Below are 57671 nucleotides of genomic sequence, written 5' to 3' on the forward strand. Positions count from 1 at the left end.
TGTTAAACAATCCTGGGATGCCACCACCCAAACGCAGTTTTTGAGTTTTGATAATAATCCTGAAGGGGTGAAAGTGGCTTTATCATGGTAAATTTTGCAAGCCGGTATTTATTTTATTTATTTGATACCGAATCAACCCATTAAATAAATCTATATGAATACCTTAAAACACAGCCTGTTTTTTGCCTTGCTGCTGACGTTTGTTTCCGGCCTGGTATCGGCACAAACCAAAACAAGCGGCCACTATTACAAAGAAATGAAGGCCTTACAGGCGGCTATCGAGAAAAATTTTCACGATAAGAAATCAGGCAACTATTATGTAGAGCTTGATCCCGCAAAGCGCGAAAATAAGAACGGCTACCTGCGCGAGTACAGTTACCTGTGGTCATACTGCGCCATGTACCAGGCAGCTAATGAAATTGAAAAGCTGGAGCCGAAAGCTAACCTGATGGCACCCATGTTAAAGCTGATGTACAGGTATTACAGCCCCGCTTCGCCAAAACCGGGATTTACCGATTACATTATGGCCTTAAAACCCGGCGAGCGCTATTATGACGATAACGAATGGATCGGCATAACCGCATTAGATGCCTACACCCGCACCAAAAAGAAAGCCGATTTTGATTTGGGCAAGGCAATGTATGATTTCATCATGACCGGCCATGACCAGGTTTTAGGCGGCGGGATCTACTGGAAAGAAGGCGACCTGAGTTCGAAAAATACCTGCTCAAACGGGCCGGGTGCGCTGGTGGCATTACAAATGTACCAGGCGACAAAAAACAAAGCTTATCTTGATACTGCAATCAGGATCCTTAAATGGACAGATGCCAAATTACAAACACCCGAAAAACTATACTGGGATAACATCCGCACCAAAGATGGTGGCGTAAACAAAGGGATCCTGTCATACAATACAGGTACACCTTTAGAAGCATACGTTTACCTGTACGAGATCACTAAAAACAAAAAATACCTGGACGAAGCTAACGCCATTGCCGATGCCTCACTGAGCTTTTTTTACGGCGAAGGTAAATTCAGGGACGATTATTGGTTCAACGCCGTACTGCTGAGAGGCTATCAGCATTTATTAAAATATAATAAGGATACCAAATACATCATCGGCTTTAAAAAGGCGCTTGACAACACCCTGCAACACGAAAAGAACGACAAAAACCTGTTTACCGGTAACAATGGCGTACGTAACCTGGTAGACCAGGGCGGTTTGCTGGAGATACTGGCAAGGTATGCCTGGTTGGAAAAGCAGTATGATCTGAAAGGATAAGGGTATAATCCTTTTTATTTCGTTGTCATTTCGAAACGAGGAACGAGTGAGAAATCTTATACGCTTTGCTACTAAGCGCTTGTTGAAGATTTCTCACTACGTTTCGAATGACAGTTTTTTATATGTAGCCAACTGTCCCCGAATTATTACAAAAGCCAACGCCAAAACAACCTATCTTTAGCCTACCAATTAATAACCGGTAATTAATAAAATCTATCGCTATGAAAAAAAATGCTTTAGCCTTAATGCTTTTGCTGTTTACAGGATATACCTTCGCCCAAAGATCAGCCGCGCCAAAACCGTTAACGTCATACGTAAACCCGCTGCTGGGCACCGCCACTTTGTGGGATCCGAAAGACCTGGGTTTTGTGCCGACACACCGCAGTTGGGGTGCCGAGGTTTTTCCGGGTTCGTCAGTGCCTAACGCCATGGTGCAGTTAACGCCGGTAAGCCAGTTTCATAGCGGATCAGGTTATCAGTATGAAGATACGGTGATCTACGGGTTTGCGCATACCAGTAAAGGGCATTGGAATTTATGCTATATCCCGCTTATGCCGGCTTCGGGCAGTAGCTTTACAGGGATAGATTATCAATCGCCCTATAGCCATAAAAATGAGTCGGCTCACCCGGGTTATTACCAGGTTTACCTGCCGCGTTATGGGGTTAATGCCGAAATGACCTCGACCTTACGTTGCGCTTACCATAAATACACTTACAAACCAGGCGCTAATAAAAAATTAATCGCCGACCTGTCCATGTCGAACGAACGCGTGCACGACTGGAAGATCAACAAGGAAGGCGACAATGGTTTCACCGGGTACCAGGCAGCAGGCGAAAAAATGTATTTCTACGCGGTAGCCAATCATAAAATTACATCTATCGATACATTGACATCTGTAACAAACCCAATGGGCCGTCCTGCCGGTGCGCGTCAAAAAAATCTATCGCCTCCCGGCGGTAAAAAGACCCCGGTGGTAAGTTTTGCAAATGGCGGCGCAAATACGCTGGAACTGAAAATAGGTTTCTCTTTTGTGAGCGTAGCAAACGCTAAAGCCAACCTGGAGAAAGAAATGCTAAATAAAACTTTCGCGCAGGTAAGGGCAGAGGCTAACCAAACCTGGAAAAACCTGCTGTCGAAGATCACGGTGACAGGCGGCACCGCCAAACAAAAAGGATTGTTCTACTCAACCTTTTATCGCTCGTTTTTATGGCCTGCGCTGCGCAGCGATGCCAATGGCGATTTTACCGATGCAAACGGTAACGTAGTGAACAAAGGTTATAATTATTACACGCTACCATCGATCTGGGATGATTACCGCAATAAAGACGTGTTGCTGGGCCTGTTACAGCCTAAAGTGATGAACGATGTGATCAAAACCATGATAGATATGGGCAACGCCAAAGGCTTTATGCCCACATTTTTCCATGGCGATCATGCATCGGCTATTATTGCAGGGTCATATGCGCGTGGTTTGCGTGATTACGATGCCAAAAATGCTTATCAGCTGATGCTGAAAAATGCCACAGTTGAGGGTACCCGCAAATATGTGGATGAATACAATACCAAAGGCTATATAGCTGAGGACGATGTTGAAAACCCGGTAGTGAACACAGTACGTAAAGCCGCGGTTACCAAAACCTTAGAATATGCTTATGACGATTATGCAACCGCGCAATTGGGCAAGGCCTTAGGCGATAACGCTAATTATGAGATGCTGATGAAGCGCACCAAGAACTATAAAAACGTTTTCAACCCAGAAACCGGTTTTATGGAAGGCCGTTTGGCAGATGGTAGTTGGGTGAAGAACTTTAACCCTAACTATGTGTACTATGAATATATGTACCGAGAGGCAAATGCCTGGGAATCTACCTTTTTTGCGCCGCAGGATCCTAATGGTTTGATCTCATTGTTCGGTAGCAAAGCGGCAGCCGAGAAAAAGCTGGATGCCATGTACACCACCCCTTATGACGGGCACGAGGCCGATAATATGTCGGGCTTTATTGGTAATTATTGCCAGGGTAACCAGCCTGATCATAGCACCACCTACTACTATTATTTTACAGGCAACCAGCCAAAAGCGCAAATGTACCTTGATAGCATTATGAACCATTATTATGATATGGGCAAAGATAAACTGGCCTATGCAGGTATGGACGATGCGGGCGAAATGTCGGCCTGGTTTGTGTTTAATGCCATGGGCTTTTATACGTTCTCGCCTGCTGATCCGAGCTATATTGTGACAGTACCGTTATTTGATAAAATAACCTTGAAATTAGGCGATAAAACAACCACCATTGTTAAGCAAGGTAAGGGCAGAAAAATAACCAACATAGCCTGGAACGGTAAAAAGGTTAACGGCTGGTTTATCAGCGACGCGGACCTGAAAAAGGGACAAACATTAACTATATCAACGCAATAACACCTAAAACCTAAACCTTATCCAAATATGAAAAAATTTATAACCGCAGCATTATTGTTGAGTTGTTCGGCTTCCTTTGCGCAAAACGGTACAACCACTACGCAAAGAACAATAAAGGGTTCTGATCTCATTAAAATGATGCCTAAGGTAACAGACCCGAAAGTATATGATATGGCCGGGAATGTAATTGATTCTGTTAAAGCGAAGCAAATGCTAAAGACTTTTGATTATAACTTAGGTATGGCTCAGCCCGTGGGCCAAACAGAATTCAAGCATGTTTTAATTAAGGCTAACCATGCTTTAGACGCGCGGATTGACAAGGAAACCCGGGTAAGGTGCCGCCCTAAAAGCCCTAAACTTTGGGAGGGTACTGTACTTGACTTAAAGCCTTTTGCCAAACATACCGATCTGAACAAGCTACAAGGTAAAGCTTTGGTGCTTTTGTTCAGGGCGAGACAATATCCACTTATGTATCCTAAAATTAACGATGTGATAGCTAATTATATCAGCAATAATAAGTTTGAAGTTTTCGCGATCAATAATCTTAGCTATGAAGATGCCATGGCCGCTCAGAAAGCAGACCCGGTTTTAAACGCCCACAATATTATTGACGCGCAGGACATAACAGATTTTTACGAAACCAATAATGAAGCCGTAATTGTAGTAACTAATGCCCAGCATCAAATAACTTACGCAGTGACGGGTGAGGTTGCCGTTACTCCGTGGGTGTTAAACGGTTTGCTTAAAGCATTGTAGTCATCGGTAACGATTGCATAAATATTTAGCTGGTGGTAAGGTAATTTTGCAAGTGTAAAGTGCTAATATCGCTTTGCGTAAAACAAATTTGCCAACCCATTATACCTGTAAATATGAAAACATTACATAAAAGCCTCGCGGTTATTTATTTGCTGTTGGGTTTACTTCATCGCGCGTCGGCCATGAACGGCCCGGTTTACGATGTAAGAAAATATGGCGCCAAAGGTGACGGCAAGGCACTTGACACAAAAGCTATTGATAAAGCCATTAACGAAGCCGCCGCGGCGGGTGGCGGTACAGTATATTTCCCTGCGGGCGATTACCTGTCGGTAACCATTCATCTTAAAAGTAATGTGGGTTTATATATAGATCAGGGCGCTACTATAGTTGCGGCTACCCCTGGCGAAGGCGTACAATATGACCTGCCTGAAAAAGGCGATAATGAGGTTTACCAGGATTACGGGCACTGCCATTTTCATAACAGCCTGATAGTAGGCGAGAACCTGCACGACATCTCTATCATGGGGCCGGGCCGTATCTGGGGTAAAGGTTTGGTGCGCGATGACGGAAAGAAACAGCAGGAAGGCCTTGGCAATAAAACCATCTGCCTTAAATTATGCCGTAATGTGATCTTTAAGGATTTCACCATAGCGCATGGCGGCTGGTTCTGTTTCCTGCTTACGGCTGTTGATAATACCACCATCGATAATATCAAGATGGATACCAATCGTGACGGTATCGACCTGATCTCGAGCAAAAACGTGCATATTTCAAACTGTACCGTTAACTCGCCAAATGACGATGGTATTGTGCTGAAATGTGATTTCGCGCTTAACTATCCGCGCGTGTTAGAGAATGTAACTATTACCAATTGCCAGGTATCGGGCTATAACGAAGGTACTTTACTGGATGGAACTTTTTTAAAAGATAATAAGTCGCCGACAGGCCGGATCAAGTTAGGCACCGAGTCGAACGGCGGGTATAAAAATATCGCCATATCAAACTGTACGTTTGATCATTGCCGTGGTTTGTGTTTGGAGACTGTTGACGGCGCCGATCTTGAAAATATCAGCATCAATAACATCACTATGCATGATATTACTAACGCGCCCATATTTGTTCGTCTGGGTGCACGCCAGCGCGGCCCCGAAGGTTTTCCGTACAGCCAGCTGCACCGGGTGATGATCAGCAATCTTACAGCTTATGACGTCACTGCCAGGCAAGGCGCCATTATTAGCGGCATACCCGGTCATGATATCGAGGACCTGACTTTGAGCAATATCCGCATTTATTTTAAAGGAGGTGGTACCCAAGAACAAGCAGCTAACGAAGTGCCCGCATTAATAAAAAGCTACCCCGAGCCTGATCAGTTTGGCATTACGCCGGCGTATGGCTTTTTTGTCCGCAATGTAAAAGATCTGAAAATGAGCGATGTTGAAGTGAGTTATGATAAAGAGGACCTGCGCCCTGCTATCGCTTTAGACAATGTTGAGGGTGCCGATTTTGAACACATCCGCGCCCAAAAAGCGAATGGCGCGTCAATATTTATGCTGAACAAGGTAAAGAACTTCAAGATCTTTAACAGCGACCAGTTAGAGAATACTAAATTAGCAGAAGTGGATAAAAAGCAGTTGTAATCTGCTGTTATTTGATCAGATGTAGTTCTGTATTCAGTACTTTAGTTTCAAACTCGGTAATGGGGTATTTGCTTTCTATCAGTTTTAAAAGCATCTCAACGGCTATCTGGCCCATTTCAAAAGCTTTTTGCCTTACATAGGATAACGAGGGCTGTAAAAGATCAACCACATCCGAGTTGGAAAAGCCGGCTACTGCTATTTCTTTAGGATTGAAGTTTAAATTTTTTAAAGCCCTGATACAGGAGATACTGATCCTGTCGCTGCTCACAAATATCGCGTCAGGTTTGTCGGGCATGGCTAGTAGCTCCTTCACGGCATTTTCAACTTCATGATAATCATTACCGCCTTTGCTACAGTTGCGGATAAGTTCGGTTCTGAAAGGGATATGATAATCTGCCAGCGCTTTCATGTAGCCCGCCAAACGGGTGTTGGTGATAGACAATTGCGGCGCGTTTGATAATAACGCTATCTTTTTTCGCCCGGTTTTAATGAGCGATTCGGTAGCGTTGTAAGCGCCGCTAAAATTGTCAGACGTTACTTTAAAAGTATCAATATCGTCAATTATCCGGTCAAAGAAAACAATAGGCAGACCGTCGTCATGCAGGTTTTTCAAAAAGCTGTAATCAGATGTCTGGGCTGACATGGAAATCAATAAGCCATCAACCGAGCGTTGTGCAAGGTGGTTTACGTTGATTAGTTCACGCTCTGCCGAATCATGCGTTTGGGTAATAATAGTATGGTAACCTTTTTCATATGCTATAGACTCGACCCCGGCAATAGCCTGCGAAAAGAAACTGTTGGCCAACTCGGGCACTACAATGCCAATGGAATAGCTGCGCTTGTTTTTTAAGCTTAACGCTATAGGATTTGATTTGTAATTAACCTGCTTGGCATAAGCTACCACAATTTTCTTTGTTTCCTCGCTGATCTCGTACCCGTCGCGCAAGGCTCTGGACACCGTTGAGGGCGAAAGTTGTAACGCAAGCGCTATATCTTTTATGGTAGCCGGTTTGTACATTTTAAGTTAAAAAGGAATTAAAATTACGCAAAAGTATCCTTGATTTATCTCTGACAGCGCAATTATACGGTTTATTAAAAATACTTCAGTTTTTAAGTTTTAACCGGCAACGATTGCGTAAATTATAATTAAAAAATTTCAGGATTTTTCCATCCGGATAGGGTGTTTATAATTAAGTATTGGCTCTTTATTGTTAATATTAGCTTAGAGTATGCCAAAATCGTATAATATTTTAATGATAAAATATCACTTTCTATGGCTTAATCTGCTTTCTTTGCTATAACCAATTATAAATTAACTATACCTAAGTTATGTCTAAAAATAAATACCTGTTTCCATTAATATTGGTAACGTCATTGTTCTTTCTGTGGGCATTCCTGCATAACATTAATCCCATACTTATTCCGCACTTAAAGAAGGCGTGCCAGTTAACAGACACCCAATCATCTTTTATTGATTCGGCCGTATATCTTGGTTATTTTTTAATTGCCATACCTGCTGGTTTATTTGTACATAAGTACAGCTATAAAAAGGGTATCATTTTAGGGCTGATCCTTTATGCTACAGGTGCCTTGTTATTCATCCCCGCATCAAGCGCGCAGAGCTACGCCTTTTTCCTGGTAGCATTATTTACTATGGCCAGCGGTGCTACCTTTTTGGAGACTGTGGCCAACCCTTACATATCAGTTTTGGGTGATAAGGAAACATCGGCACAACGTTTAAATTTTGCACAATCATTTAATGGAGTGGGGGCTTTTGTAGCACCCATTATCGGTGGTCAGGTCATTCTTTCCGGTATCGAACATACACCCGAAGAAGTAAAGAATATGTCGCCCGGTGCTTTAGCTGCGTATCTGCAGTCAGAAGCTAATACAGTTAAAATTCCATATTTGGTTATCGGCGTGGCGGTAATTTTATTGATCTTGTTATTTGTATTTACTAATATCCCTGACGTAAAAGAAGACGATAGCGCTGTTGACAGCCATGCGCCAGGGACAGAGTTTTCAGCAGCGGTGTTAAAACATAAACATTTATCATGGGCGGTAGTTGCACAGTTTTTCTACATAGGCGCACAGGTAGGGGTGGGTAGTTTCTTTATTCGTTACTCAAAATTTGTGGCTGATATAGCCGAAAAAGAAGCTGCAATTTTGTGGGGGTCGATAGCCATGGTTGGCTTTATGGTAGGCAGGTTTGCCGGTACTTTTTTCATGAAGTTTATTGATCCGGCTAAATTGTTAAGTATTTATGCAGGTATTAGCATATTGTTATTGGCGGTTGGTTTAGTAACACATGGTAATGTGGCTTTGTATGCGGTAATGGCTGTACCTTTCTTTATGTCAATCATGTTTCCAACCATATTTGCCTTGGGCATTAAAGGTTTGGGCGAAGAAACTAAAATCGCGTCGTCATTTTTGGTGATGTCTATTATTGGCGGCGGTATTGCCCCGTTGTTTATGGGGTTGATATCTGATAAAACAGGCAGTATTCAAATGGCGTACATTGTGCCATTGATCTGTTTCTTAGTAGTATTATATTATGGTATTAAAGGACATAAAGTTGTAAAAGCATAATGGCAAGATATTGTTTAGCATTAGACCTTGTAGACGATCCGCAACTGATAGCGGAATATGAGAAATATCACGAGTCGATCTGGCCCGAGATCCACGACAGCATTGTAAACGGCGGTATTACCAATATGGAAATATACCGGTGCTTTAACCGTTTGTTTATGATCATGGAGACCAATGCAAGTTTCAGTTTCGACAAAAAAGGTGCCATGGATGCTGCCAACCCGAAGGTGCAGGAGTGGGAAAACCTGATGTGGAAATACCAGCAGGCCTTACCCGGTGCTAAACCCGGCGAGAAATGGGTGCTAATGAATAAAATCTTCAATCTATAGAAATACAATGTTTAGTTTAAAAGGAAAATCAGCAGTAATAACAGGCGGGGGCAGCGGGATAGGCAGGGCAATATCTGTGCTTTTTGCAAAGCAGGGTGCTGTAGTGCACATTATCGAATTAAATGCCGATGCCGCGAAAGATACCGTCAGCGAAATCGAAAAAGGCGGCGGAAAAGCCGTTGCGCATGGCTGTAACGTAAGCGACCAGCAACAGGTATTGGATATTTACAACGCGATAGGCGAGATAGATATTTTAGTTAATAACGCCGGCATAGCCCATATCGGCGAAGCTACTACTACCAGTGAGGAAGATTTTACCAGGATCTTTAACGTAAACGTGAAAGGTGTTTACAACTCGCTTTTCGCGGCTATCCCGTTGATGAAAAGTAAAGGCAAAGGCGTTATCCTCAACATGGCATCAATTGCTGCAGCGGTGGGCATTACCAGCCGTTTTGCTTATTCCATGAGCAAAGGCGCGGTATCAGCAATGACACTATCCGTAGCGCGCGATTATATGGCAGATAATATCCGCTGCAACAGTATCTCGCCGGCAAGGGTGCATACCCCGTTTGTAGATGGCTTTATCGCCAAAAACTATGCAGGACAGGAAGAACAGATCTTTGAAAAACTATCAAAAAGCCAGCCGATAGGCCGCATGGGCAAACCGGAAGAAGTGGCATCACTGGCATTGTATTTATGTAGCGACGAAGCTGGTTTTGTTACCGGCTGCGATTATCTGCTGGATGGTGGGTTTGTTAAATTGAATAATTAGACCTCTCCCCGGCCCTCTCCAAAGGAGAGGGGGCATAGGGATTGGTTAGAAAAGAAATTATAATAAAAATATAAAATCAAATTCCCTCTCCTTTGGAGAGGGTTAGGGAGAGGTAATAATGAAACTAATAAGATGGGGAAACCCGGGCCGGGAAAAAACAGGTGTGATCATTGACGATATCAGGTATGATACATCAGCTTTTGGCGAAGAGTATAACGAGCAGTTTTTTGAAAATGACGGACTGGCAAGGCTGGAAGATTTCTTGTCTGCCAACCAGGGTAAGTTGCCGCAGGTTGCTGATAGTGAACGTTTGGGCAGCCCGATAGCAAGGCCGTCAAAAATTCTTTGTATCGGCTTAAATTATGCAGATCATGCAAGGGAAACTAATGCTACGGTACCTGCCGAGCCGGTATTGTTCATGAAATCAACCACCGCGCTGGTTGGTCCTAATGACGATGTTATTATCCCGCGGGATTCTGTAAAAACGGATTGGGAAGTTGAACTGGCCGTGGTGATCGGTAAAAAAGCAAGCTACGTTGAAGAGGCTGATGCCTTAAACTACGTGGCAGGCTATGTTTTGCATAATGATGTGTCTGAACGCGAGTTCCAGATAGAGCGCGGCGGTACCTGGGATAAAGGCAAAGGTTGCGACACCTTTGCGCCGATGGGTCCGTTTGTAGCTACTCCTGATGAGTTGGGCGATATCAACAATTTAAGGCTTTGGCTAAAGGTTAACGGTAAAACCATGCAGGATGGCAATACATCTAATTTTATATTCAACGTGCCGTTTGTGATAGCTTATGTAAGTAAGTTTATGACCCTGCTGCCGGGTGATATTATTTCAACCGGAACACCGGCAGGTGTGGGTCTGGGCTTTAAACCGCCTTTCTATTTAAACCCTGGCGATGTGATGGAGTTGGGTATTGATGGTTTGGGCGAATCAAAACAAGTGGTAAAAGCTTATGCCAAAAATTGATGCACATCAGCATTTCTGGAATTACGACCCGGTAAGGCACGACTGGATCAATGATGATATGGAGATCATCCGTCAGGATTTTTTACCCGATGACCTGGATCCTATTTTGCATGAGTATGGCTTTAATGGCTGTGTTGCCGTACAGGCAGATCAAACCGAAACGGAAAATCATTTTTTGTTAGAACAGGCCATAAATAATGACTTTATAAAAGGGGTAGTCGGCTGGCTTGATTTTAAAGCTGATAATGTAGAAGAACGGCTTGCCTATTACAAACAGTTTGAAAAGCTGAAAGGTTTCCGTCATATTTTGCAGGGAGAGGCCGACAGGGCGTATATGCTTAATGCTGATTTTAAAAGAGGCATCTCAAAGCTAAAGCAGTTTGGCTATATCTATGATATCCTGATCTATACTGATCAGTTGGGTTATGCTAACGAGTTCGCGGCCGCTTTTCCGGATCAGCCTTTTGTGATAGATCATTTGGCAAAACCTAAAATAAAAGACGGTGATATTGATGAGTGGGCAAAGGATATGAAGGCGATAGCTAAAAATAAGAATGTAAGCTGTAAGGTATCGGGCATGGTAACAGAAGCCGACTGGCGCAATTGGAAAACCGAAGATTTTACACCATACCTGGATGTCGTTTTCGAGGCGTTTGGTGCGGATAGGTTAATGTTCGGTTCAGACTGGCCTGTTTGCCGCGTTGCGGCCACTTATGGCGAAACCTTGGGAATTGCAGAAGCGTACATAGCCAAACTTTCAAAAACCGAGCAGGATAAATTCTGGGGCGATAACGCGATAAAGTTTTATGGGTTGTAAATAATATATAAAAGCGTAGGGCATGTGCGATTCCCTCCCACCGGGAGGGTGTAGGGAGGGGTTTAATGAACATGTCTTAGTATTAAAACCCTTCCTGCCATTACACTACCCAACACACCCCTCCCAAGGGAGGGAATTAATTATTGATAATCAAATATTAAAAATCTAAATATGGATCTGCAGTTAAAAAATAAAGTTGTTATAGTAACCGGCGGTGCAAAAGGCATTGGCGAAGGGATTGTGAGATTGCTGGCAAATGAAGGGGCTATCCCGGTAGTGATCGGCCGTAAAGAAGTTGATAATTTAAAAGTGGTAGATGACTTGAAAGCTAAAGGATTTGAAGCTTTCCAGGTTGTTGCAGAGCTTACCGAACCCGGGGATTGCAAGAACGCTATAGACGCGGTTTTAGCCAAGTATGGTCGCATTGAGGGGTTGATCAACAACGCCGGCGTAAATGATGGCATCGGGCTTGAAAAAGGCAATTATGAAGATTTTATGCTTAGCCTTAAGCGCAATGTTGTACATTATTACCTGATGGCGCAGCATGCCTTGCCTGAATTGAAAAAATCAAAAGGTCATATCGTAAATATTGGCTCAAAAGTAGCCGAAACAGGCCAGGGCAATACTTCTGCCTACGCTGCTGCAAATGGCGGCCGTAACGCGCTTACCCGCGAATGGGCTGTCGAGCTTTTACCTTACGGCATCCGTGTAAACGCCGTTATAGTAGCCGAGTGCTGGACACCGTTGTACGAAGCTTACATAGCCGGTATGCCTGATCCTGAAGCAAAGCTGAAAGACATTGTAAAAAATATCCCGCTTGAGCATAGAATGACCACTGCTGATGAAATAGCCAATATGGTAGTATTTCTGTTATCTGATGTATCAAGCCATACTACCGGCCAGTTGATCCATGTGGATGGCGGTTACACACATTTGGATAGGGTGATCGAATAGAATATTTAGCCGCCATGAAATACAGTTTATTAGTCGCTTTTTTGATCGTGTCCTTAACCGGCTTTGCGCAAAACAAGGTAATAAATCCCGGTGCAGTATGGCCCGACGATAAAGGCAACCATATCCAGGCGCATGGCGGCGGCATCATCAAGATAAAAGATACCTATTATTGGTATGGTGAGGAACGAGCGAAAGGACTGGATCCCAATTACAGATATGTAAGCTGCTACTCGTCTACCGATCTGATGAACTGGAAGTTCAGGGGCGATGTGGTTAAAATGTCCGATCCTGAAAACCTTGGCGAAGGCTGGATATTAGAGCGCCCGAAGGTTTATTATAACAAGCCGACCAAAAAATATGTAATGTATTTTCACCTGGATACTAAAAATTACCAGTATGCCAGGGTAGGTATAGCTGTGAGTGACAAGCCCGACGGCAACTATACCTTTGTAAAAAGCTTCAGGCCGCTGGGTCACCAAAGCCGTGATATTGGCCAGTTTATTGATGATGACGGTACCGCTTACCTGGTGTTTGAAGACCGGGAGCTTGGCTTCCACATTGTTAAACTGGCCAATGATTACCTAAGCGTTGAAAAAGAAATGAGCCTGGTGCGCATGCCTTTAGAAGGCGGCGCCATAGTGCATTACAAAGGCTTGTATTATTCAATCGGTTCGGCATTGACGGGTTGGGATCCTAACCCCAATAAATATGCCACCGCCAAGTCGCTTGAAGGTCCGTGGAGCGAGTTTAAGGACATAGCGCCGCCTGACACCAAAACCTACCACTCGCAATCAACCATGATGCTCAAAGTGGTCGGCACTAAATCAACCACGGTAATTTTTATGGCCGATCAATGGAAACCCGATGCCCAATGGGACTCGCGCTACCTGTGGATGCCGTTAGAGATTGGCGACGGGAAACTATGGCTTAATCAACCTAAACCGTGGAGTATTGACGTGAAGACGGGAGAGCATAAATTTATCAAGCAATAGCTGTTCATTATCACAGTCGCGCGAGAGGTGTCATGCTGAGGCTCTCGAAGCATGAGGGCAAAGGCCAATAAATGCGATTTAATTCCTATGCCTACCCTTTGAGTACCTCATTTTTGTAACGGTCTTGTAACCCAAGAGGCTAACCCTTGATATTATCCCTGCCAATCATAGCTTTGTATTAACCAACATACAAACCTATGTTCAGATCCGTAATTGTATGCTTTCTGCTATGTGCCGGTTTTCAACTATTTGCGCAACCAAAGCCGACAAACGTTGATGTTTGTGTGTATGGCGGCACATCGGCGGGCGTTATTGCAGCTTACACCGCGGCTAAAATGGGTAAAAGCGTTGTGCTTATTGAGCCGGGTACACGGCTGGGTGGCTTATCAAGCGGCGGGCTGGGTTTTACCGATATCGGCAATAAATATGTGGTAACCGGCTTGGCGCGCGATTTTTATCGCCGTATAGGTCAGTACTATGGCAAGTTTGAACAATGGACCTTCGAACCTAAAGTAGCCGAGGCTATCTTTTTAGATTATGTTAAGCGCGGCAATTTTGGGGTGTTGTACCGTATTCATTCAATAGGGATAACCAAGAAAGATCATCATATATCGAAAATTGTAGCCATACAAGAGGGCCCTGGCTCTGCCCGTATCATTAATATCAGCGCTAAGCAATATATCGACTGTAGCTATGAAGGCGACCTGATGGCCAAGGCCGGTGTAAGTTATACTACCGGGCGCGAGGCGAACAGCGTTTACAATGAAACAGTAAATGGTGTAGAATTAAGGACAGAACACCAGTTTCTGAATGGGATAGACCCTTATAAAATTCCCGGCAAGCCTGAGAGCGGCCTGCTTTGGGGTATCAGCAATGAAATATTGGCACCTGCAGGCAGCGGCGACAAAAAGATCCAATCATACAATTTCAGGGTATGCTTAACCAATGACCCTGCCAACCGCATAGAAATAACCAGGCCCGATGGGTACGACTCGACCCATTACGAGTTGTTATTGCGGGTATTAGAAAAAAAACCGGCAAAGGACCTGGGCGCGTTTTTAAAGATAGACCTGATGCCTAATCATAAAACGGATATTAACAATAACGGCCCATTCTCTACTGATATGATCGGCGCTAATTATGCTTACCCCGATGCCGATTATACTACCCGCAATGCTATAATTAAAGAACATATTGATTATACTAAGGGCTTGCTCTATTTTATTGGCCATGACCCGCGCATGCCGCAGCATTTAAGGGAGCAGATGCTAAAATGGGGTTACCCGGACGATGAGTACACCAGCACGGATCATTTTACACCGCAAATGTACGTACGCGAAGCAAGGCGCATGCTGGGCGAATATATAATGACCGAAGCCAATTGCCTGCGTAAAGAAGTGGTTGATGATAAGATAGGCATGGGCGCTTATAATATGGACTCGCACAATGCAGAGCGGCTGGTAGTTAACGGAATGGTGAAAAACGAAGGCGATGTGCAGTTGCGCGGAATAAACCCTTATCCCATAGCATATCGTTCCATCACACCAAAACGCGCGGAGTGCGATAATTTGCTGGTGCCGGTTTGCCTCTCGGCCAGCCATATGGCTTACGGGTCGATAAGGATGGAGCCGGTGTTTATGGTATTGGGGCAATCTGCAGCCGTAGCGGCTTGCCAGGCTATTGATAAAAGGGTTGGTGTGCAGCAAATTGATATAAAACAATTACAGGCCGAATTGACCGATAATCCTTTGGTAGATCATAGCGTTCCTGAAATATTGGTTGATGACAATGATGCGGAAAATACAGTTAAAACCGGTCAGTGGAAACGGGGGACAAATGGCGGTTATGGCCCGTCATTTTTGTTGGATACGTCAAAAGTTTCTGCCGAAATTAAGTTTATACCCTTGATCAAGCATGCAGGCAACTATCATATATATGTGTATTGCCCAAAAGTATCGCACAGCACATCGGTTACCCAACTACAAATTTTTGACGGACAGAATATGATCAATAAAACCATCAATAAAAACGATATACAGGTGACAGGGCAAACGTCAGGCGAGTGGGTGTCGATGGGTGTCAGTAAGTTCCCGGCAGGTAAAAAGGCATATGTTCAAATATCTAACCACGGCGCTGATGGAGCTGTACTTGCAGATGCTATATTGTTTGTACCGGCTGATAAGAATTAACTAAAATTCGTCCGCGGTAGATCGTTGCTCATACTCCGGTATATATAATAGCAGGGTATTGTTTTTTATGTCAATGTCAAAGTTCCAGGTTTCATGGTCGCCTGCATCCTTGGTAATATCGGCGCAGCCATAAAAATAATAAATACGGTAGCTGATCTTTACTTGTCCTTTTTTCTTTTCCGCATCATAAGATGATCCTGTTACCCCAAAATCATTGATCTCGATAGATCCGCCGTCAGGGCTATGGTATTTTGTTAAATGATCGATAATAGCATTTCGGGGAATCTCAGCTTTGAGCAAATCATCAAGAAAAAGCATAATGGATAATTCGCCATTTTGTATTTGGACGTAATCTATAGTTTGATAAGTAATTCTTAAAGTCGCCATTTGCCGCCTAAATTAAACAATGTTTTTGCATACTGTGGCAGGCTTATTGTTGCAAACGGATATGAACGATCTGCAACGATTTATTGATGCCCAGGAAGCGGATTTTGCTACCGCGCTGGCCGAAATTAAAAATGGCCGCAAGCACAGCCATTGGATGTGGTACATTTTTCCGCAGTTACAAGGCTTAGGGTTTAGTGAAACTTCAAAATATTACGGTATAAATGATTTGGACGAAGCCGAGGCTTACATCAATCACCCGGTTTTGGGGCAACGTTTAATAGAGATCTGCCTGGAGTTGCTTCGCTTAAAAAGCGATGACGCAAATGAGATCTTTGGTAATCCTGATGATAGAAAACTAAGATCGTCTATGACTTTATTTGCGGCATTGCCTGATGCTTATCCGGTATTTCAATCCGTGCTCGATAAATTCTTTAAAGGAGAGCCGGATGATAAAACATTGAGACTGATAGGTGAGGCCTGATCAATTCGATATAAAGCCCTGTCCGAGCTCCTAACTTAAAACTAAGTTAACATTGATCAGCTACTTTTACCACATAGCTAAATCAACATGAGCAACAGGCGTAAGTTTATAAAATCAGGCATAGTAGGCGCGGTAGGTATTAATTTGTTACCGGCAATCAATTCATTCGCTAACGAACCTCATCCTGTTAAGGGTGGTGGGGCAGATAAATTTAAACTGCGTTTCGCCATAGCGTCCGACGGCCATTATGCGCAGCCGGATACCGACTCTGACGCGTTTTATACCGACCTGGTTAAGTGGTTAAAGAAAGAGCATAACGATAACCACCTAGATCTGATCATTATTAACGGCGACCTGGTGCATAACCGCCCCGACCTGCTGAAAAAAGTCAAAGAAACTTACCTGGATAAACTGCCTGTGCCTTACTACACTATCCCCGGTAACCATGATTTCGCCGATGCCGCGGTTTGGAAAAACGTGTTCGGGTATGAGGATAAATACTCGGTTGATAAAGGCGACATCGGTTTTGTGTTTGCCAATACTGCCGACACCAAGGGCGGCTATGTTTGCCCTGATTATAACTTCCTGAAAGCATCTTTAGATGAGTATAAAAGCAAGAAGATAGTTTTTGTTATCCTGCATATTCCGCCGCACCAATGGACGCCGGAAGAAAAGACCATCTTTGTTGATTGCCCTGAGATCATTGAACTGCTGCACAGCTATCCCAACATAAAGGCGGTTTTTCACGGGCATGATCACACGTTAGATGGTATCCGCTACACGGGGAAACTTCCGCACCTGTTCGACTCGCATTTTGGCGGTAACTGGGGCACAGATTATAAGGGCTACCGCATTGTTGAGGTTGCAGATAACGACCAGGTAAACACTTACCAGGTTAACGCCAGCCAAAACCCAAAGCTAAACTCAAATAAGCTTTAGTCAGCAAATAGGATCTTGTCTTGTTTGTTGATTGTCTTTTTGCTTTTTTGCCTATTCATTTTTAATAGATTGTACCGGATTAGCCAAAGCGGCTTTAACAGTTTGCCAGCTAATGGTTATTAAGGCTATAAACAGCGCGATAAATGCTGTGGCAATAAATATTCCCGGGCTTATAGCAATTCTGTAGGCAAAATCTTTAAGCCATTGGTTCATTATTAAAACACATAGCGGTACGGCTATTACCGTTGCAATTAATACCAAACGCAAAAAATCCTTGCTGATGAGTGCTACAATATTATAAACAGATGCGCCCAATACTTTACGGATGCCTATCTCTTTGATGCGCTGCTGCGCGGTAAATGTGGCTAATCCAAATAATCCCAGGCAGGCAATCAGTATAGCTAGGCAGGAGAATAAGGAGAAAAGATACCCAAAATGCTGGTCAGACTCATATTGCTGGTTAAACGACTGGTCTAAAAAATGATATAAAAAAGGCCTTTGCGGCGCTTCGGCTTTCCATGTTTTTTCGAGCGCAGTAATGGTAGCTGCCGTATTCCCGGCTTTTATACCCACTAAAATACGGTTAAGCGAGTATGGCATACCGTACCGTAGGGTCAATGGTTCTACTTCTGAATGTAAAGACCTGAAATTGAAATTTTTAACCACACCAATTATCTTGCCCTTTCGGCCCCATTGGTCAAACATTTTACCTACGGCATCCGCAGGGTGTTGGTAGCCATATAATTTTGCCGCGGCTTCATTGATTACCATAGCTTGGGTACTGTCTGTGAGGAAAGCGCGCGAGTAATCTCTGCCTGCCACCATTTTGATTTTAAGGCACGATATAAAATCAAAGTCAATTTCATAAATGAGCGGGATCTTACTCACCATTTGCCCGTTAATCCCCTCAATAGCCGTCCCCGCATTAGGTAAAAACTCGCCGGGCACCGCGCGTGCGGCGGCAACCGATAAAACACCGGTCTGACTGGCAAGCGACCGTTTTATTCGTTCGATATTTTTCTGCACCTGCCCATCGCCTTCAAAATTTAAAACCAGCATCTGGTCTTTGGCAAAACCAAGATCATGGTTATTCAGAAATTTTAATTCGGTATATACAATGGCAGTGCCTGCTATTAATGTTATGGACAGCGTAAATTGAAAAATTACCAATGCTTTGCGCAAAGAGATATTACTGTGCGAGGGTTTGAATACGCCTTTCAAAACCGCTGTTGGTTTAAAACGCGACAGGAACCAGGCGGGGTAAATGCCCGCTAAAACACCGGTTGCCAAAGTGAGTATAGCCATCCATGCAGCTAATTGACCGCTGAAAAAAACTTTAGGAGAAAAGTCTTTGCCGGATAAAGCGCTAACTACAGGTAAACTTACTTTAGTAAATAAAACAGCCAAAACAGCTGCCATAACCGAGATCAAAAGAGACTCGAACAGAAATTGCCACCTAAGCGCGGATGGTTGTACACCTAATACTTTTCGTACCCCCACTTCCTTCGCTCTTTCAAGCGAACGGGCGGTAGATAAGTTCATGAAATTAACACAGGCAATGATCAGGATGATGAAACCGATACAGCAAAATAAGTAAATGTTGCTCATGCTGCCCACAGGGCCGGGTTGCCTGATTGCTTTTGAGTGCAGGTAGGCATCGTCCATTTTTTCGAAAGCGATGGTATATCCCGGATCCTGGCTGTTATGGCGTTTTAAGAAAGCCGGGATCTCGGCTTTCATAGATTCGATATTTGTGTTATCCTTCAGCAAGAAATAAGTGTAAAAATCTACATATCCCCACATATTAAAAACATCCCGCTGTGATTTCCTGGCGGTCGTCATAGAGATCAGGCCATTAAAAGTGATCTGCGAATTTGCAGGTACATCGGCAACAACCCCGGTTACATTAAACAGATCGCCATTGTCTACCCGCAGCGTTTTGCCTACGGGATTATCATTGCCGAAAATTTTTGTAGCTACTGTTTGAGTTAACACGATGCTATTTGAAGCAACCAATGCGGTTTTGGGGTTGCCCTGCAACAATTTCCAGCTGAAAACTTTAAACGCGTTAGAGTCTATACAAACCAGGTTTTCCTGTTGTAAACGTTTGTCTTTGTACTCAAGCAGTAAACTCACTGGGCTCATAAACTGCACCACTTCTTTTATCTGCGGGAAATCTGCCGCTAAAGCGGGCCCGACCGGGGCGCTGCCCCAAACCCAGTAATCTTCGGGGGCAGGAGTGGGCGGTTTCTGTCCCTTTTCAACACTGCGAAAGGTTTGCAATACCCGGTAAATATGGTCATGCCTGGTGTTATACCGATCATACGATAGCTCATGCTGTACGTACAGGGCAATAACTATACAACAGGTCATGCCTATTGCCAGCCCGATAATATTGATAAAACTATACAGCTTTCTTTTAAGCAGGTTACGCCTGGCAATGAGTAAAAAGTGTTGAAACATATCGCAGCTATTTACTATTCAAAGACGAATAATATGCCAAAATATAATATATTGAATATCAATTATTTATATTGTTATTCATGTTCGATATCGTACACTTATTGTTCGTTAGTGATCAGATTTGGTGTCCGAATTTGATCAATATTGTATTTTAAAAGTAGCTGTTTGAGTTAACTTATTGTTCTGTTGTAAATCGGCAGGGATAGTAATAGTCAACGCGCCGGCATTGGTACTAAACTTTATTTTTCTGTCAACACCCAACAGGCTCACTTTTTTAACTTTATTGATGCCTTTTAAATGCAGGGTTATTGTGCCGGGCAGTTTTACTTTATCGTTATCAGACAGGCTAAAGGCGTACAGGGTATTGCTTTTTTTGTTTTTAGTATAAAATATGTTTCCTTCAGAGTATGGGGCAACGGCAGTGCTTTCATAGATTCCCTCGCCATTAATTTTCATCCAGTCGCCTATCTGGCTAAGGCGATTGTAGGCTACCGGGTCCCAATCGCCATCAGGGCCTGGGCCAATGTTCATTAATAAGTTACCGCCTCTTGATACGATCTTCACCAGCAATGAAACTATCTGGTTGGTTGATTTATAATGATCGCCGGGTACATAACTCCAGGAATTTCCCATGGTTATACAACTTTCCCAGGGATGATCAAGCGGCTCGTTAGGTACCTGCTGTTCTGGCGTAGTGTAGTTTTCGTATTCCCCGGACACGGTACGATCTACTACGATTAGGCCCGGCTGTTTTTCGCGGGCCATAGCGGCTATTTTAGGCATGTCGATATTCTGGTCATAGGCTTTTTTATATTCGGCAGATTTGCTGTCCATAGAAGATTTTGGCCTTACCCAGCCACCGTCTAACCATAATATGTCTACTTTACCGTAGCCGGTCATCAATTCGCCAATTTGATTGTAGGTAAAGTCTTTGAATTTTTGCCAGCGATCAGGGTATTTAGCCGGGTCATAATTTACATTCCTGTTAGTGGGAGGGAAGTAGGGCCACCAGTAATATTCGCTATGCCAGTCGGGCTTTGAAAAATAGGCGCCTATCATAAAGTTTTCTTTACTGAAAGCGTTAAAGATCTCCTTGGTAACATTACTCCGCGGATTTGACGAGAATGGGTCGCGCGGGCTAGTTATCTTATAATCTGTTTGTTTGGTGTCAAACATCGAAAAACCGTCGTGATGCTTTGTGGTGAATATTACATATTTCATCCCGGCGCTTTTTGCGGCTTTTACCCACTTTTCGGGATTAAAGTTTGTTGGGTTAAAGGTGGTCAGTAGGTTTTCGTAAGCCTTTTTGTACGTGTAGTAATCAGCACCGTACGGGCCTTTTCGCTGCGTCCAGCCTTCATCTTCAGGGCAAAGGCTCCAGCTTTCAACAACCCCCCATTCGCTGTATGGCCCCCAATGCATAAAGAGGCCAAATTTTAGGTCCTGCCATTGGCGCAACTTTTTTTGAACCAGCGTATCAGCGGGTTTTACATAACTTTCATGTTCTTGCGCCTTTAATAAAGTGCTTGCAAACAATAGTAACAGTAAGGCGGATATCTTTTTCATCATGGGATAATTTGTTATTGATAACCAGGCAAATACCCGGTGACAGATCAAATCTCTTTTGCTGCAGGGAAATCAATAGATATCTGCGTCATGCGGTAAGCGTAATTGGTGAAACTCATTACCATGATCAGCGCAAGCAGGTCCATTATTGCGGCTTCATTATAGCCAACGTTGTAAAATTCGGTGAGCAGATCATTGCTTATTTCACCCTTGTTATCCAGAATAGATTTAACCACTTTATAGATTACCTGCCATTTCGGGTCGGGCGATCTGCCTTTTCTTATCAGCAAGGTTTCATCTTCTGTCCACCCAAATTTCAGGGCAGATTGGGTATGCGAGGCCAGGCAATATTCGCAACCGTTTAATTGGGACACGATCAGGAAAATAGCCTCGCGGTCTTTCCCGTGAAATGTCCCCTTTACCTGTTCGGCAGTAAATTGGACATAAGAGCTTAAAGCGTTTGGCGAGTAGCCTATCACCGCGTACAAATTGGGTACAAACCCCAGTGCTTTTTTATAGCGTTCGTAAACAGGTTTTAGTAGTTCGGGCTCTTGTTCGTAGGCTGGTACAGTAAATGGTATCATGAATTTGGTTTTTAGTTGGCTGGATTACTTTATAAATATAAAAATATTGTTGTATTTATTTTATGATCAGGTTATTGATCCGGTTTGTTTGTAAATGATGCCATGCAAAAATTCACATCAAGGTAAAAAAGTTTGGTTTCGCCATTAACAGGGGCTGATCGATCTGTATTCCCGGCTGAAAAAGTTTAACTTTGATATAAAATAATAGCGTTATGAATAAGGAAAAAGCAATATTAGCCGGTGGCTGTTTTTGGGGAGTAGAAGAACTGATCCGTCATTATCCGGGTGTGATCTCAACCGTTGTGGGCTATACAGGCGGGGACGTTGCTAACGCGACCTACCGCAATCACGGTACCCATGCCGAAGGGATAGAGATCGTATTTGACCCTGAGCAACTATCTTACCGCAAACTACTTGAATATTTTTTCCAGATCCATGATCCTACTACGCGTAACAGGCAGGGTAACGATATCGGTACATCTTACCGCTCTGCAATTTTTTATATAGACGAAGCACAACGCCAAACCGCTGTCGACCTGATCGCCGAGATGGATGCATCGGGCATATGGCCCGGAAAGATAGTTACAGAAGTTGTACCCGCAGGTCCGTTTTGGAATGCCGAGGTTGAGCACCAGGATTACCTGCAGAAAAATCCCTACGGGTATACCTGCCACTTTGAAAGGCCCGAGTGGAAGTTAAGTTGATAGGGGACGATAAAGAAATGGTAAGCTTTAGCTAATCGCCAAAGCCAGTTTTGCTGATCGCCTTACAAGGAGTAAAGCAAAACCGACACCAAATAAAGCCATCACCATGCCGACCAAAGCGGGCGAATTATAACCCATGCCCGCTACAATAGGCAACCCGCCGAAAAAAGCGCCTAAAGCATTGCCAATATTGAACGCTGCCTGCGTAACGGCCGCGCCCAGCATCTCCGCATCTTTTGAGGTATTGATCATTAATATTTGGATCGGGGATGCCAGCGCAATAGATAGCGCCCCTGCAATAAACGTCAAAGCCAGTGAAACCAACTGTATACCCGAAAATAAGTAGATCATTAACAGCGTAGAGGCCATAGCAACCAGCAGCCAGGTACAGGCAATAACCGGACTGAAACTATCGGCCATTTTACCGCCGATGATATTACCTACCACCATGCCAAATCCGGCCAGTACCAGGATCGCCGAAACACTGTTTGCCGAAAAATGCGAAACCTGTGTCATCAGCGGGGCTATGTAGCTGATCCAGGCAAATAAACCACCCGTGCCAATAGCCGTGATCAGAATGACAAGCCAGGCTTCGGCGCTTTTAAATAAGCGCAGTTCAGACCGCGCGTTCCCTTTGCGCACTACCGGTAAGGCAGGCATCCACAGCCATAAAAATAATAAGGTGATCAGCCCGATAAAGCCGACAATGCCAAAAGTGTAACGCCATAACAGGTGATGGCCCACCCACGCGCCCAGGGGTACGGTAGCCAAATTGGCAATTGTTAGTCCGGCAAACATTACAGATATGGCCTGCGCCTGTTTGCCTTTTTCGGCCAGGCGGCTGGCAACTACCGCGCCCACACCAAAGAAAGCGCCATGCGGCAGGCCGGCAAAAAAACGGGCCAGCAGTAAAGTGAAATGAGTAGGTGCAAAGGCCGAAAAAGCGTTGAACAACGTGAAGATCATCATTAAACCGATCAACACTTTTTTTGGCGGATAGTTACTGCTGATGATAACCAGCAGGGGCGCACCCACCACAACCCCAAGGGCATAAGCAGAGATCAGGTGTCCTGCCGTGGGAATACTGGTATGCAGATTTGCCGCGATATCAGGCAGCAGCCCCATCATTACAAACTCGGTTGTACCAATACCCAAACCACCCAGCAATAACGGAAACAGACTTTTTTTCATAGCGCAGACCTTTGGCGCAAAGATAAAAAACCTGTTTATACTACTTAAACATGATAGTGTAAAGATTACAATAAGCTACCCCTGACAGAGGCAAAATTAAAGGGTAGGGCCAGGGCCTAACCCTTTACATGATATATTATTCAGCTAATACTTCATTAGCTTTAAGAGTTAATACGGTAATTGGTTAGCAGCGCTGCCTTTTTAGTTTCTTTCCCAATCCTTTTGTCGCGCCGGGTAACCAGTTCGCAAAGGGCTATTGCCGCTTCTTCAAAATCTTCATGGCCATCCTTTAGTTGCAGCCAGTTGGGTTCAAAGGCTTCATCCTTACCAAATTCAAAGTCAGTTACAGCAGGGATCTCGGCTTTTAAACCGGCGTGATCTTCACGTTTGCTTGCTATCCAGATACCGTTATGCTGCGGGTTCTTGTTAACCTTACGGAAAATCAGTACGATCTTGCCTTCAAAGTAAATATAGTACATGCCAATGGCCGGTTTAATAACCACAGTAGCCGGTAAATAGTCCAGCAGGAAATCAAACGGCGTGGGCTTTTTCATATCACTGTTTAGTTTTACGGCTGTTAACAATGCGCTGGCGATGGTTAATGCCCCAATCACGCAATTCATGTAATACTTGTTTGAGCGATTTGCTGTATGGCGTCAGTTCATAAATTACGGTAACGGGGGTTGTCGAATAAACTGTGCGTACCACAAATTCATTCAATTCCAGTTCCTTTAATTCTTTTGATAAGATCTTAGGGGTAATATCGCCCAGTGAACGCTGGATATCTTTAAATCGTTTCGGCCCTTCGGTAAGAGTAAAGATCAGCGGCAGTTTCCATTTGCCGTTTAACACATACACGGCATCCCTGATGCCGGAAACACCTGCGGCGCAGGCGTTTTCACTGCATGGGTGATCTGTTTCCGGTTCTTTTACTATAGCTGCTTCCATACCTGCAAAGATAAGCAGTATCCCAAACGATACCGGTATCCTTTGGGATAGTAATATCTTTTTGATACTCAGCTTACTTAGGTTTGCCGCTGTACAAAATTTATTTTTATGAAAAAGATATTGCATATTATTTCAAGCCCCAAAGGTGGGCAATCGTTCAGCATACAGCTTGGTAATGCCATTGTAGAAAAAGTTAAAGCGGCTTACCCGGGCAGTGTGGTTAAGATTAAAAATTTAACAGAAAGCCCTTATCCCCACCTGGAAGAAGCGACACTTGCCGCATTTTATACTCCTGCAGAAAATCAAACACCTGAAGACAAAGCGGCGCTAAGCCATTCTGATCAGGCCATTGCCGAGATAGCCGAAGCGGATGTTATTGTTATTGGCGCCCCTTTATGGAATTTTGGGATCCCATCCGTACTTAAAGCCTGGATCGACCACATAGCACGGGCAGGTGTTACATTTAAATACAGCGAGGCCGGTATTGAGGGCCTGATAAAAGATAAGGTTGTTTATGTAGCTATGGCTTCGGGTGGTATATATTCGAGCGGGCCAATGCAGCCGCTTGACTTTGTTTCTACCTATTTGAAAGGCTTGTTAGGCTTTTTAGGGATGACAGATTTCACCGTTTTCAGGGTAGAGGGTTCTGCTTATCCCGGCCAGGCCGAAGCCGCACTGCAAAAAGGTATAGCGAGTATTGTACTATAATGTTGGTTTAAAACTCTGCTAAATATTACCGGTGGAGTAGTAGGGATCAATTCATCCTAAACTCCACCGGCGTTTTTCCTGTTTTTTGTTTGAACAGTTTGTTAAAGTATTGCGGGTATTCAAAACCTAAAGCATAAGCTATCTCACCAATTGACTTGTTGGTGTTTAGCAGGATGTTCTTCGCTTCTTCTATCACATAGTAATGAATATGGTCCTGCGCGCTTTTACCCGTTTCTTTTTTAAGCAGGTCGCTCAGGTAATTGGGAGATAAGTTTACTTTATCGGCCAAATACTTTACCGTAGGCAAGCCGTTAACGCTGGTTTTAAAATAATCGGTCAGCACTTTTTCAACTTGCACCACTACGGCGTTATTTGAGCTTTTGCGGGTGATAAACTGACGGCCATAAAAACGCGAACAATAGTTTAACAGCATTTCGATCCCGGAAACAATGATGGCCTGGCTGTGGATATCAATGTTCTCATTAAGCTCTGCATCGATCTTTTGCACGCATTCATACAGCACCTGTTTTTCTTTTTCTGATAAGTGCAAGGCTTCGGACACTTCATAGGTAAGAAAACTGTAGTCTTTGATTTTGTCATTAAGCGATGTTGCCCTGATCAGGTCGGGATGAAAGAAAATGCCCCAGCCCATCATTTGCGGCGATGGTTCAATATCATCATTCATCTCCAACACCTGTTGCGGCGACATGCAGATCAGGCTGCCATCCGTAAAGTCAACCAGCTTACGCCCGTACTTTATATTGTTACGGTTGTAGTTTTTAAATATCAGTGTATAAAAATCGGCTGATACTTTAGTGTCCTCGGTGATTTCTTCCTGTACCCGGCTAAAGTCAACCACGGCTATGAGCGGATGCTTAACCGGCTGTTCCAGTTTAAAGAACTGGAACAGGTCCGGAATGGTATGCATATGGATAAACTTGCTCATTACCCAAAGATATTATAAATTAAACATGGTTTTCATGCCGCCGATAAATGTAGTATCGTCTGTGGCTGCGCGCTGTGCGATAACGGCTTTAGCATCTTCTCCGGCGGTGTAACGCAGTTGATCTGTGCCATCAGTAGCAGCCTGGTAGATAACTTCTGCAACCACGCTGGCAGGTGAGGCCTGGCCGAACATGGTTTCTACACCGGTTAATACTTTGCCAACTATGGGCTGATATTCGGCAAGGCTTTCATCATTACTAAAGTCCATGGATCGGCCGGCAAATTCTGTAGCTATAGCGCCCGGTTCAACAATTTTTACTTTTCCGCCAAATTGCTCCACTTCATAACTTAATGATTCAGAAATACCCTCAACCGCGAACTTGGTACCATGGTAAAGTGCCCCTAAAGGGAAGGTCATCTTACCGCCGATGGAAGAAATATTGATCAGTATACCGCCTTTGTTTTTCCTGAAGTGCGGCAGTATGGCTTTGGTAACATCTAACAAGCCGATAACATTGGTATCAAACTGGCGGATGATCTGTTCGCGAGAGAAAGATTCCAGTACACCATAAGCACCGTAGCCTGCATTGTTTAATAGGACATCTATCTTCCCAAACTTTTCAATGCCGGCTGCTACCGCGTTATTGATAGAATCCTGATCCAATACATCCAGCTTGGTGACAAGCACATTTGCTAACGTATTTAATTCTGTTTCGCTGTCAGGCTTACGCATGGTTGCGATAACGTTCCAGCCTTTGCTTTGAAATAATTTAGCGGTTTCTTTACCTATTCCGCTGCTTGCTCCTGTAATTAATATTGTTTTCATGTCTTTGATTTTTGTTAAACCAAAGGTCCGCCGAAAACAAGAGCAGGCGTTAACACTAATCACTGCACGTTGTATACTTTTTACGGATAAACAAATTTTATCGCCAGCCCAATGCCGGGGCAACGTGTTCTAATATAGAAGACAGCACGTGGACGTTATAATCTACACCCAAAGTGTTCGGAATAGTTAGCAAAAGTGTATCCGCTTCCCGGATAGCTTCATCCTGCGCCAGTTGCTTTATCAACTGATCTGGTTCCGCAGCATAGCTCTTGCCAAACACCGCACGTTTTTCGGGCTCGATATAACCAAAGCTATCGGCCGATTTACCTTGCTGGCCGAAGTAGTAACGGTCCTGGTCAGTAACCAATGCAAAAATAGAGCGGCTAACCGAAACTCTCGGCTCACGCTGATGTCCCGCTTTTTTCCAGGCTTCTTTAAAGATCCTGATCTGTTCTGCCTGTTGGATATGAAAAGGTTTGCCGTTTTCGTCAAATTTCAGGGTTGAGCTTTGCAGGTTCATACCATTCTCTGCCGCCCAAACCGCGGTGGCATTTGATGCGGCACCCCACCAGATCCGCTCGCGCAAACCTTCAGAGTGTGGTTCTAAACGCAGTAAACCCGGCGGGTTTGGAAACATCGGGTAGGGGTGAGGTTCGGCAAAGCCAATGCCGTCAAGCCGCTGCAAAAATTGCAGCGCATGGTTGCGCCCCATCTCGGCATCTGTTTCGCCTTCTGCCGGTTCAAAGCCAAAGTATCGCCAGCCTTCAATAACCTGCTCCGGCGAACCGCGGCTGATGCCCAATTGTAAACGCCCGCCCGAAATAAGATCGGCAGCGCCGGCATCTTCAACCATGTATAACGGGTTTTCATACCGCATGTCGATCACACCCGTACCTACCTCTATTTTGTTGGTTTTAGCACCGATAGCTGACAGTAAGGGGAAAGGTGAGGCTAATTGACGAGAGAAGTGATGCACGCGGAAATAAGCGCCATCAACACCCAATTCTTCTGCCGCAACTGCCAGGTCGATCGATTGCAATAGAGTATCGCCGGCTGTGCGGGTACCATATGATGGATGGTCAGACCAATGCCCGAATGATAGAAATCCTATTTTCTTCATAACGCAAAGGTAAGCAACTGTTAATGCGGTATGATCACCGTTTTGTCGAAATATTGGGTTAAGCAGAATAGTATCAATAGCAAAATTGCAATTGTAGTTACCTGTACAAGCGGAGGCTTAAAATAAACCGGGTATTAATTTGCAAAATTGTTAATACCTTAGCTCGATAGCACGATTATATTTCTCATTTCATGAAATCATACTTGTTCAGGATCAGTTGCTTGATCTTGCTTTGTTATTTTTCTGTAAATGTATTAGGACAAACGCGCCGCCAGGTTAACGCTGTCGCTCCTGAAATTTTTGCTGGTTTAGTCACCGGTTCTATTGCCACTTGCCCGGGTTCCCCTTCCAGCAGCCCGGATATTCAACAATTCGTTGTTGTAGGCAATAGTTTAACGGATCCTGTCACCATTGCGGCGCCCACAGGTTTTGAAGTATCACTTACACCGGGTGCCGATTATGTGAGTCGTTTGATCTTTCAGCCGGTCGGGGGGTTAACCAGCAGTACAACAATTTACGTTCGCGCTGCAGCCGCTACTACACCAGGTAATATATCGGGAAATGTTAGCGTCAGTTCGCCTGGAGCTGCGGCATTAATGATCGCGGTAAAAGGCACGATCAATGCAATTCCGGTGGTTAATGGTGCAGCCAACCAGGTAGTAGTTGCCGGCCAGGCAACAGCCTCGGTCAATTTTACAGGAACCGGCAACGCTTATAATTGGACAAATGATCAGCCCGGTATTGGGCTGCCTGCCAGCGGAAGCGGCAACATAGCTGCTTTCACAGCTCAAAATACTACTAATGTTCCCATAGTGGCAACGCTTAGGGTTACGCCTACAAATACGGGATATGCTTATATCCCGAATTCCGGAGATGGGACTGTTTCAGTGATTGATCCCAATACCAATTCTGTAATTAAATCGATCCTCGTGGGTGCTAATCCAAGCGCCATCGCCGTAAGTCCGGACAGTAAGTACATCTACGTCGCCAATTCAGGATCTAATAGCGTTTCGGTGATCAGCACGGTTACCAACAAAGTTGTTTCAACCATACCTGTAGGGAACGGTCCTGACGGTGTTGCGGTCAGCCCGGACGGCACCAGTTTGTATGTGGTAAATGCTTTTGATAATATATTATCTGAAATAAAATTATCGAACAACACGTTTCCTGGAAATATCCCGGTCGGAGCTTTTCCCTCGGCCGTTTTGGTATCTCCCGACGGTGAGAAAATATACACCACCAGTGGAATCAACAAAACTGTATCAGTATATATACCAGCTCAAGGCACGATAGCCGCAACTATTCGGGTCGGAGGCGGCGCAACCGGTATGGCAACCAGCCCGGACGGGACACATCTTTATGTCACCAACCAAAATGACGGAACAGTTTCAGTGATCAACACGGTTACCTACCTTGTTGAGAAAACAATACCCGTTGGATCGGGGCCAAATTCGGGCCCTTTGGGTATCGTAATAAGCCCTGATGGCAGTAAAGCATACGTAACTAACCAATCAGATAAAACCGTTTCTGTTATTAATATGGTTACCGGCATAGTTACCACCACTATCCCGGTTGGCGCGAATCCGACCGGCCTGTCACTTAACCCGGATGGGAGCCTGGTATATGTTTCAAATAGCGCGGATAAAACAATTTCAGTTATAAATACAACAACCAACCAGGTTACGGCAACTATATATGTAGGTAATAGCCCGAATGGCTTGGGTAACTATTTTACGCGCGGTACAGGCTGTAGCGGGATGCCGGTTCAATTTACAATTACGGTAAATCCGGTTGGTACTACCACGGCCAAACTTACAAGCGGCCCTGTAACCGGTAATATTACGGCTTGCGACGGCATTCCTTCCGCAAGTCCGAATCTCCAGCAGTTTGACGTTTCGGGCCAGGATCTTACCGGAGATATTACCATTAAGGCACCTGCAGGATTTGAAATTTCAACTACCGCAACCGCTAACTTTACCACGCAATTAACACTAACACCAATTAACGGGGTAGTAAATACAACTGTAGTTTATGTGCGTTCGGCGGCTGCCGCCGCGGGTACACCAGCAGGTAATGTTGTTATCAGTACACCGGGTGTACAGGATCTTAGCGTCGCGGTTACCGCGACTATTCATGCTTTGCCTATAGCTGACGCGATAGCAGATCAAACACTCAATAACGGAGATGCTGTCGCTGCTATAAATTTTACCGGTACTGCGGATGTTTTCAGCTGGGTGAATGACACGCCTGCCATCGGCCTTGCTGCCTATGGCTCAGGAAATATTACATCTTTTACTGCTGTTAATAATGGTAGCACACCGGTTATCGCGCATATTACGGTCACTCCGTCGTCAGCAGGAACTGCCTGCGAAGGAACACCGGTCGAATTTACCATTACAGTTAACCCTTTAGCAATTCCGGTAATCTCGCCAGCAGGAACGATAGCATCAATGACTTCGATTTACGGATCAGCCTCATCCTCCGGACAATTTGATGTATCAGGAACAAATATGACCGATGGTATTTTAGTGACGCCTTCCGCGGGTTTTGAGGTGAGTACGGATAATGTTCATTTTGGCGGTTCGGTAACAATAGGCGCGGCCGGTACTATTTACCCGGCCACAGTTTATGTCCGATTAGTAACGACGGCCAACGCAGGAACTCATACAGGAAGCCTGCTGCTGAGTAGCGTTGGTGCAAAGGATGTCTCTGTGCCAATAACTGCAAGTATTGTTGATAAAGCAACATTGACCATTACAGCAAATGATAAGAATAAGCCTTACGGAGAAACGCTCAATGATGGTATAGTTAACAGCGATTATACTGCATCTGGTTTGCAAAACGGTGAAACAGTAGGCAGCGTCACAATGAGTTATGAACCGGGCGGGGCACCAGGCGCTAATGCCGGGACCTACCAAAGTTCGGTCACACCATCAGCAGCTACCGGTGGGACGTTTGACCCCGCGAACTATACGATCAGCTACACATCAGGCAAATTGGTGGTAACGCCCGTTATGCTGTCGGTTATAGCAGATGATCAAACCAAGGCAGCCGGCGATCCTAATCCCGAACTAACAATAACTTATATAGGATTTGTTAACAACGAAGGCCCGGCTAACCTGTCCGCCCAGCCCATAGCCACTACACCTGCTGTAACCAATTCTCCGCCGGGTACTTATCCCATTGACGTAGACGGCGCGCTATCAGATAATTATACTATATCATATACCGATGGTACACTTACAGTTACACGCCCTGTAATACGTATCTCCAACGCTTTTACTCCGAACGGCGACGGTATCAATGACCTGTGGGAGATCAGTTCGTTGAATATTTACCCGCAATGTCTGGTATGTATCTATAACCGATATGGCAACCTTATTTATCGATCTGAAGCCTACGCAAAGCCATGGGATGGTACTTATAAAGATCAGCAGCTTCCCACAGGTACTTACTATTATGTAATAGATCTAAAGGATGGGACAAAACCTTTAGCAGGACCGCTAACGCTGATCAGGTAGCTTTTGCTTTAGTTAAACTATATCGATGGTTTTATACTATAAAATCTATAGTTTAAGTATGATATTTGCCCCTCCTCTTAAATTAAAAAAATAAATGGTATTTTAGTAGGGCAATAAACAATGAATAACCCTGATTATAAGAGAAGAGAAAGCAGATTGGATGGATAAATCATTGTTAGTAAACTTAACTGATCAGGAATTGCTGGAATTGCTTGCTCAAGGTAACCGTACAGCTTTTGATACTTTGTACAGCCGTCACTGGAAACAGGTGCTTAACCAGGCAAATAAACGCTTAGGTGATGCTGATGCCGCGCAGGATGTCGCGCAGGAAGTATTTTTTCAGCTTTGGAAAAGAGGTTCGGGAGAGGTTATCGATAATTTACCCGCTTATTTATTTGTTTCAGTCCGCAACGCTGTTTTCAAACACTTTGAAAAGGAAAGTAAATACCAGTCACTTTCAGATGTCGTTTTCGAGATGGAAACCCTGCATGCAGGAGCCGACGGTAATTTGCTTTACAATGAATTTTTGAAATCTTTTTCCCAACTTATAGATAGTTTACCGCCACAGCAACGCACCATATTTAGATTACGATATGAAGAGGGTTTGGACACGCAGCAAATTGCCGATCAGTTGCAACTGTCAGTAAAAACCGTCCGTAATCACCTGGGCAGGGCCTTAACTACCTGCCGGGAGTCACTTTTATTTGCTCATTTACTCTTTTTTTTGCTTCGTCGCTGAATAATCACCCGATATTTTACGACTTCTTTATCCCTTTGTTAACATCTTTAACATTTTTTTAAAGAAAATTTAAAGATGACTGGGCTTTTTTCAATTTTTCAGATCATTTAATTATAAAAGCTTAACATGAAAGATATAGATAAGCAATATTTCCGTGAAATGCTGGTTCGTTACCGCGAGGGAACGGCATCAACAGAAGAGATCAGGCTATTGGAGTCGTTTTATGATCTGTTTGACGAAAATGAAGACCTGGTCACCAGTGACGAGGATGAAATGTTTAATGAATTTCGGCAGCGTGTTAAGCAGCAGGTTGATGTCCGCATAGATCAGAACTTGGCGCAGCCGAAACCTTTTATATACCGCCGTTTGCTGGTACGGCTTTCGGCAGCGGCTGCATTGCTTCTGTTAATAGGTAGCGGGATCTGGTTTTTTCATAAACCGACAGATCAGTCGGCTTTAGATCTGCAGGCTAAAAATCGAATTGCCCCGGGTAGTAACCGTGCCATATTGCAATTGGCAAATGGTTCGCGCATCGATCTGAGCAGCGCCAATAAAGGGGTTATAGCGCAGCAGGCGGGCGTCGCCATCCATAAAAATGCCCAGGGCATTTTAGTATATACCATTAACGCAGGCAATACAACAAATAACTCCGGTAACCCAACCGGCGAAAATAGCATCATTACCCCAAGAGGTGGGCAGTACCAGGTAATATTGCCTGATGGTACACAAGTGCTGCTTAATGCCGCGTCTTCATTAACTTATCCTGTTGTATTTAGCGGTGGCGAACGTTTGGTTAAGCTAAGTGGCGAGGCCTATTTTGAGGTTGCCAAAGATAAAGCGCATCCTTTCAAAGTTAGCTCGGGTACGCAAACCGTAACCGTTTTGGGTACCCATTTCAATATTAACGCTTACAGCGACGAAACTTCAACAAAAACTACTCTGCTCGAAGGTTCTGTAGAGGTTACATCCGGTAATAATGAAACCAGGATAATACCCGGCCAGCAAGCTCTTTTGGCATCTGATGGTCAACTCTCTAAAAAAACTGTAGACCCGGACAAAGAAGTAGCCTGGAAAAATGGCCTGTTCTCTTTTGATGGTGACGACGTGAAAACTATTATGCGGCAGATAGCCCGCTGGTATAACGTAGATATAAGCTATAGCGGCGCCTTGCCTGATGAGAAATTTTATGGTGAGATCACACGTTCAAGTAAACTTGCGGATGTGTTGCGGATCATGGAAATAAACAACGTGCATTTTGACATTGACGGCCGGCACCTTACAGTTACCTATGTGCCCGGTAAATAAATGAAAACTACTACTAATTAACTAACTAAACTATTAACTGATTAAACCACACGCTATGCAAAAAATCGACTAAGACACTTCAGGAATAACAAAGCCGGGGCATTGGCGTGCCGCCGGCTGTAAAAAAGGTTAGCAGCCCACGTTGACACCGTGCTGCTTTTTTATCACCTCATTCTTCTCAAAAATATGAAATTAATTTTTCTTTGCCGCTCTGTGCGTTTTTCAGAGGAGGCGAAGCGCAAAACTTATGTAGTTATGAAGTTGACTACCATTTTGTTACTGGTCGGCGTTTTGCAGCTCTCTGCTGCTGGCTTCGCCCAAACTGTAACTATTTCCAGGCACAATGCCTCGCTTGAAACCCTGTTTAAAGACATCAAAAAACAAACCGGTTACACATTTTTTTACACCGGTAAAATAAATGTTCATCAAACACAGGACATCGAATTAAAAAACGCGACGCTTACTGATGCGGTGCGTACCTGTTTACAGCATCTTGGGTTAGATTTTAACATTGTCGACAAAACGATAGTTATCAGCCCGGCAAAGACAACAAAAGCAGAAACACCATTGCCGCCATCTGTTATAATGGCCCCTTTGATCATCCAGGGTAAAGTTATTGACAGTGCAACGCGCGAACCTTTAATTGGTGTAAACATCAGCGTTAAAAACAAGCCAATACATGTACAAAGTAATGCTGACGGCGATTTTGGACTGGCGGCTAATGCCGGCGACGTGCTTGTTTTTAGTTATGTGGGCTACAACATCAAAGAAATAGTAGCCTCTGATAAAAAGCCGTTGGTTGTTCAGCTTTCCATGCGTAATAACCATATTAATGACGTGGTAGTAACCGGTTACCAGGTTATCAAAAAGGACAATTATACCGGTTCTGCAATTACGATCAAAGGAGAAGATCTGCTTAAGGTGAACCCTCAAAGTTTGATCAAGAGTATAGCAACGTTTGATCCATCGTTTCGTATTGCGGATAACAACCTGTTAGGGTCAGACCCAAACTCGTTACCAAAAATTACCGTGCGTGGTTCAACAACACTGCCATCGGTAAAAGGGGAAATTATTGATCGTAACAACTTATCGAGCGATTATAACCAACCGGTGTTTATCCTGGATGGCTTTGAAGTTTCGTTGGAAAAAGTGGTCGATTTGGATATGAACCGGATCTCTTCTGTAAATATTCTGAAAGATGCTGCCGCTACCGCGGTTTACGGTTCAAAAGCCGCTAATGGGGTAATAGTGATCACAACCCGCGCGCCTGTCCCGGGTAAACTGCAGCTTACTTACAACTACGAGCTTAAGGTGCAAGCACCTGACCTTACCGGTTACCATGTTTTAAATGCTGCCGACAAGCTGAAATATGAAAAGCTGGCCGGTTTATACAGTACGGTAAATAGTACTGCCGAGAGCCAGGATCAACTTGACCAGGAATATTATGATAAACTGCGTAATGTGGTTAGTGGTGTTAATAGCTATTGGCTGTCGCAACCGCTGCAAAATGCCTATGGCATGAAACATTCGTTATACGCCGAAGGCGGCGACTCTACTTTTCGGTACGGTATTGATCTGCGTTATGAAACCGCGCCGGGTGTAATGAAAGGCTCGGGCCGCGACCGATATACAGGCGGCATGAGTTTCTTTTATAACCCAACCAAAACCTTGTTGGTTAAAAACGAGGTAAGCGTTAGCCAGGTAAAATCGACCAATAGCGAATACGGCGATTTTTCGAGTTATGTCGCTATGAACCCTTATTATCCAATCAGGGATCCAAATGGTAACTATTTACGTGAATTAGCCAACTGGCGTGTAGATACACACCAAAAAGGGCCTGACCAAATTCAAAACGAGCCGGTTTATAACCCGCTTTTTGAGTCGACCTTGGGTAGTTTTGATCGTTCTGCTTATTTGGAGTTCCTGGATAATTTTTCTGCCGATTGGAGGCTTGCGCCCGGTTTACGGTTGATCGGTTTGTTTAGTGTCCTTAATGCCAAAACCACTTCAGATAAGTTTGTATCGCCTTTAAGTAACGCCTTTTATTATGGCCCTACCAGCGATATTCAAAATCGTGGCAGTTATGACTACTCTGCCGATAATTTACTGACATTGAACGGTAACCTAAAGTTGGTGTATAATAAGCAAATTGGAGATCACTCCATCAACGCCGTACTGAACTCGCAGGTTTATACCTCAAACGAAGATTTTAAAGGCTTCCAGGCCCGTGGTTTCTCTAACGACCGGTTCACAAATATAGGTTTTGCACGTACCTATACACCTGATTCGTCCCCCTCAGGCGACGTAGCTACTACAAGAACCATATCGCAGTTCCTGACGGGTAACTATGCCTATAAAAACAAATATTTGCTGGATGCAACGTTAAGCGCCAATGGTTCGTCGGCCTTTGGTTCTAACCAACGTATCGCGCCTTTCTGGGCCGCCGGTATTGGTTGGAATATGCATTATGAGGATTTTATGAAAACTAATTTCCCGTCAATTTCCCGTTTAAAGCTCACTTTTACTACAGGTTTAACAGGTTCGGTGAACTTCCCGCCATCATTGGCTAATACTACATACAGTTATCAATCAGACTGGTATTCAACTGGCGTAGGTGCAGTAGTAAATGCCTATGGCAATCAGGATCTGAAATGGCAAAAAACAACCAACTACGATTATGCTATGGAGTTAGGGTTTTTAAACGACCGTATCGTTATCTCCCCGCATTATTATTATAAGCTTACCAAGGGCTTGGTTAACAGTATCAATATTGCTCCATCCACCGGTTTTACAACTTATGACGCCAACCTGGGCGACATGAGTAACAAAGGGTACGAGTTGTATTTAACCGTTAATGCTTACAGAACCAAGGATCTGAATATCAATATCATTGGCAACTTATCGCATAATAAAAATACAATTGTAAAGATATCGAACTCGCTAAAAGCTTATAATGATGCTGTTAACGCTTACCAGGCAAATACAGCTAACGGTGCGCAAGGGGTACCACTATTGCATTACCAGGAAGGACAATCTTTATACACCATTTGGGGTGTAAAATCATTAGGCATTGACCCGGAAAACGGGAAAGAGCTCTTGGTAAAACGTGATGGTACTCTAACGTATGACTGGAACCCGGTTGACGAACAACCCATTGGCGATATGGAACCAAAAGCCGAAGGTTATATCGGTAGTAATATTACCTATAAGCAATTCTTGCTAAGCTTTCAGTTTCATTACAAGTTTGGCGGCCAGGCCTTTAATCAAACGCTGATTGACCGCGTAGAAAACGCCGACCCGAGATTTAATGTTGACAGCCGCGCGTTAACTGAGCGCTGGCAACAACCGGGAGATAAGGCGCTGTTTAAAAACATTGCAGACCTTGGCACCTCGTACGCCACCTCTCGTTTTGTACAGCGTGAAAATACTATCGACCTGCCATCGGTAACGCTGTCTTACGATGTTAAGAAAACCTTTGCCAAAAAAATAGGCATGCAATCATTACGCGCCACGCTTACCGTAAATGATGCTTTTTATTCATCAAGCATACAGCAGGAGCGTGGGATCAACTATCCTTACGCACGTAGTTTAACCGGTTCTTTACAGGCAACCTTTTAATTATCCGACATGAAAAAATTATTTTACATATCCATTTTAATCGCGTTAACATCCTGCAACAAGTTCCTGGATGTTAAACCCGCATCGCAGATTGATAAAGACGATCTTTTTAAAACCGAGCAGGGTTTTGAAGAAGCGCTCAACGGTGTTTATTCGCTGTGCTCGTCTACTTCATTATACGGCGCCAATCTGACTTTTATGAATGATATCCTCTCGCAGAACTATCAGTTTAACGATGTTATTTTACAGCAGACCGCCAACTTTAATTATACATTGCCATCTGTAGTCAGCAAAAATTATGATACCTGGACAACAGCATACCGTGCTGTCGCCAATTGTAACTATCTTTTAGCAGCTGTTGATGACCCCAAGGTGGGTTTCAGCGGCAATAACCGCGAATTGATAAAAGGAGAGGCACTGGCGCTGCGGGCCTATCTTCATTTTGATCTGTTGCGGATGTTTGCTCCGTCATATGTTACAGGTGCAGGTCAAACTGCTATTCCGTACGTAACGCAAGTTAGTGTCAAGAGCACGCCTAATTCAACAGTTAAGCAAACTATTGATCAGCTACTTGTTGATCTAAAGGCTGCAAAATTATTACTTAAAGACGATCCGATCTTGTCGGCCGGCTATATCGTTGGTTATCCACCGGTAGGTACTCCACCGTCAAACAACTCAACTGAACTGGCCGTTAACGACCTGTTTATGCAGAACCGTCGCCAGCGCTTAAACTATTATGCCGTTTGCGGCGAATTGGCCAGGGTTTACCTATATGAAGGCGACAATGCAAATGCCTTAAGCAATGCGCAGGAGATTATCAAGTCGTTGAAGTTTCCGTTTACTAAGCAGGATGATTTTTTTGCCAGTGATCCGCAGAAACGCGACCGTATTTTTTATCCGGAACTGGTAGCATCATGGTTTATTGACAACAGTAACGAGGTTTCTTTTCTTCAGGACCGTTATACCAATTCAAACCCAAAGTATAGCGCTACTGTCGACCAGGTTTCTGATATCTATGAAACCGGTGGCGATGGTGCTGAAGACTGGCGTTATAAGCAGTGGTTTGTGTCTACCGCGTCAGTAACTGGCGGACCTAACCGTGCTATACTGCAAAAATTTGTAGAGAATCCTGCACCGCTGGCTAACCTGCATCCGTTGGTTGCGCCGGCTATCCGCTTAAGCGAAATGTATTACATAGCAGCCGAGGCCAGTTTTGACAGCAATCCATCAGCCGCGCTTGATTACTACAATACTATCCGGGCCAAACGTGGCATTGGCAATACATTAACTGTTGCACCTGCTAAAGACGCTTTCATCACCCGCTTGCTGGCAGAAGCCCGCAAAGAGTTTTATGGCGAAAATCAGCTATTCTATATGTACAAACGGTTGAACCATGCGGTGGTAGTATCGTCTACGCAAACCGTTTTGCCTTCAAACAGCATCTTCGTGTTCCCGAAACCACAGGACGAACTTACTTACCGGACCAATTAAACGCATAACGACATGAAAAATACTTTTTTGTTATTCGCCCTTACACTGGTCATCATCAGTTGTAAAAAAGAAAGCCTTACCACCTATAGCTCACCAAATGGTAAGGATAATATATACCTGGGCCCGGCAAGCGCTGATACTGCGGCTTACACCTATACGTTTGCCTACTCGCCGGCCCAGCTGCGCGACACTGTTTGGGTGAAGGTTACTGTCTCCGGCGAGCGCACACACCAGCCACGCAGTTTTGTGCTAACGGCCGATCCGAAAAATACAACTGCTGTAGCAGCTAAACATTATGAGCCGCTTAAAGCAACTTATACGATGCCGGCCGATTCAGGTGTGGTGCACGTACCCGTAATTCTGCTTAACAGCGATACTGCTTTGCAAAATAAAACGGTTAAACTTTCTGTAGTTGTAAGCGGGGGGACAGGTTTTACTGCCGATCTGCCGCCGGCTTTGCGCACTAAACAAATCACATTTTCTAATCGCCTGGAAGAACCGAATTGGTGGCCTTATTGGGGTCAATTAGGTGCCTATAGCCGTGTCAAGCACCAGCTTTTTCTGATCTCGTCAGGTACACGCGATTTGGTGCAGCTTAATGGTGCCATAGACCCTAATTTTTACTTGCAGATTCCGCGTTGTTTGTATTATATCAACAACGTGCACGAGTTTTTGCAGGATCCATTTACCTGGGTACAGCAAAATCCGGCTGCCGGATATACGCTAACCAAGCGTACCGATAACAGCGGCGATTATGATTTCTATAACACGAGTACGCCCGACAAAAAGTTCTGGCTGAAATATTTTCCATCGGTGAATAAACTCATTTTCATTGACGAAAATGGTAACCAAATCATCATTTAATTAAGAACCCGGTACAATGAAAAATAAACTTATTTTACTGTTGACCTTGACAATAGTTGTGCTTGGCTCCTGCAAAAAGGACCTGGGCAACTATACTTATCATACCCCAAGCGAACCGATAGTTACTGAATTTAAGGATTCAACTTTTAATGCTTTAGTGGGAGATACCCTTAAACTGGCGCCTAAAGTTACCATAGCGGGAGCCAATTATTTAACGGATTTAAGCTACGAGTGGGAAATTGACGTAGCTGAAGATGCGCGAACCGATACTTATACCGGCTATCCGCTTAAAATCGTATACAATCTTGCGCCTCAACTGCGTGATGCCAAGCTTACCATTACAGATAAGCGTAACGGTATCAAATATTTCTTCCCGTTCAAGATCCTGGGTGGTACGCAGTTTTCGGCAGGTACTGCCGTATTGAGTGTAGACAATGGCGTAACCAAATTATCATTTATCAAACCTGATAATACAATACTGCCCAACTTGTACAGATCTTTAAATGGCGAAGACCTGCCCGCTAACCCGACGCAATTATTTGCCAAGCCTGTGACATATCAGCCTGGAACGGTGGAGAATTATTGGGTGATAGCCCAGGATCCCGTACACCAAAGCGTTATAATAGATGGTAACACCATGCTGCTAAAAAACTACTTTAACCAGCAATTCTTTACAGCGCCGGCTACTATTAACCTGGGTTATTTTGAAGCATCAACAACTATACCCACCGGCGTGATAAATGGCAAACTGTATTTGTCGGTAAACACCACGGCACCGTTCGCGCCTGATTTTGGGAAGTTTTCAAGCGCGCAATCCGGTAATTACACGCTTTCTAACTTCTTTACCCGTACCCCAGGATTTTTCTTCGGTTTTGATCCTGTCGCGCAATCTTTTATCAGTTTTGATGGTGGTGGCAATTACATGGGCAATGACTTCACTGTAGATGGTACTGCCTTTGATCCCAAACATATTGGTACCGGTAATATGGTATTCATGCAGGCTCAGTCAGGCCAGTCTTACGCTTACGTAAAAGACGCTGACAGCCAACTGTATGAGCTGTCTTTTTATGTGGATATGGATAATTACAGCGCACGCGCTATTCATGTTTATGGTAAACGTGTGTTTAAAGGTGCCTCCCTGGTGACTGCCGATACAAAATGGCAAAGATCAGCCGTGAACGTATTTTACTTTACTTCGGCCGATAAGATCTACCGCTACAACCCGCTTAATGAAGACCTGCACGCACTTGATGCCAATTTTAACGGCCAAAAAGTAACCATGATCAAGTTAAGCGCCGATGGCAACACCCTTACTGCCGGCACTTCAGGTAGTTTGTACACGCTGGATGTAAGCGTAAGCAAAAATGGAAATATTACCAAAACCATAACCGGCATACCGGGCGCACCGGTTGACATAGTTATTCGCTAAAACATTATCTATAAAAAACATACAATTATGAAAACAATATTAAGCAGCCTGGCATTAACAGCAATTAGTTTAATGGCTGTGGCGCAGGCACCAAAAACAGGCTTTACCGTTAACGGAAAAATAGGTAACTTAAACGGACCTAAAGTTTACTTAAGTTTTATGACCGACGGGCATGATCATACAGATTCTGCCACATTGGTAAATGGCGCTTTTAAATTCACGGGTCACATGAGCCCCTATAGCTCGGTACGCATGGCTATTGATCATAAAGGCGTGGGGCGCGAAATTTCAACGCATGGCGGCGATGTGATCTATTTTCATTTCGGCGATGAAACATTAAACATTTCATCAAAAGATTCTCTGGCTAATGCTCAGATGACAGGTTCTAAAACTTACGATGAGTATGCGGCCTACGCAAAAGCGGTAGGGCCGATGCCATGGGATATTGACAAGATCTCGAACGCGGAGATCGCGGCAGCACCCGAATTAGGGCAAGACACGGCTTTTACCAACCAGGTAGCCCGCCATCACTTTAAAATGATCGCTGATTTTCAAACAAAAAACCTGGAGTTTGCTAAAACGCACCCGGCATCGTTTTTCGCGCCGGTAGCGCTTTTTGGCACTGCTGCTAATGATAAAACTGTAACTACGGCTGAGCAGATCTTCAAAACCTTTAGCCCTGAGATACAGGCTACTGAAAATGGCAAAACCATCAAGGAGTTTATTGACGCGCATTACCGCCTGAAAGTGGGTGGGGCCGCGCCGGCCTTTACCCAGGTTGATCCGTCAGGTAAACCGGTTTCGCTTTCAGCTTACAAAGGTAAAGTGGTATTGGTTGATTTTTGGGCAAGCTGGTGTTCGCCATGCCGCCAGGAAATTCCAAACCTGGTTACTCAATACAAACAATATAAAGACAAGGGGTTTGAGATATTGTCAGTATCGCTTGACAACAATCGTAACAATTGGTTAAAAGCCATACAGCAGGAAGGCATGCCATGGGCGCAGGTTTGCGATCTGAATGGTCAGAATAACGCCGCCGCCAAACTTTATGGCGTTTCTGCAATTCCGGCGACTTTTCTGGTGGACCGTAATGGCAACCTTATTCAAACCGGCTTACGCGGCGAAGATCTGAATAAGAAATTAGCCGAGCTGTTTAAGAATTAATGATGATAAAACCTTATCGATTGTTTTTGGCTATTGCGCTGCTGGTATCATGGATACCGCAGCGCATAATGGCCCAAACAGCTGAATCGGCCATACAAAAAACAATAGCTAAAGTAAGGCCGGCCTGTGTAAGGCTATGGGGTTTTGATACCTTACAACAAGTACGCACCGGCGCTCAGTTTAGTGCTGTAGTGGCTAAAGATGGTTATATCCTGACTGCTGCCCATGTAAGTGTTCCGGGTAATACTTATAAGGTAATGTTTCCGGATGGCCGCGAAGCTATTGCCGTGGCTCTCGGTAAAATTGAACTGGCTGATGACAAGACCATCCCTGATGTTGCTTTGATGAAAATTGTGACTAAAGGAAACTGGCCGAATGTGGAGATCGGTAGTTCTGCCGCGCTTCAAAAGGGAGAACCATGTTTAAGTATCGCTTATCCTGAAAGTTTAAATCAAACGCAGCCTACGGTGCGTTTGGGCAAGGTGACGGCTTCTTTAAATAACAGGGGCTTTATAAGTTCAACCTGTTTAATGGAGCCGGGCGATTCCGGAGGCCCTTTGATTAATCTGTCCGGCCAATTGATTGGCCTGCACAGCGCCATTGAAATTGCTGAGGATAAAAACTATGATGTGCCGGTTGATCTGTATGAAAAATATTGGACAGCCCTGCAACAACCTGTTGTTTATCATCGTTGGCCTGAAACTGTATCAGCAATCCCGGCAGTGAAAACTTCGCTACATTTAACCAGTTGGCCAAAAGCGGGTAATTATAGCGGTACCTGCGTGAAGCTGACCAGCCACCTTGACGGTAAAGTGCAGACCGTTATGGGTACTATATTATTCTGCAAAGGACAAACTTTTGTCGTTTCCAAAAGTTCCATGGTAGGTAGTAATGTAGCTGCGGGTAACACAACGCTTAGCATCATGGCTCGTGACCCCAACACAGACCTGGTATTACTGCGACCGAACACAAAGTTGAAAGGCGGTATTAAATTAAATGAAACTGATCATCCACTTCAAACAGGCAGCTTTTTGTTTGCGCCTTTGGCGGATACAGCTACGATTACTGGTATACTAAGCGGCGGCCCGCTTGATCTGCCAAAGACCAACAGTGCCGGTTTTCTTGGTGCAACCCCCATGCACAACAGCAGTCCCGCTAAGATATTTTTCGTAAGGGCAGGTTCGCCCGCGGCTTTGAGCGGAATCAAAACCGGCGATGTTGTCACGCAATTAAACGGACAACCGATTGCAGATGCAGGCACATTTGCCGATGTTATGTCCAAAACCTGGCCGGGCGATACTTTGAAAATAAAGGTTAAAAGGGGAGCGGAGGAAAATGAAAGAGCGATAATACTTACCTACCCGCCCGAGATCATACACGATCACCCCGCCGAACATTTTACAGGTGGTAAAAGCCGCCGCCGTGATGGTTTTAAGCAGATCTATACCACCGACCTGGTTTTAAGGCCCGAACAATGCGGAGGCCCTATTTTTGATGCCAGGCATCATTTCTGTGGTATTGTAATAGCGCGCTACAGCCGGGTAAATAGTTTATTGATTAGTGCAGATGGGATAAGGCAGTTTATTTTAAAATGATAGTTGAAAATTAAAGGAAAGATCTTTGTAATGCATGAAATTTTCGTAGGCCAATCCTAAGGCAACACTGCGTATGAAAAAATGCTGATTTAGGTAAAATGATTTGAATATTTGTGCTTTATAATTTATCTGATCGTTAAATACAGAAGAGGTAAATATTGTACTGATGTATAGTTTGGGAAAATATTTGGAAGCGTATAAATGTGTCCCAATTTTTTCGTCGCCATTAAGTAAATAATCTACACCGGCACCAATACTGAAATTATTTTTCAGATTTAAGCCATATTTAATTTGATGATTTTTAAATTCATTATTTGGGTTTTCAATATCAATTTTTCTGTCTTGATAATTATAGGCAATAAAGTCAGAAAACTGCGAATCTTTACTTAGTATATTCCATTTGTAAAGCGCGAAATTCAAATGGTAAAACTTGTCGTTTTTAAAATTGTATTGTAAAGCAATCGCCGAATTTACTTGCGTTTTGCCTATATATGAGGCTTTATATGAAGCATAAAATCCAAACGGCATTTTTGTTGCGCTGCTATATCCTAATTCATAGCTGTTTGAGATATAGCAAGTAGTTGACATTCCCCCTGAATTATAACAACCGTTCCTTGGTAAGCCATTTTTAAATGAGGTATACATTTCGTCTAAATTAAAGGCTTCAGAAATTTTTTTTATAAAACTCAGCATTATTAACGCTTCCGGAATAGAATCTTGGTCAGATGGTTCCCAATATGTTTTTAGCGAGTAATTCTTCTTATCAGCATACTCAACGATATAGGTAATTCCGTCAGCACCCTGTTGCCAGTTTTTTATTTTATTGTCAGACGGCAATTTTAAGATCCCAGAGTTTGTTATGATATTGTATACGCTTTTAGCTTTTTCGGGTGATAAAATCACTTTGTTAGATAAGGTGTCAGTTTTATATCCGTTTGCCCTTTTATTATGATAGGTATAATTCGTTACATAACTATTAATATCAGAGCCATCTTTTGTAATTTCAATTACTTGTCCGTAATAACTAAACCTGAAATCAAATTCATCGGTCGATTTTTCAAAGTCCTTTAATTTTAAATTTCGTTGAAATATTTTATTTGTTTTAAACCAATTAAGGGTGTCGCCGCTTATTTCTTTTGTTTGGGAATAGGCAGAATGAAATGTCAATAAAATTATAACTAAAACTATTTGTGATTTCGTCATAAGGCAGGGGGGGTAATCGCTTTAGGTAATAATCAAACATGAATTTAATTGGTCATCTAATCTAATTAATTACTTTCAATATAGGTGAGTATTGATGTAGTTGACGCAATGGAAAAATCCTGCGCGAGAACCGATTATGGTTAAAATGCACTAACTTTATATTGATGATTACTAAACCGGTTCAAGGCGTTTTTGCTGTTATTGATAGTTTTGCGATAAAAAGCAGAAATGAATTTTATCTGATAGGCGAATTGACCGAAGGTAAAATAGAACCAATGTGGTTCATTAATGTCCCTCTAAATAAATCATTGAGTATCACCGTCAGAATTAAATCTACTGAGGACGTAGATTTTACCCATGAAAAAGGCCGGTATAAATTAATTATTGTTGATAGTGATTCAGAATCTACAGAATTGCTACTTGGGCTTAACATCGGAAGCGAAACTGTTAATATTACCATTGATGGAGAGGATTAAATGCACACAATGAAAAAAGCTGCCTTTTTGTTGGTTGTATTTCTGTTGATCACGATCGTTATTCACGCACAAACAACTAAATCAGATAACGTTATATTGAGGGTGCTGCGCCTAAACCATGTAGGCAAGACCTATAAATTAAATACAGAAGATAGCACTATCACGTATTTACGGTATCTCGGTAAAGTAAGAACCACTAAAGGCAAAGCATATAAAATACTTACTTCCACTTGGATCTGGGGCTTTTCTCATAGGGCAACTAACCGCATATTGGTTTATACGGATAACAACAGTTACCTTGGTAACTACTATTTAACTACTACTGATGATATGCCAAATTATATAAAAAACAATAAATTGGTGTTTTTAAATAAGGGCCAAGATTGTGATTCACGGTTGAGAACCTATGTTGATTTTCACCATGGAATACCAAAACAATTTTTTCGTAAGTGCAAAGGTGATGGTGGAGATATCTATGCCTTTTCTAAAGACTAATTCCTTGAAACCGTAATCTAAACTAATATTCAACTTACGGTAAGTAATTTCGTGGAGCCGGAGGGATAGAGGTTGCTCCAATCATTCATTACTGATTGAAAATGAATATTTTTGATGTTGATACAATCTCTTTATGCAAAACAGAACAGAAGTAATATTAAATCAATTTGCCGATTCATGGATTGAGACAGAGCATTACTTTGAAAATCTCATCAATAACCATTCAAGTTTTGAAAGTTTGAAACCAATTTTGCAATTTATTTTAAGCTTAAGAGCAAAAGGGCAGGATAGCTATTTCCGACTTGGGACGTCAATACACCGATTAATAATTTCACGATCAGTTGACCATGGATTAAGACGAGATCAAAAATATATTATAGTTGAAGCTTATGACAAAAAGCTTGAAGTAACGTTACGTGGTGGAGATAGAACATACCGACAATTCATGGTAGAAAATTTAGTTGATGAAAGAGTAACCAAACTGATTAAAACTTTAAAAGACACTTTAATAGATTAATTAGATTTTCATGAACAAAAAACCGTAAGTCGAACAACGTTCAACTTACGGTAACTAATTTCGTGGAGCCGGAGGGATTCGTACCGAATGGCAATTCCCGCTGTAAATCAGCTCAATATATGGTTAAATTTAAAACAGGTCTCGTTTACGACCCTTTTCCTAAAATCACTAAAAATCGATCATTTCTGATAGAATAAAGTTACGAAAAGCAAGCTAAAATTCAAAATAACTTTACCAAGATTTTGAACTTGGTATGGTAAAAAAAACGAATCCTATAATTTTGACATTTGAAATTATTATGGCATTGCAAATAATCACTAAGGAAGACCTTGATGAATTTCGGGAAAAGCTCTTGAATGATCTGAAGGAGCTGATGACAAAACCGGCGGATACGCCGGTAAAATATCTCAAAAGTTATCAGGTCAAAAATATGTTGAAGATATCTAGCGCAACCCTTTTAACCTTAAGGGAAAAAGGAATAATTTGTTATACCAAAATCGGGGGCACGTTTTATTATAAACAGGAGGATATTGTGAAAATGTTGGAATCAAAGCAGAAGTCAACAGTCAGGGACCACTAATCCCCGCAATTTCAAATTCAGCATGTCGGCCGCCGCTTGCAATAGCTTCATAAAATCAGCCTCTTTAATTTCAAAGTCTTTTGGTAAACAAAAATTATTTCTGCATAATACGATTTCAAATGCGGCGGCTTCCAGGCTGAGTTTCATGATCTGTTTTACATCCGGCAACTGCGCTATTGTAGCCAACTCGCAAGTAGCCAATAATTCGCTGCGGTTATTTAACAGCAGCAGGTAATATTGCGGCAGTTCATTTGGATCAAACAGGGGCTTAATAAATTTGACGATTCCAGCATCATCTTTCAATAATATAGGCGCACAGTTGTGCAGACTTCTTTTGCCGAGCTCGACCGCAGCCAATAATGTAACCGCTTTGGCTACGCCGATGCCGCTTACAACTGAAAGTTCTTCAGCCGTCGTCCTGCAGAGAGCAGTCATGTCATTATTTAGCAAATCAATCAAGCCGTCGCAGATGGCAGCGAGTGGAAACTGTTTTGAACCGGATCCGAGTAAGATCGCCAAAAGTTCTGCATTAGTTAGCTGAGCTGCACCAAGGAAAATACATTTTTCCCTCGGGCGATCGGTCACCGATAAGTCCTTTATATTAATCAATTTCCTTTCCATATCAGCAAGCCGCCCCAAGGTTTCCGCTGGCATACCTGCTGAGCAGCATAGTGATCGCTTCCATAAAAAAAGGAATATCCTCTTCAAAAAGGATGACTTGGCTGCGCCGAATGCTATGATCAATAACAGGGTGCAATCGGGTTATGCAAAGAAAATGATTTGCGTTACTTGCTCTTTTAATATCAATAAAATAGTGCCCGCATTCACCGTCAAAATGCTCGGAGTCAAGGATGTTCTGCAACAAAGCTTTGTTTTCCATCTTCAATAATTTCCAGCAAAGGTCTAATGTGCAAACGTGAATCTTATTCACTTAAGCGTGTATAAACGCTTATAAATGCATAAGTTATCTACCACTAAAAAAGTAAAAGCCGTATTATCTTGACCACCAAAAGAAACGAAATGGAACCAGAAACTTTACAAACCACCCAGCGTAATTGCAAAGACTGCGGCGCAGTCCTCGGGCCGGGCCGGGACGACAAGCTTTATTGCAACAACGACTGCAGGACCAACTACAATAACAAGAAGCGCAAGGAAATGCAAATCTCAACGGACGACCAACCCATTTTGAGTGTCCCGGAATACATCACCAGGATCCAGAATATTATTTTGAATAATCGGAGCATATTGGAAAGCCTGTGTACCGAAGATAAAGTTGGAAGGCTGCGGGAGCGGGATCTGGTTGGTAAAGGGTTCAATACGAAGTACTTTACAAGTGAGGCCGAACCTACCGGAACCGGGAACATCTATCGCTTCTGTTTCGAATACGGTTATCTGATCAATGAAGACAATCGTGCCATTATTGTTTGCAGGAAACGGGAAGTTTACTAAAACGAAAAATATTCGCTGTCAAAACAACGGAATGCAATTGCTTCCGCTAAATGCGTAAGCGTAATCCGCGCCGAATCGTCCAGGTCGGCAATCGTCCGGGCTACTTTTAGTATTCGGTCATACGATCGGGCGGAGAGACGATGTTTTTCCATCGCTTGTATCAACAATTCTTGTTCTGTATTTCCGAGAGTGCAAAATCGTTTGGTTTGTTCTGTAGTCATTTGCGCATTCACAACAGAAGGCAAACGATCGTACTGTAAATTTCTTGCTGAGATTACTTTTTGCCTGATTACTTCACTTGAAACTTCCTGTTTGATAGATCCAAGGTCTGCGTAGTTCACAGGATTAACTTTTACATGTAAATCAATCCTGTCCAATAAAGGCCCTGAAATTTTGCTGATATACTTTCGAATCATCAAACCTGTACAACTACATTTTCGGAACGGATGGTGAAAAAAACCGCAAGGACAAGGGTTCATTGCGGCGATAAATAAAAATCCGGCGGGATAAGTATTATTAAAACTGGCGCGTGAAACTGTAATTGACCGCTCTTCCAGCGGTTGGCGGAGCACCTCGATCACTTTGCGTTCAAATTCAGGAAGTTCGTCCAAAAATAAAACGCCGTTATGTGCCAAGGAAATTTCACCCGGCTGCGCATTCGTACCACCTCCGACCAAAGCGATGTCGCTGCTGGTATGATGCGGCGCACGAAAAGGCCGGGAGCTTGCCAGGTTGCCGCTTTCCAGCTTCCCCGAAATGGAATAAACACGCGTAATTTCTAATGCTTCCTGTAAAGTCAGCGGCGGCAAAATCGTTGGTAATCGTTTGGCGATCATGGTTTTTCCCGAACCCGGCGGTCCGATCATCAAGATGTTATGTCCACCCGAGGCGGCAATTTCCATTGCGCGCTTCATTCCTGGTTGACCCTTGATGTCAGCAAAGTCAACGTTGAAGTCTTCGACTTCAGGTATGGTACTATGTATCAATGTGTTTTTTGCGGTCTCAAAAATTTCTGTTTCCAAAAGAAAGGCGATCACTGTGGTCAGATCCGGCAATCCGTAAACCTCCAGACCGTCGACCATTGCTGCCTCTGCGGCATTTTCCAAAGGGACAATCATCCTGCGAAACCCATCCTTGAAGGCTTGTAAAGCCATAGAAAGCACACCCCTGACTGGGCGCAACTTTCCGTTTAAGGATAGTTCTCCGACCGACAAGAGGTCAGCCAGGTTCTTCTCATTCAACTGACCAGAACCTGCCAGTATGCTCAATGCAATGGGAAGGTCAAACAAAGCACCCTGCTTTCGAATACTGGCAGGGGCCATGCTGATTATGATTTTTTGGCGAGGCATGTACAGCCCGGCGGCATCAACTGCGCTTTCTACGCGTATCAAACTTTCACGGACAGATTCATCCGGTAAGCCCACAATGAAATATCCGATGCCCGGCGTGACTTTTGTTTCGATCCGGATGATCAATGCTTCAATGCCATCCAGCGCTGCACTATTACTGCAAACAGCCATTTAGTTTTGCTCCTTTTTGGTAAGGATGTCAACTTCGTTAACAATAATTACACTTGTATAGCGCTTAATTCCGTCGGCATCTGTATAGTAACGGTTGGACAAACGGCCTTCAAGAGCGACTTTGCTGCCTTTGTACATATATTTTTCCGCCAGGTCCGCTTGTTTCTCCCAAAGCACAATGTGGTGCCAGGTCGTATCGACAATCCTTTCTCCATTATCGTTTCTGCGATAATTGTTGGTGGCGAGGTTGATCTTGGCAAATTTCTTTTGATTTTCAGTGACCTTGATCTCGGGTGCGCTGCCTAAAAATCCGGTAAGGCGAACGCTGTTGTTTAGTATGCTCATTTTTTTATTGCTTAGGCCGGTAAATTCCGGTGGCACAAAACTGGGCAGGAAAAAGTAGACTGACTGCAAATTACACGTTTATAGCCGTTTATAGGTGCATCAATAATTTAAAATCAATTTGTTTTTTTAATTATCTACCACTTCCAAATAAAACACTGCTTAACTTTAAGGCTATAAACCTCTAGCTTAAATACTATGCCTGGAAAACGCAATCCCGAAGACAGAAAAAAGCGCCTCATCAAGGCAGTTGGCGATACACTTGCCGAAAGAGGTCACCGGCACCTGGGTCTCAATAAAATCGCGTTAAGAGCAAATGTCAGCAAACCCATGATCTATGAGTATTTCGATAGTCTCAACGGCTTACTTAAGACCTATATCAGCGGTAAAGATACCTGGATACCTTATTTTCAATCCCTCGTGCTCCCGGAAAATCCGACAATAGAAGAACTACGGGATTGCTTCATCCATATGCTACATGACCAGTTTCACTATTTTCTGGAAGAAAAGGAAATGCAGAAGTTAGTACTCTGGCAGATAAGTGAATACAACCCGCTAATGCGCGCTACCTGCGAGAACAGGGAGCGGGAGGGAATCCGTATTTTGGAACTCGCCGATGATCACTTTAAAAATACGGGCATCAGCCTGAAGGCGGTTATGGCGCTCATGGTCGGCGGCATTTATTTCAACGTGCTGCATGATAGTGCAGGTGCTGGGACAATGGCAGGAATCGACATTAGCAATGACAACGATCACTTTCAGTTACTGAAAACAATGACACAGGTCGTCACTTGGGCTTTCGATGCAGCCTCCAAAGTGAAAGCCATGAAATAATAGGCGTCCATCCCCGCAAAAATTCGTTAGGCCTAAGTCGCTCGGTTTACTTCGATGCAGCTAATTGTTTATTAAAATGCTTCTCCCAAGTTTAAAGATATGGCGTTATATCCCTTGCTGAATCCGTAATCTATCCCAATGTTTGTGCCCGATCCTTTATTAAATTTTACACGAAGGCCCGTGCCTGCTGCCGGATGCCAAGAGGTGAATAAAGAACCCGATCCACTAACTGAATTCACACTGGTAAAAACCACAAAGCCTAATAAGCCATTTTCGGTAATATCCCGCCGGTATTCCGTTTCAAAGTAGAAAAGCGAACGACCCTTATACCGGTTCTGATCCATACCCCGTCCTGAACGGTTGTTAGGGTCCCAGCCGATACTCGGCAAGTCCAGGTATGGAACATTGCCATTAAACGTGGTCCAGAAATAAGACCAAAAAGCTATTGTATTTTGCTGTAGCGGCTTTGCAGGGTTCAGTGGTACATATTTCCGAACGTCGACATAAAGCGAGGTCCAGTAATTGTTACTTCCTAAAAAAGTGGGGTTAACACGATAAATAATATTCGTATAGGCGCCGGGCAGCGGATTGACCGCATTATTGCGCGTATCGTACAATAAATTAAAAGTGATCCCCGATGAAAAAGAGCTACCAGCGGTGCCGTTATTGTACCCAGTAAACTGTTTCAAGTCTGTTGACTGCTCGTCACTGTGGATTCCCGAATGGAAGTCCAGGTCATAACCAACGCCCGCAAATAAATAAGGCCTGATTCTTTTAAGTACACTTTGGTAAAAGCGGACATAATTATAATCAACCAATGTCCTATGATCGTCGTCGGTATTGTTGCCCAAACCCCAGGTGTATTGCGGATATCGTAAAAAACGTATATCTCCTTGGACGGTATACGTGTTTCCCGGCAACCAAACACTGGTATGTAAGGGCAAGCCGAAACGGCTGCCAAGATTCCAGTAGGGTGCAAAATTTGCCGTAGATTCATAAGTTGTCTCACGAGAGCCAAGGTAAGTTCCGGCGGTTGTACTGGTAATCAATGCCCGACCATTACCACCTGGCACATTACCACCAAAAGGCAAAAAAGAAAAGTAAAGCTTTTTGTCTTTTTCAGTTTTCATTTTCTGCGATGGAATCCGAACAAGCGATTTTGCGATATCAATCAGGTCACGCTGGTGTATCGTATCCTGTTTCTTTACGCTGTCCGGAATGATCGAGCTCGCCGTCTGTGCAAACACTGCTATCGGTAAAAAGAAAAATAAGGATAAGGTAAGGCGAGCGAATACTTTTAACATCATACAGGATAATTTGTCCTGATAACCTCTCAGCTAAATTATTGTTTGATTGTCGCTTCCAATCGAAACAAAAAGCTCGTTTTTATCTTCTTCTGAAACGTTGATATAAGATTGCATAATAGCCGCGTTTAAAAGATTATAGTGCATCCTTTCCACAAAATAAAAACTCCAACTAATGTTTATTGCTAAGTGAAATCACTAAAACGATTCATATGGACCTAAAAACTTTTACTAACCTTCCTTTTTATATCAAGCTGGCCGCCGTGTTATTCAGTCTTTTCGCTATCGGCTATCTGGTCATCATTGCCAAAGAGATCCTCTCTCCGCTGATTTTTTCTTGCTTGTTTTCCATTTTGCTGCTGCCTTTGGCGCGCTTCTTTGAATTTAAAATAAGGCTGCCGCGCAGCGCTGCTTCCATGCTGGCCGTATTACTTTTATTGTCCGTTATCGGCGGATTGATCTACGTCATCGGCTCCCAAATAGCAGACCTCGCTAAAGACTGGCCAGAGTTCCAGGCACAGATTAGCCGTTCGCTCTGGGAATTTCGGGGCTGGGTTCAGGATAATCTTCATGTGACCCGCGGAAAACAGCTCCGGGTAGTCAATACGGCAGCTAATAAAGTGCTCTCGCCGGATACGGCTGCTGTAGGCGCAACCGTTCTATCACTATCCTCAATTCTCCTGTTCCTGGTCTTTACCTTTATCTATTCATTTTTCTTTTTGCTATATCGGAGCCTGATCATGAAATTCCTGGAGTCAGTGTTCCTGAAAGAAAATAAAACAATGGTTCATGAGATTATCGAACAAGTCCAATTCATGATCCGTAAATATATTATTGGCTTGATGATCGAAATGGGAATTGTAGCGGTAGGTGTTAGTATTGTTTTTTCCGTACTGGGTGTCAGGTACGCGATCCTGCTCGGCCTGATTGCCGGTTTATTTAATGTCATTCCTTACATCGGCATCTTTACCGCACTGATCATCAGCGCGGTTGTCACTTTGGGTACTTCACCGGATAGTACCAAAGTGATTTGGGTGATGGTCACCCTGGCGGTCACCCATCTGGTAGACAGCAATGTTTTATTGCCGCTGGTAGTCGGCTCCAAGGTTCGCATTAATGCTTTGATTACCGTATTGGGCGTAGTGATCGGTGAAATGTTTTGGGGGATTCCTGGTATGTTTCTGTCTATTCCGGTTATCGCCGCGTTGAAAATTATATTTGATAGGGTAGAAAGCCTGCAGCCTTGGGGAATTATATTAGGTGATGAAGAAAAAAAGCAAAATAAGCTGGCTACCAAACTAATGGTCAGGAATAAAAAGGTGAATGTTGAATCAAATTGAGAGCTGACCCGCCAGACGTTTTTTTTGCAGACTAATTTTTAATAATTGGTGGAGCTTAAACATATAAACATATTTTTGTACTATGCTCACGTTTTACGATTTTAATGCACTTTCTGACGCCGAAAAAGCGGATGCGGTCTGGCAAGGCACATTCCTGGCCGACCGTGAAGAAAATGGTCTTGCGGTACAGTTGTATACTGTGAACAGTTTTTACGTTGAAGTATTTTATGATCAGCTTGAGAATAAACTTGTGCGCTTCCACGCATTTTCTTCCAAAAATTTCCTGGTGCCTTACCTGGCGCACATTAAATTTAACGTCTCATAAAAAATGCACGAGCCTTTTCTTTTAGAACTGACTTTTCGGGGACAGCCTTATGAACTACCTGCAGCATTCCAGCGCTTTGGTTATACATTCCGCATCGTCGTCACCATTGCGGATAATAATTATGTATTTGAGCCGGATGAGGAAGGTCAGTATCGGGTTTTAGCTGGCCCTGATGGGGCGAAACCTGATCTGGATTTGTTAAAGGTAGTAGCCGAGCGATTGCAAAAGCTGGCATAGCAGATAGGGCCCGTTCAAGGCTTTATGAATGTATTTATATCGCTTTTTTCGCCTTTCCTCAGGGCTGGTTTAGATTTCCTGGTTTTACGGAGATCACGCTATCCACTACAAAAACGCTGACGCCGCGCCAGGGGAGCGTATGCAGGTATTCTTTGTAATGCAATTCCATAAACGCGCCTGCGTTCTTATTAAGAATGTCAGCCACATGCGGATCCGTAACCGAAAACATAAACTCGTTAGATTGAATATTACCCTGCACAGGGCTCCGGATTCCGCTTTGGATGAGCCGCCCTTCATACGTTTTGAAAACATACCCTTTGTGAACGAAATAGTTCATCGTTCCTGCTTTTGTACCGTCACCAAATACAAAATGATACCTGTAATAATAGATTCCGGTCAGGAGAACTGCGAAAACCAAAACGGCTATCCAGATCACTTTTTTTAATTTGTTAGGCTGTTCCATTTCCAATGAACAACTAAACATCGAAAATGTAAGAGCAAACAGAAAATTTTCCTGGCATCACAATTTCCTTTCCCGGATCAAGACAATTTTACTCTATAGCGTGTAACGCTCCGATAAAATATAGCGCTACTTTCTTAGATAATACTTTGCAGAGTGTGGGCAGACATACATTTGCAGTGGAGACCAAAACAATAATAGCTTGACTAATCCGGTTTTTGGTATTTGTTCAAGTGCTGCAAATGAACAATTGGGGCAAGAGAGGTACAACTCTTTGGGGGAATTTAAAACTGACATAGGGATTTACTTTGACATTTGTATATGCAACTATCAAGCCAGATTTATAGATAAATAAGTCTAAAAAGATGCCGACCTTCAACATTGTTCTATTGATTTTAGAAATTAGACTTTTTATTTTAGTTATATTAAAGAGACGATCAAGTGGCTGATTATAAAAAAATTATTTCAACAGTTTTAGTTAATATCCGAAAGCGCCGGGGTGAGTTAGGCTACTCACAAGAATATATGGCTCTAAAGCTTCACATATCTCAAAATTCCTACAGTAAGTTAGAATTGGGAATTACAAAGTTAACAGTTCAGAAATTTCTGGAAATTTCTGAACTGTTACAAGTTTTGCCATCTAGCCTAACAAACGATACTAATTATGTGAATGAGATCAGGCATCAATCGAAGGGCTGAATCGTCGAAATTCAAATTTTCACATGAAATTTATTTAAGCACTTCTAGCACCTCTTCCGATCCAAAGGCAGCCAAAACAAAAATCTTCGAACAATTTGCCGTGGGGTTTTGAGATAAGCGTTATACCCACAATCATAACGTTTGGCTTTAGCACTGGAGTTAACTGTTGTAGGTTAGCTGAATGGCTGCTTTAAAAAAGGGTTTAGGAGTCAATCAGTTTTTCTATCGATACTTCTTCATAAGTGTATATGTTGTTTATTGGCTGATAGCCTGACGAACTTTATGTTTCTGGCTATCGGCTTTTAATTTATAAATAGTTGCCGATTATTAATGTACCTTCGCTGCTCTCACACATTTGGTTAATTGTCGATTGCTTGCTTATGTGGCGTTCGTAGGTAGTCGGCACTTAATATCTACCGCATAACTATATTAGCCTCGGCGTAAATAATGCTCTGCGGCGCCAAAAATAATCATCCAGCAGATTGAGCTTATATTTTACATGCCCTGATGTTTGTATTTGTATTATAAAAAAAACAACCAATAAGCATATGGAAAGAATATGTTAGCACATTGGTTGAAGAATTTGAAATTTATTAGGTAGCAAAATAATTATGTCTACGCAAAGTCCTAAGCTAAATTAGATTTCAGCATTCTAAGTGTTGGTTTGCATATCATAATCGATAATTGCCGAAAAAAACCGGGCAGATAAATACATCAAAAAAAGGCTAATCATTTCTGATTAGCCTCATTAGTTAATCGACTTTAAATACCCCTATTTATGAGTCAACTTCTACACAATAGAATTCTCCGGGTATTGTTTTATTAATTAATAAATTGAATGAACTTGCTAACCGAAAAAAGAAGTAAAAATCAGGAAAACTGCTATCACAATAATCAATATTACTGCTAAGGTTGCTATAATCCGCAAATAGATTTTTTCAGAATCCATCAGAAAAAGGCTATCTGTTTTGCAATAGCCCCCCGTAGTTATTGATCTTAAAAAAACACTTCGTTGTGTATCAGTCTATTAATAACATCTATAAGTACCCATTGTTTTTTTCGGATCTGTGATAGGCGTTTTATTTCAGCAAGCGCCAAGTTACCCATTGATTCGTTTTGGGTAAATTTTTCATTTTTATTTCGAGTCTTTGATCGTTCAATTATCGATTACAATTAATTTATTGTTCAGTATGAAAAATAACTGGGCGCGCTAGTGGTAAAATCTTTTGATGGTTTGTTAAAAAAAATTTTAAAAGCTTACAGGATGTCAATAATTAATCCGACCTAAAATCATCAGCGTATAAAGCTCCGGCAACAATCGAAGCTTTGGTTTTCCAAAACGTTGTAGCACTAAAAAGCCCCGGACATGATGCCGGGAACTAAATTGTTAATTGAAAATGCGGGGGTTTTGAATACGTTTAAGTATTCGCGTTTATTTGCCTGATACTTATTTGCGCTTTTAAAGATATCCCGTAAGTAACGTTATTCAGAAATATTTTTGGTAGAGTGCAGCCATACTTTCAGGTTAGGTTGTTTTTGCGAAGCCTAGAACGCCTTATATTGAACCGTTTCTGTTTCCGGGAAACTGT

General features: G+C 43.2%; 54 protein-coding genes (1 of these 54 only partly in view). 36 read left to right on the forward strand and 18 right to left on the reverse strand.

From position 1 onward, the window contains the following. The 5 genes from FO440_RS20415 to FO440_RS20435 form a co-directional block, all read left to right on the forward strand. Nucleotides 1-91, forward strand: partial view of a hypothetical protein gene (locus FO440_RS20415; RefSeq protein ID WP_144250148.1) — the 3' end only. It extends 2180 nt beyond the left edge of the window; only the last 91 of its 2271 coding nucleotides appear in the window; its start codon lies beyond the left edge, outside the window; it ends in the stop codon at nucleotides 89-91. A 63-nt stretch (nucleotides 92-154) separates the two neighbouring features. After that, nucleotides 155-1282 (forward strand): glycoside hydrolase family 76 protein, encoded by a 1128-nt coding sequence (locus FO440_RS20420; RefSeq protein ID WP_144250149.1) that lies wholly within the window; start codon nucleotides 155-157, stop codon nucleotides 1280-1282. 221 nt (nucleotides 1283-1503) lie between these two features. Continuing rightward, complete coding sequence (locus FO440_RS20425) at nucleotides 1504-3702, forward strand: GH92 family glycosyl hydrolase (protein ID WP_144250150.1); 2199 nt, start codon at nucleotides 1504-1506, stop codon at nucleotides 3700-3702. A gap of 27 nt (nucleotides 3703-3729) precedes the next feature. Next, nucleotides 3730-4458: a hypothetical protein gene (locus FO440_RS20430; protein ID WP_144250151.1), complete on the forward strand. Its 729-nt coding sequence runs from the start codon at nucleotides 3730-3732 to the stop codon at nucleotides 4456-4458. A 113-nt stretch (nucleotides 4459-4571) separates the two neighbouring features. Next, a complete protein-coding gene (locus FO440_RS20435) occupies nucleotides 4572-6095 on the forward strand; it encodes a rhamnogalacturonidase (protein ID WP_144250152.1) in 1524 nt (507 codons plus the stop codon). Nucleotides 6096-6102: 7 nt separating this feature from the next. On the opposite strand, the gene FO440_RS20440 is transcribed toward FO440_RS20435, so the two are convergent. Continuing rightward, a complete protein-coding gene (locus FO440_RS20440) occupies nucleotides 6103-7113 on the reverse strand; it encodes a LacI family DNA-binding transcriptional regulator (RefSeq protein ID WP_144250153.1) in 1011 nt (336 codons plus the stop codon). Between the two features lie 311 nt (nucleotides 7114-7424). On the opposite strand from FO440_RS20440, the gene fucP reads away from it, so the two are divergent. The 8 genes from fucP (at nucleotide 7425) to FO440_RS20480 (ending at nucleotide 15713) form a co-directional block, all read left to right on the forward strand. Continuing rightward, nucleotides 7425-8684 carry an L-fucose:H+ symporter permease gene (gene fucP, locus FO440_RS20445; protein ID WP_144250154.1) on the forward strand — a complete coding sequence of 420 codons (1260 nt, stop codon included), beginning with the start codon at nucleotides 7425-7427 and terminating at the stop codon, nucleotides 8682-8684. Further along, nucleotides 8684-9013 (forward strand): L-rhamnose mutarotase, encoded by a 330-nt coding sequence (locus tag FO440_RS20450; RefSeq protein ID WP_144250155.1) that lies wholly within the window; start codon nucleotides 8684-8686, stop codon nucleotides 9011-9013. Before fucP ends, FO440_RS20450 begins: the two co-directional genes overlap by 1 nt. Nucleotides 9014-9020: 7 nt before the next feature. Continuing rightward, nucleotides 9021-9785: an SDR family NAD(P)-dependent oxidoreductase gene (locus tag FO440_RS20455; RefSeq protein WP_144250156.1), complete on the forward strand. Its 765-nt coding sequence runs from the start codon at nucleotides 9021-9023 to the stop codon at nucleotides 9783-9785. Between the two features lie 118 nt (nucleotides 9786-9903). Next, a complete protein-coding gene (locus FO440_RS20460; protein WP_144250157.1) occupies nucleotides 9904-10761 on the forward strand; it encodes a fumarylacetoacetate hydrolase family protein in 858 nt (285 codons plus the stop codon). After that, the gene (locus FO440_RS20465) at nucleotides 10748-11578 is read left to right on the forward strand and encodes an amidohydrolase family protein (RefSeq protein ID WP_144250158.1); all 831 of its coding nucleotides are present in this window, start codon (nucleotides 10748-10750) and stop codon (nucleotides 11576-11578) included. The genes FO440_RS20460 and FO440_RS20465 overlap by 14 nt, the downstream gene beginning before the upstream one ends. Before the next feature lie 171 nt (nucleotides 11579-11749). Then, complete coding sequence (locus FO440_RS20470; RefSeq protein WP_144250159.1) at nucleotides 11750-12532, forward strand: SDR family oxidoreductase; 783 nt, start codon at nucleotides 11750-11752, stop codon at nucleotides 12530-12532. Between the two features lie 14 nt (nucleotides 12533-12546). Then, entirely contained in the window at nucleotides 12547-13524 is a 978-nt protein-coding gene (locus FO440_RS20475) for a family 43 glycosylhydrolase (RefSeq protein WP_144250160.1), read from the forward strand. Between the two features lie 197 nt (nucleotides 13525-13721). Further along, nucleotides 13722-15713, forward strand: coding sequence for an FAD-dependent oxidoreductase (locus FO440_RS20480; RefSeq protein ID WP_144250161.1), 1992 nt, complete (start codon nucleotides 13722-13724; stop codon nucleotides 15711-15713). Here the strand turns inward: FO440_RS20480 and FO440_RS20485 are convergent, their stop codons facing one another. After that, nucleotides 15714-16100, reverse strand: a complete 387-nt coding sequence (locus FO440_RS20485) for a hypothetical protein (protein WP_144250162.1) — start codon at nucleotides 16098-16100, stop codon at nucleotides 15714-15716. A 19-nt stretch (nucleotides 16101-16119) separates the two neighbouring features. Here FO440_RS20485 and FO440_RS20490 point away from each other — a divergent pair, with 19 nt between their 5' ends. Both FO440_RS20490 and FO440_RS20495 read left to right on the forward strand, forming a co-directional pair. After that, on the forward strand, nucleotides 16120-16581 hold the full coding sequence (locus FO440_RS20490; RefSeq protein WP_246104283.1) for a DUF1810 domain-containing protein: 462 nt from the start codon (nucleotides 16120-16122) through the stop codon (nucleotides 16579-16581). An 87-nt stretch (nucleotides 16582-16668) separates the two neighbouring features. After that, on the forward strand, nucleotides 16669-17520 hold the full coding sequence (locus FO440_RS20495; protein ID WP_144250163.1) for a metallophosphoesterase family protein: 852 nt from the start codon (nucleotides 16669-16671) through the stop codon (nucleotides 17518-17520). Between the two features lie 51 nt (nucleotides 17521-17571). Here the strand turns inward: FO440_RS20495 and FO440_RS20500 are convergent, their stop codons facing one another. The 3 genes from FO440_RS20500 to FO440_RS20510 all read right to left on the reverse strand — a co-directional run bounded on the left by FO440_RS20500 (nucleotide 17572) and on the right by FO440_RS20510 (nucleotide 22133). Beyond that, on the reverse strand, nucleotides 17572-19983 hold the full coding sequence (locus FO440_RS20500; protein ID WP_144250164.1) for an ABC transporter permease: 2412 nt from the start codon (nucleotides 19981-19983) through the stop codon (nucleotides 17572-17574). Nucleotides 19984-20121: 138 nt separating this feature from the next. Further along, complete coding sequence (locus tag FO440_RS20505) at nucleotides 20122-21552, reverse strand: alpha-L-fucosidase (RefSeq protein ID WP_246104284.1); 1431 nt, start codon at nucleotides 21550-21552, stop codon at nucleotides 20122-20124. A 44-nt stretch (nucleotides 21553-21596) separates the two neighbouring features. Beyond that, nucleotides 21597-22133, reverse strand: a complete 537-nt coding sequence (locus FO440_RS20510) for a carboxymuconolactone decarboxylase family protein (RefSeq protein ID WP_144250165.1) — start codon at nucleotides 22131-22133, stop codon at nucleotides 21597-21599. 212 nt (nucleotides 22134-22345) lie between these two features. Here FO440_RS20510 and msrA point away from each other — a divergent pair, with 212 nt between their 5' ends. Continuing rightward, nucleotides 22346-22837 (forward strand): peptide-methionine (S)-S-oxide reductase MsrA, encoded by a 492-nt coding sequence (gene msrA, locus FO440_RS20515; RefSeq protein WP_144250166.1) that lies wholly within the window; start codon nucleotides 22346-22348, stop codon nucleotides 22835-22837. Between the two features lie 27 nt (nucleotides 22838-22864). Here msrA and FO440_RS20520 read toward each other — a convergent pair whose 3' ends face one another. The 3 genes from FO440_RS20520 to FO440_RS20530 form a co-directional block, all read right to left on the reverse strand. Next, nucleotides 22865-24028 (reverse strand): MFS transporter, encoded by a 1164-nt coding sequence (locus FO440_RS20520; protein ID WP_144250167.1) that lies wholly within the window; start codon nucleotides 24026-24028, stop codon nucleotides 22865-22867. Between the two features lie 161 nt (nucleotides 24029-24189). Beyond that, nucleotides 24190-24582 carry a hypothetical protein gene (locus FO440_RS20525; RefSeq protein WP_144250168.1) on the reverse strand — a complete coding sequence of 131 codons (393 nt, stop codon included), beginning with the start codon at nucleotides 24580-24582 and terminating at the stop codon, nucleotides 24190-24192. A 1-nt stretch (nucleotide 24583) separates the two neighbouring features. Continuing rightward, nucleotides 24584-24976 (reverse strand): winged helix-turn-helix transcriptional regulator, encoded by a 393-nt coding sequence (locus tag FO440_RS20530; RefSeq protein WP_144250169.1) that lies wholly within the window; start codon nucleotides 24974-24976, stop codon nucleotides 24584-24586. Between the two features lie 108 nt (nucleotides 24977-25084). On the opposite strand from FO440_RS20530, the gene FO440_RS20535 reads away from it, so the two are divergent. Then, complete coding sequence (locus FO440_RS20535; protein ID WP_144250170.1) at nucleotides 25085-25684, forward strand: FMN-dependent NADH-azoreductase; 600 nt, start codon at nucleotides 25085-25087, stop codon at nucleotides 25682-25684. A 46-nt stretch (nucleotides 25685-25730) separates the two neighbouring features. Here FO440_RS20535 and FO440_RS20540 read toward each other — a convergent pair whose 3' ends face one another. The 3 genes from FO440_RS20540 to FO440_RS20550 form a co-directional block, all read right to left on the reverse strand. Further along, nucleotides 25731-26630 carry a helix-turn-helix domain-containing protein gene (locus FO440_RS20540; protein WP_144250171.1) on the reverse strand — a complete coding sequence of 300 codons (900 nt, stop codon included), beginning with the start codon at nucleotides 26628-26630 and terminating at the stop codon, nucleotides 25731-25733. 12 nt (nucleotides 26631-26642) lie between these two features. Next, nucleotides 26643-27455, reverse strand: coding sequence for an SDR family oxidoreductase (locus FO440_RS20545; protein ID WP_144250172.1), 813 nt, complete (start codon nucleotides 27453-27455; stop codon nucleotides 26643-26645). 97 nt (nucleotides 27456-27552) lie between these two features. Beyond that, on the reverse strand, nucleotides 27553-28575 hold the full coding sequence (locus FO440_RS20550) for an LLM class flavin-dependent oxidoreductase (RefSeq protein WP_144250173.1): 1023 nt from the start codon (nucleotides 28573-28575) through the stop codon (nucleotides 27553-27555). 191 nt (nucleotides 28576-28766) lie between these two features. On the opposite strand from FO440_RS20550, the gene FO440_RS20555 reads away from it, so the two are divergent. The 9 genes from FO440_RS20555 (at nucleotide 28767) to FO440_RS20595 (ending at nucleotide 44301) form a co-directional block, all read left to right on the forward strand. Continuing rightward, entirely contained in the window at nucleotides 28767-32096 is a 3330-nt protein-coding gene (locus tag FO440_RS20555) for an MBG domain-containing protein (RefSeq protein WP_144250174.1), read from the forward strand. A gap of 160 nt (nucleotides 32097-32256) precedes the next feature. Then, a complete protein-coding gene (locus tag FO440_RS20560; protein ID WP_144250175.1) occupies nucleotides 32257-32835 on the forward strand; it encodes an RNA polymerase sigma factor in 579 nt (192 codons plus the stop codon). A 126-nt stretch (nucleotides 32836-32961) separates the two neighbouring features. Beyond that, the gene (locus FO440_RS20565; RefSeq protein WP_144250176.1) at nucleotides 32962-34140 is read left to right on the forward strand and encodes a FecR family protein; all 1179 of its coding nucleotides are present in this window, start codon (nucleotides 32962-32964) and stop codon (nucleotides 34138-34140) included. A gap of 186 nt (nucleotides 34141-34326) precedes the next feature. Then, nucleotides 34327-37758: a SusC/RagA family TonB-linked outer membrane protein gene (locus FO440_RS20570; RefSeq protein WP_246104285.1), complete on the forward strand. Its 3432-nt coding sequence runs from the start codon at nucleotides 34327-34329 to the stop codon at nucleotides 37756-37758. Nucleotides 37759-37767: 9 nt separating this feature from the next. Next, the gene (locus tag FO440_RS20575) at nucleotides 37768-39249 is read left to right on the forward strand and encodes a RagB/SusD family nutrient uptake outer membrane protein (RefSeq protein ID WP_144250177.1); all 1482 of its coding nucleotides are present in this window, start codon (nucleotides 37768-37770) and stop codon (nucleotides 39247-39249) included. Nucleotides 39250-39261: 12 nt separating this feature from the next. Then, a complete protein-coding gene (locus tag FO440_RS20580) occupies nucleotides 39262-40113 on the forward strand; it encodes a DUF4843 domain-containing protein (protein ID WP_144250178.1) in 852 nt (283 codons plus the stop codon). 16 nt (nucleotides 40114-40129) lie between these two features. Further along, a complete protein-coding gene (locus FO440_RS20585) occupies nucleotides 40130-41542 on the forward strand; it encodes a PKD-like family lipoprotein (RefSeq protein WP_144250179.1) in 1413 nt (470 codons plus the stop codon). A 27-nt stretch (nucleotides 41543-41569) separates the two neighbouring features. Further along, nucleotides 41570-42706 carry a TlpA disulfide reductase family protein gene (locus FO440_RS20590; protein WP_144250180.1) on the forward strand — a complete coding sequence of 379 codons (1137 nt, stop codon included), beginning with the start codon at nucleotides 41570-41572 and terminating at the stop codon, nucleotides 42704-42706. Next, on the forward strand, nucleotides 42706-44301 hold the full coding sequence (locus FO440_RS20595; protein ID WP_144250181.1) for a S1C family serine protease: 1596 nt from the start codon (nucleotides 42706-42708) through the stop codon (nucleotides 44299-44301). The genes FO440_RS20590 and FO440_RS20595 overlap by 1 nt, the downstream gene beginning before the upstream one ends. Here FO440_RS20595 and FO440_RS20600 read toward each other — a convergent pair. Beyond that, on the reverse strand, nucleotides 44293-45504 hold the full coding sequence (locus tag FO440_RS20600) for a hypothetical protein (protein ID WP_144250182.1): 1212 nt from the start codon (nucleotides 45502-45504) through the stop codon (nucleotides 44293-44295). The two genes, FO440_RS20595 and FO440_RS20600, sit on opposite strands and share 9 nt — an antisense overlap. Nucleotides 45505-45668: 164 nt before the next feature. Here FO440_RS20600 and FO440_RS20605 point away from each other — a divergent pair, with 164 nt between their 5' ends. The 4 genes from FO440_RS20605 (at nucleotide 45669) to FO440_RS20620 (ending at nucleotide 47572) form a co-directional block, all read left to right on the forward strand. Beyond that, nucleotides 45669-45980, forward strand: a complete 312-nt coding sequence (locus FO440_RS20605) for a hypothetical protein (RefSeq protein WP_144250183.1) — start codon at nucleotides 45669-45671, stop codon at nucleotides 45978-45980. A 9-nt stretch (nucleotides 45981-45989) separates the two neighbouring features. After that, the gene (locus FO440_RS20610) at nucleotides 45990-46475 is read left to right on the forward strand and encodes a hypothetical protein (protein ID WP_144250184.1); all 486 of its coding nucleotides are present in this window, start codon (nucleotides 45990-45992) and stop codon (nucleotides 46473-46475) included. Between the two features lie 133 nt (nucleotides 46476-46608). After that, entirely contained in the window at nucleotides 46609-46992 is a 384-nt protein-coding gene (locus tag FO440_RS20615) for a hypothetical protein (protein ID WP_144250185.1), read from the forward strand. Between the two features lie 280 nt (nucleotides 46993-47272). After that, nucleotides 47273-47572 (forward strand): helix-turn-helix domain-containing protein, encoded by a 300-nt coding sequence (locus FO440_RS20620; RefSeq protein ID WP_246104286.1) that lies wholly within the window; start codon nucleotides 47273-47275, stop codon nucleotides 47570-47572. Here FO440_RS20620 and FO440_RS20625 read toward each other — a convergent pair. Together FO440_RS20625 and FO440_RS20630 are read right to left on the reverse strand one after the other, a co-directional pair. Beyond that, nucleotides 47552-48226 carry a UPF0758 domain-containing protein gene (locus tag FO440_RS20625; protein WP_186292733.1) on the reverse strand — a complete coding sequence of 225 codons (675 nt, stop codon included), beginning with the start codon at nucleotides 48224-48226 and terminating at the stop codon, nucleotides 47552-47554. The genes FO440_RS20620 and FO440_RS20625 overlap by 21 nt on opposite strands. Next, nucleotides 48195-48452 carry a hypothetical protein gene (locus tag FO440_RS20630; RefSeq protein WP_144250187.1) on the reverse strand — a complete coding sequence of 86 codons (258 nt, stop codon included), beginning with the start codon at nucleotides 48450-48452 and terminating at the stop codon, nucleotides 48195-48197. Before FO440_RS20630 ends, FO440_RS20625 begins: the two co-directional genes overlap by 32 nt. 140 nt (nucleotides 48453-48592) lie before the next feature. Between FO440_RS20630 and FO440_RS20635 the strand changes: the two genes are divergently transcribed. Further along, complete coding sequence (locus tag FO440_RS20635) at nucleotides 48593-49021, forward strand: hypothetical protein (protein WP_144250188.1); 429 nt, start codon at nucleotides 48593-48595, stop codon at nucleotides 49019-49021. On the opposite strand, the gene FO440_RS20640 is transcribed toward FO440_RS20635, so the two are convergent. Beyond that, entirely contained in the window at nucleotides 49018-50541 is a 1524-nt protein-coding gene (locus FO440_RS20640; protein WP_144250189.1) for a YifB family Mg chelatase-like AAA ATPase, read from the reverse strand. The two genes, FO440_RS20635 and FO440_RS20640, sit on opposite strands and share 4 nt — an antisense overlap. Continuing rightward, nucleotides 50542-50886: a single-stranded DNA-binding protein gene (locus FO440_RS20645; protein ID WP_144250190.1), complete on the reverse strand. Its 345-nt coding sequence runs from the start codon at nucleotides 50884-50886 to the stop codon at nucleotides 50542-50544. A gap of 195 nt (nucleotides 50887-51081) precedes the next feature. On the opposite strand from FO440_RS20645, the gene FO440_RS20650 reads away from it, so the two are divergent. Continuing rightward, complete coding sequence (locus FO440_RS20650) at nucleotides 51082-51717, forward strand: TetR/AcrR family transcriptional regulator (RefSeq protein WP_144250191.1); 636 nt, start codon at nucleotides 51082-51084, stop codon at nucleotides 51715-51717. Between the two features lie 71 nt (nucleotides 51718-51788). Here the strand turns inward: FO440_RS20650 and FO440_RS20655 are convergent, their stop codons facing one another. Then, a complete protein-coding gene (locus FO440_RS20655) occupies nucleotides 51789-53024 on the reverse strand; it encodes a BamA/TamA family outer membrane protein (protein WP_246104287.1) in 1236 nt (411 codons plus the stop codon). 209 nt (nucleotides 53025-53233) lie between these two features. On the opposite strand from FO440_RS20655, the gene FO440_RS20660 reads away from it, so the two are divergent. From FO440_RS20660 to FO440_RS20670, 3 genes are all read left to right on the forward strand, one after another. Beyond that, nucleotides 53234-54361: an AI-2E family transporter gene (locus tag FO440_RS20660; RefSeq protein ID WP_144250192.1), complete on the forward strand. Its 1128-nt coding sequence runs from the start codon at nucleotides 53234-53236 to the stop codon at nucleotides 54359-54361. An 82-nt stretch (nucleotides 54362-54443) separates the two neighbouring features. Beyond that, nucleotides 54444-54686 carry a hypothetical protein gene (locus tag FO440_RS20665; protein WP_144250193.1) on the forward strand — a complete coding sequence of 81 codons (243 nt, stop codon included), beginning with the start codon at nucleotides 54444-54446 and terminating at the stop codon, nucleotides 54684-54686. A gap of 3 nt (nucleotides 54687-54689) precedes the next feature. Beyond that, nucleotides 54690-54923: a hypothetical protein gene (locus FO440_RS20670; RefSeq protein WP_144250194.1), complete on the forward strand. Its 234-nt coding sequence runs from the start codon at nucleotides 54690-54692 to the stop codon at nucleotides 54921-54923. A gap of 58 nt (nucleotides 54924-54981) precedes the next feature. Here FO440_RS20670 and FO440_RS20675 read toward each other — a convergent pair whose 3' ends face one another. Next, entirely contained in the window at nucleotides 54982-55386 is a 405-nt protein-coding gene (locus FO440_RS20675) for a hypothetical protein (RefSeq protein WP_144250195.1), read from the reverse strand. Between the two features lie 438 nt (nucleotides 55387-55824). Between FO440_RS20675 and FO440_RS25060 the strand changes: the two genes are divergently transcribed. Beyond that, nucleotides 55825-56082: a helix-turn-helix domain-containing protein gene (locus FO440_RS25060; RefSeq protein ID WP_144250196.1), complete on the forward strand. Its 258-nt coding sequence runs from the start codon at nucleotides 55825-55827 to the stop codon at nucleotides 56080-56082. Nucleotides 56083-57671: the final 1589 nt, after the last annotated feature.

Source organism: Mucilaginibacter corticis, from assembly GCF_007558865.1.
Classification (GTDB): domain Bacteria; phylum Bacteroidota; class Bacteroidia; order Sphingobacteriales; family Sphingobacteriaceae; genus Mucilaginibacter; species Mucilaginibacter corticis.

Excerpts from the sequence above, each read along its gene's own strand:
- FO440_RS20495 (WP_144250163.1), top strand. The coding sequence starts at position 16,669 with ATGAGCAACAGGCGTAAGTTTATAAAATCAGGCATAGTAGGCGCGGTA.
- FO440_RS20435 (WP_144250152.1), top strand. The coding sequence starts at position 4,572 with ATGAAAACATTACATAAAAGCCTCGCGGTTATTTATTTGCTGTTGGGT.
- FO440_RS20585 (WP_144250179.1), top strand. The coding sequence starts at position 40,130 with ATGAAAAATAAACTTATTTTACTGTTGACCTTGACAATAGTTGTGCTT.
- FO440_RS20420 (WP_144250149.1), top strand. The coding sequence starts at position 155 with ATGAATACCTTAAAACACAGCCTGTTTTTTGCCTTGCTGCTGACGTTT.
- FO440_RS20490 (WP_246104283.1), top strand. The coding sequence starts at position 16,120 with ATGTTTTTGCATACTGTGGCAGGCTTATTGTTGCAAACGGATATGAAC.
- FO440_RS20430 (WP_144250151.1), top strand. The coding sequence starts at position 3,730 with ATGAAAAAATTTATAACCGCAGCATTATTGTTGAGTTGTTCGGCTTCC.
- FO440_RS20640 (WP_144250189.1), bottom strand. The coding sequence starts at position 50,541 with ATGGCTGTTTGCAGTAATAGTGCAGCGCTGGATGGCATTGAAGCATTG.
- FO440_RS20455 (WP_144250156.1), top strand. The coding sequence starts at position 9,021 with ATGTTTAGTTTAAAAGGAAAATCAGCAGTAATAACAGGCGGGGGCAGC.
- FO440_RS20460 (WP_144250157.1), top strand. The coding sequence starts at position 9,904 with ATGAAACTAATAAGATGGGGAAACCCGGGCCGGGAAAAAACAGGTGTG.
- FO440_RS20440 (WP_144250153.1), bottom strand. The coding sequence starts at position 7,113 with ATGTACAAACCGGCTACCATAAAAGATATAGCGCTTGCGTTACAACTT.
- FO440_RS20485 (WP_144250162.1), bottom strand. The coding sequence starts at position 16,100 with ATGGCGACTTTAAGAATTACTTATCAAACTATAGATTACGTCCAAATA.
- FO440_RS20470 (WP_144250159.1), top strand. The coding sequence starts at position 11,750 with ATGGATCTGCAGTTAAAAAATAAAGTTGTTATAGTAACCGGCGGTGCA.
- FO440_RS20565 (WP_144250176.1), top strand. The coding sequence starts at position 32,962 with ATGAAAGATATAGATAAGCAATATTTCCGTGAAATGCTGGTTCGTTAC.
- FO440_RS20635 (WP_144250188.1), top strand. The coding sequence starts at position 48,593 with ATGGAACCAGAAACTTTACAAACCACCCAGCGTAATTGCAAAGACTGC.
- FO440_RS20570 (WP_246104285.1), top strand. The coding sequence starts at position 34,327 with ATGAAATTAATTTTTCTTTGCCGCTCTGTGCGTTTTTCAGAGGAGGCG.
- FO440_RS20675 (WP_144250195.1), bottom strand. The coding sequence starts at position 55,386 with ATGGAACAGCCTAACAAATTAAAAAAAGTGATCTGGATAGCCGTTTTG.
- FO440_RS20590 (WP_144250180.1), top strand. The coding sequence starts at position 41,570 with ATGAAAACAATATTAAGCAGCCTGGCATTAACAGCAATTAGTTTAATG.
- FO440_RS20625 (WP_186292733.1), bottom strand. The coding sequence starts at position 48,226 with ATGCCAGCGGAAACCTTGGGGCGGCTTGCTGATATGGAAAGGAAATTG.
- fucP (WP_144250154.1), top strand. The coding sequence starts at position 7,425 with ATGTCTAAAAATAAATACCTGTTTCCATTAATATTGGTAACGTCATTG.
- FO440_RS20670 (WP_144250194.1), top strand. The coding sequence starts at position 54,690 with ATGCACGAGCCTTTTCTTTTAGAACTGACTTTTCGGGGACAGCCTTAT.
- FO440_RS20660 (WP_144250192.1), top strand. The coding sequence starts at position 53,234 with ATGGACCTAAAAACTTTTACTAACCTTCCTTTTTATATCAAGCTGGCC.
- FO440_RS20650 (WP_144250191.1), top strand. The coding sequence starts at position 51,082 with ATGCCTGGAAAACGCAATCCCGAAGACAGAAAAAAGCGCCTCATCAAG.
- FO440_RS20605 (WP_144250183.1), top strand. The coding sequence starts at position 45,669 with ATGATTACTAAACCGGTTCAAGGCGTTTTTGCTGTTATTGATAGTTTT.
- FO440_RS20545 (WP_144250172.1), bottom strand. The coding sequence starts at position 27,455 with ATGAAAACAATATTAATTACAGGAGCAAGCAGCGGAATAGGTAAAGAA.
- FO440_RS20425 (WP_144250150.1), top strand. The coding sequence starts at position 1,504 with ATGAAAAAAAATGCTTTAGCCTTAATGCTTTTGCTGTTTACAGGATAT.
- FO440_RS20520 (WP_144250167.1), bottom strand. The coding sequence starts at position 24,028 with ATGAAAAAAAGTCTGTTTCCGTTATTGCTGGGTGGTTTGGGTATTGGT.
- FO440_RS20540 (WP_144250171.1), bottom strand. The coding sequence starts at position 26,630 with ATGAGCAAGTTTATCCATATGCATACCATTCCGGACCTGTTCCAGTTC.
- FO440_RS20600 (WP_144250182.1), bottom strand. The coding sequence starts at position 45,504 with ATGACGAAATCACAAATAGTTTTAGTTATAATTTTATTGACATTTCAT.
- FO440_RS20550 (WP_144250173.1), bottom strand. The coding sequence starts at position 28,575 with ATGAAGAAAATAGGATTTCTATCATTCGGGCATTGGTCTGACCATCCA.
- FO440_RS20505 (WP_246104284.1), bottom strand. The coding sequence starts at position 21,552 with ATGATGAAAAAGATATCCGCCTTACTGTTACTATTGTTTGCAAGCACT.
- FO440_RS20595 (WP_144250181.1), top strand. The coding sequence starts at position 42,706 with ATGATGATAAAACCTTATCGATTGTTTTTGGCTATTGCGCTGCTGGTA.
- FO440_RS20610 (WP_144250184.1), top strand. The coding sequence starts at position 45,990 with ATGAAAAAAGCTGCCTTTTTGTTGGTTGTATTTCTGTTGATCACGATC.
- FO440_RS20480 (WP_144250161.1), top strand. The coding sequence starts at position 13,722 with ATGTTCAGATCCGTAATTGTATGCTTTCTGCTATGTGCCGGTTTTCAA.
- FO440_RS20555 (WP_144250174.1), top strand. The coding sequence starts at position 28,767 with ATGAAATCATACTTGTTCAGGATCAGTTGCTTGATCTTGCTTTGTTAT.
- FO440_RS20645 (WP_144250190.1), bottom strand. The coding sequence starts at position 50,886 with ATGAGCATACTAAACAACAGCGTTCGCCTTACCGGATTTTTAGGCAGC.
- FO440_RS20575 (WP_144250177.1), top strand. The coding sequence starts at position 37,768 with ATGAAAAAATTATTTTACATATCCATTTTAATCGCGTTAACATCCTGC.
- FO440_RS20630 (WP_144250187.1), bottom strand. The coding sequence starts at position 48,452 with ATGGAAAACAAAGCTTTGTTGCAGAACATCCTTGACTCCGAGCATTTT.
- FO440_RS20615 (WP_144250185.1), top strand. The coding sequence starts at position 46,609 with ATGCAAAACAGAACAGAAGTAATATTAAATCAATTTGCCGATTCATGG.
- FO440_RS20475 (WP_144250160.1), top strand. The coding sequence starts at position 12,547 with ATGAAATACAGTTTATTAGTCGCTTTTTTGATCGTGTCCTTAACCGGC.
- msrA (WP_144250166.1), top strand. The coding sequence starts at position 22,346 with ATGAATAAGGAAAAAGCAATATTAGCCGGTGGCTGTTTTTGGGGAGTA.
- FO440_RS20560 (WP_144250175.1), top strand. The coding sequence starts at position 32,257 with ATGGATAAATCATTGTTAGTAAACTTAACTGATCAGGAATTGCTGGAA.
- FO440_RS20580 (WP_144250178.1), top strand. The coding sequence starts at position 39,262 with ATGAAAAATACTTTTTTGTTATTCGCCCTTACACTGGTCATCATCAGT.
- FO440_RS20465 (WP_144250158.1), top strand. The coding sequence starts at position 10,748 with ATGCCAAAAATTGATGCACATCAGCATTTCTGGAATTACGACCCGGTA.
- FO440_RS20655 (WP_246104287.1), bottom strand. The coding sequence starts at position 53,024 with ATGATGTTAAAAGTATTCGCTCGCCTTACCTTATCCTTATTTTTCTTT.
- FO440_RS20510 (WP_144250165.1), bottom strand. The coding sequence starts at position 22,133 with ATGATACCATTTACTGTACCAGCCTACGAACAAGAGCCCGAACTACTA.
- FO440_RS20530 (WP_144250169.1), bottom strand. The coding sequence starts at position 24,976 with ATGGAAGCAGCTATAGTAAAAGAACCGGAAACAGATCACCCATGCAGT.
- FO440_RS20525 (WP_144250168.1), bottom strand. The coding sequence starts at position 24,582 with ATGAAAAAGCCCACGCCGTTTGATTTCCTGCTGGACTATTTACCGGCT.
- FO440_RS20535 (WP_144250170.1), top strand. The coding sequence starts at position 25,085 with ATGAAAAAGATATTGCATATTATTTCAAGCCCCAAAGGTGGGCAATCG.
- FO440_RS20500 (WP_144250164.1), bottom strand. The coding sequence starts at position 19,983 with ATGTTTCAACACTTTTTACTCATTGCCAGGCGTAACCTGCTTAAAAGA.
- FO440_RS20665 (WP_144250193.1), top strand. The coding sequence starts at position 54,444 with ATGCTCACGTTTTACGATTTTAATGCACTTTCTGACGCCGAAAAAGCG.
- FO440_RS20450 (WP_144250155.1), top strand. The coding sequence starts at position 8,684 with ATGGCAAGATATTGTTTAGCATTAGACCTTGTAGACGATCCGCAACTG.